The 57,671-nt window shown below is 45.0% G+C and carries 46 protein-coding genes and 1 pseudogene (1 of these 47 cut by a window edge); 21 read left to right on the top strand and 26 right to left on the bottom strand.

Annotated features, from left to right (window positions below):
* Both QUA50_RS01180 and QUA50_RS01175 read left to right on the top strand, forming a co-directional pair.
* Positions 1-2,214, top strand: partial view of a tetratricopeptide repeat protein gene (locus tag QUA50_RS01180; protein WP_333298474.1) — the 3' portion only. The gene continues 477 nt to the left of window position 1, outside the view; the window shows 2,214 of its 2,691 coding nt (coding positions 478-2,691); the start codon falls outside the window, past its left edge; it ends in the stop codon at positions 2,212-2,214.
* Positions 2,215-2,309: 95 nt separating this feature from the next.
* Positions 2,310-3,308 (top strand): DUF1698 domain-containing protein, encoded by a 999-nt coding sequence (locus QUA50_RS01175; protein ID WP_333258609.1) that lies wholly within the window; start codon positions 2,310-2,312, stop codon positions 3,306-3,308.
* Between the two features lie 42 nt (positions 3,309-3,350).
* Here the strand turns inward: QUA50_RS01175 and QUA50_RS01170 are convergent, their stop codons facing one another.
* The 4 genes from QUA50_RS01170 to QUA50_RS01155 form a co-directional block, all read right to left on the bottom strand.
* Positions 3,351-4,571 carry a glycosyltransferase family 4 protein gene (locus QUA50_RS01170; RefSeq protein ID WP_333258607.1) on the bottom strand — a complete coding sequence of 407 codons (1,221 nt, stop codon included), beginning with the start codon at positions 4,569-4,571 and terminating at the stop codon, positions 3,351-3,353.
* Positions 4,572-4,614: 43 nt separating this feature from the next.
* Positions 4,615-5,868: a glycosyltransferase gene (locus QUA50_RS01165; RefSeq protein ID WP_333258605.1), complete on the bottom strand. Its 1,254-nt coding sequence runs from the start codon at positions 5,866-5,868 to the stop codon at positions 4,615-4,617.
* Positions 5,869-5,935: 67 nt separating this feature from the next.
* Positions 5,936-7,066 carry a glycosyltransferase gene (locus QUA50_RS01160; RefSeq protein ID WP_333258603.1) on the bottom strand — a complete coding sequence of 377 codons (1,131 nt, stop codon included), beginning with the start codon at positions 7,064-7,066 and terminating at the stop codon, positions 5,936-5,938.
* A 182-nt stretch (positions 7,067-7,248) separates the two neighbouring features.
* Complete coding sequence (locus QUA50_RS01155) at positions 7,249-8,100, bottom strand: class I SAM-dependent methyltransferase (RefSeq protein WP_333298476.1); 852 nt, start codon at positions 8,098-8,100, stop codon at positions 7,249-7,251.
* Between the two features lie 149 nt (positions 8,101-8,249).
* On the opposite strand from QUA50_RS01155, the gene QUA50_RS01150 reads away from it, so the two are divergent.
* Positions 8,250-14,312 carry an FkbM family methyltransferase gene (locus tag QUA50_RS01150; protein WP_333258599.1) on the top strand — a complete coding sequence of 2,021 codons (6,063 nt, stop codon included), beginning with the start codon at positions 8,250-8,252 and terminating at the stop codon, positions 14,310-14,312.
* A gap of 43 nt (positions 14,313-14,355) precedes the next feature.
* Here the strand turns inward: QUA50_RS01150 and QUA50_RS01145 are convergent, their stop codons facing one another.
* From QUA50_RS01145 to nadD, 10 genes are all read right to left on the bottom strand, one after another.
* Positions 14,356-15,120, bottom strand: a complete 765-nt coding sequence (locus tag QUA50_RS01145; RefSeq protein WP_333258597.1) for a CmcI family methyltransferase — start codon at positions 15,118-15,120, stop codon at positions 14,356-14,358.
* Positions 15,121-15,301: 181 nt separating this feature from the next.
* Complete coding sequence (locus tag QUA50_RS01140; protein ID WP_333258737.1) at positions 15,302-15,880, bottom strand: TylF/MycF/NovP-related O-methyltransferase; 579 nt, start codon at positions 15,878-15,880, stop codon at positions 15,302-15,304.
* A gap of 207 nt (positions 15,881-16,087) precedes the next feature.
* Positions 16,088-17,008, bottom strand: coding sequence for an NAD(P)-dependent oxidoreductase (locus QUA50_RS01135; protein ID WP_333258595.1), 921 nt, complete (start codon positions 17,006-17,008; stop codon positions 16,088-16,090).
* Complete coding sequence (gene rfbC, locus QUA50_RS01130) at positions 17,005-17,538, bottom strand: dTDP-4-dehydrorhamnose 3,5-epimerase (protein WP_333258593.1); 534 nt, start codon at positions 17,536-17,538, stop codon at positions 17,005-17,007. The genes QUA50_RS01135 and rfbC overlap by 4 nt, the downstream gene beginning before the upstream one ends.
* Complete coding sequence (locus QUA50_RS01125) at positions 17,535-18,767, bottom strand: class I SAM-dependent methyltransferase (protein ID WP_333258591.1); 1,233 nt, start codon at positions 18,765-18,767, stop codon at positions 17,535-17,537. The genes rfbC and QUA50_RS01125 overlap by 4 nt, the downstream gene beginning before the upstream one ends.
* A gap of 67 nt (positions 18,768-18,834) precedes the next feature.
* Complete coding sequence (locus QUA50_RS01120; protein ID WP_333258589.1) at positions 18,835-19,833, bottom strand: GDP-mannose 4,6-dehydratase; 999 nt, start codon at positions 19,831-19,833, stop codon at positions 18,835-18,837.
* A complete protein-coding gene (rfbF, locus tag QUA50_RS01115) occupies positions 19,830-20,606 on the bottom strand; it encodes a glucose-1-phosphate cytidylyltransferase (protein ID WP_333258587.1) in 777 nt (258 codons plus the stop codon). The genes QUA50_RS01120 and rfbF overlap by 4 nt, the downstream gene beginning before the upstream one ends.
* Before the next feature lie 89 nt (positions 20,607-20,695).
* A complete protein-coding gene (locus QUA50_RS01110) occupies positions 20,696-21,655 on the bottom strand; it encodes a GDP-mannose 4,6-dehydratase (RefSeq protein WP_333258586.1) in 960 nt (319 codons plus the stop codon).
* A 340-nt stretch (positions 21,656-21,995) separates the two neighbouring features.
* Entirely contained in the window at positions 21,996-23,015 is a 1,020-nt protein-coding gene (locus QUA50_RS01105) for a type I glyceraldehyde-3-phosphate dehydrogenase (RefSeq protein WP_333258584.1), read from the bottom strand.
* Between the two features lie 191 nt (positions 23,016-23,206).
* Positions 23,207-23,923, bottom strand: coding sequence for a nicotinate (nicotinamide) nucleotide adenylyltransferase (gene nadD, locus QUA50_RS01100; RefSeq protein ID WP_333258583.1), 717 nt, complete (start codon positions 23,921-23,923; stop codon positions 23,207-23,209).
* Positions 23,924-24,889: 966 nt separating this feature from the next.
* Here nadD and murC point away from each other — a divergent pair.
* The 4 genes from murC (at position 24,890) to QUA50_RS01080 (ending at position 28,731) form a co-directional block, all read left to right on the top strand.
* The gene (gene murC, locus QUA50_RS01095) at positions 24,890-26,446 is read left to right on the top strand and encodes a UDP-N-acetylmuramate--L-alanine ligase (protein ID WP_333258581.1); all 1,557 of its coding nucleotides are present in this window, start codon (positions 24,890-24,892) and stop codon (positions 26,444-26,446) included.
* A 150-nt stretch (positions 26,447-26,596) separates the two neighbouring features.
* A complete protein-coding gene (gene murB / locus QUA50_RS01090) occupies positions 26,597-27,553 on the top strand; it encodes a UDP-N-acetylmuramate dehydrogenase (RefSeq protein WP_333258579.1) in 957 nt (318 codons plus the stop codon).
* A 62-nt stretch (positions 27,554-27,615) separates the two neighbouring features.
* Positions 27,616-27,966 carry a YbaB/EbfC family nucleoid-associated protein gene (locus QUA50_RS01085; protein WP_015178392.1) on the top strand — a complete coding sequence of 117 codons (351 nt, stop codon included), beginning with the start codon at positions 27,616-27,618 and terminating at the stop codon, positions 27,964-27,966.
* 276 nt (positions 27,967-28,242) lie between these two features.
* Complete coding sequence (locus QUA50_RS01080) at positions 28,243-28,731, top strand: low molecular weight protein-tyrosine-phosphatase (protein ID WP_333258577.1); 489 nt, start codon at positions 28,243-28,245, stop codon at positions 28,729-28,731.
* A 10-nt stretch (positions 28,732-28,741) separates the two neighbouring features.
* On the opposite strand, the gene QUA50_RS01075 is transcribed toward QUA50_RS01080, so the two are convergent.
* Positions 28,742-29,482: a response regulator transcription factor gene (locus tag QUA50_RS01075; protein ID WP_333258575.1), complete on the bottom strand. Its 741-nt coding sequence runs from the start codon at positions 29,480-29,482 to the stop codon at positions 28,742-28,744.
* A gap of 72 nt (positions 29,483-29,554) precedes the next feature.
* Positions 29,555-31,147: a glucose-6-phosphate isomerase gene (locus QUA50_RS01070; protein WP_333258572.1), complete on the bottom strand. Its 1,593-nt coding sequence runs from the start codon at positions 31,145-31,147 to the stop codon at positions 29,555-29,557.
* 463 nt (positions 31,148-31,610) lie between these two features.
* On the opposite strand from QUA50_RS01070, the gene dusB reads away from it, so the two are divergent.
* From dusB to QUA50_RS01055, 3 genes are all read left to right on the top strand, one after another.
* Positions 31,611-32,621, top strand: a complete 1,011-nt coding sequence (gene dusB, locus QUA50_RS01065) for a tRNA dihydrouridine synthase DusB (protein ID WP_333258570.1) — start codon at positions 31,611-31,613, stop codon at positions 32,619-32,621.
* 98 nt (positions 32,622-32,719) lie between these two features.
* Positions 32,720-33,640, top strand: a complete 921-nt coding sequence (gene argF / locus QUA50_RS01060) for an ornithine carbamoyltransferase (protein ID WP_333258568.1) — start codon at positions 32,720-32,722, stop codon at positions 33,638-33,640.
* Positions 33,641-33,800: 160 nt separating this feature from the next.
* On the top strand, positions 33,801-34,451 hold the full coding sequence (locus tag QUA50_RS01055; protein ID WP_333258566.1) for an NAD(P)H-dependent oxidoreductase: 651 nt from the start codon (positions 33,801-33,803) through the stop codon (positions 34,449-34,451).
* Between the two features lie 228 nt (positions 34,452-34,679).
* Here QUA50_RS01055 and QUA50_RS01050 read toward each other — a convergent pair whose 3' ends face one another.
* On the bottom strand, positions 34,680-36,296 hold the full coding sequence (locus QUA50_RS01050; RefSeq protein WP_333258564.1) for a family 10 glycosylhydrolase: 1,617 nt from the start codon (positions 36,294-36,296) through the stop codon (positions 34,680-34,682).
* Positions 36,297-36,450: 154 nt separating this feature from the next.
* On the opposite strand from QUA50_RS01050, the gene QUA50_RS01045 reads away from it, so the two are divergent.
* Together QUA50_RS01045 and QUA50_RS01040 are read left to right on the top strand one after the other, a co-directional pair.
* Positions 36,451-38,460: an Eco57I restriction-modification methylase domain-containing protein gene (locus QUA50_RS01045; RefSeq protein WP_333258562.1), complete on the top strand. Its 2,010-nt coding sequence runs from the start codon at positions 36,451-36,453 to the stop codon at positions 38,458-38,460.
* A 318-nt stretch (positions 38,461-38,778) separates the two neighbouring features.
* On the top strand, positions 38,779-40,143 hold the full coding sequence (locus tag QUA50_RS01040) for an MFS transporter (protein WP_333258560.1): 1,365 nt from the start codon (positions 38,779-38,781) through the stop codon (positions 40,141-40,143).
* 215 nt (positions 40,144-40,358) lie between these two features.
* Here the strand turns inward: QUA50_RS01040 and QUA50_RS01035 are convergent, their stop codons facing one another.
* The gene (locus QUA50_RS01035; RefSeq protein ID WP_333258558.1) at positions 40,359-41,717 is read right to left on the bottom strand and encodes a calcium-binding protein; all 1,359 of its coding nucleotides are present in this window, start codon (positions 41,715-41,717) and stop codon (positions 40,359-40,361) included.
* Between the two features lie 214 nt (positions 41,718-41,931).
* Positions 41,932-43,293: a calcium-binding protein gene (locus tag QUA50_RS01030; RefSeq protein ID WP_333258556.1), complete on the bottom strand. Its 1,362-nt coding sequence runs from the start codon at positions 43,291-43,293 to the stop codon at positions 41,932-41,934.
* 136 nt (positions 43,294-43,429) lie between these two features.
* On the opposite strand from QUA50_RS01030, the gene QUA50_RS01025 reads away from it, so the two are divergent.
* The 4 genes and pseudogenes from QUA50_RS01025 to QUA50_RS29180 all read left to right on the top strand — a co-directional run bounded on the left by QUA50_RS01025 (position 43,430) and on the right by QUA50_RS29180 (position 46,254).
* The gene (locus tag QUA50_RS01025; RefSeq protein ID WP_333258554.1) at positions 43,430-43,639 is read left to right on the top strand and encodes a hypothetical protein; all 210 of its coding nucleotides are present in this window, start codon (positions 43,430-43,432) and stop codon (positions 43,637-43,639) included.
* Positions 43,639-44,175, top strand: a complete 537-nt coding sequence (locus tag QUA50_RS01020) for a GNAT family N-acetyltransferase (protein WP_333258552.1) — start codon at positions 43,639-43,641, stop codon at positions 44,173-44,175. The genes QUA50_RS01025 and QUA50_RS01020 overlap by 1 nt, the downstream gene beginning before the upstream one ends.
* 367 nt (positions 44,176-44,542) lie before the next feature.
* A complete protein-coding gene (locus QUA50_RS01015; protein WP_333258550.1) occupies positions 44,543-45,289 on the top strand; it encodes a HEAT repeat domain-containing protein in 747 nt (248 codons plus the stop codon).
* A gap of 41 nt (positions 45,290-45,330) precedes the next feature.
* A pseudogene (locus tag QUA50_RS29180) lies at positions 45,331-46,254 on the top strand (Rpn family recombination-promoting nuclease/putative transposase).
* Between the two features lie 110 nt (positions 46,255-46,364).
* On the opposite strand, the gene QUA50_RS01000 reads toward QUA50_RS29180, so the two are convergent.
* From QUA50_RS01000 to QUA50_RS00975, 6 genes are all read right to left on the bottom strand, one after another.
* The gene (locus tag QUA50_RS01000) at positions 46,365-47,138 is read right to left on the bottom strand and encodes a class II aldolase/adducin family protein (RefSeq protein WP_333258544.1); all 774 of its coding nucleotides are present in this window, start codon (positions 47,136-47,138) and stop codon (positions 46,365-46,367) included.
* 381 nt (positions 47,139-47,519) lie between these two features.
* Positions 47,520-48,284, bottom strand: a complete 765-nt coding sequence (locus QUA50_RS00995; protein ID WP_333258541.1) for a hypothetical protein — start codon at positions 48,282-48,284, stop codon at positions 47,520-47,522.
* Between the two features lie 114 nt (positions 48,285-48,398).
* Positions 48,399-49,655 carry an NAD(P)/FAD-dependent oxidoreductase gene (locus QUA50_RS00990; protein ID WP_333258539.1) on the bottom strand — a complete coding sequence of 419 codons (1,257 nt, stop codon included), beginning with the start codon at positions 49,653-49,655 and terminating at the stop codon, positions 48,399-48,401.
* Positions 49,656-49,679: 24 nt separating this feature from the next.
* Positions 49,680-49,838: a rubredoxin gene (rd, locus tag QUA50_RS00985; protein ID WP_333258537.1), complete on the bottom strand. Its 159-nt coding sequence runs from the start codon at positions 49,836-49,838 to the stop codon at positions 49,680-49,682.
* A gap of 375 nt (positions 49,839-50,213) precedes the next feature.
* Positions 50,214-50,981 carry a ChaB family protein gene (locus tag QUA50_RS00980; protein ID WP_333258535.1) on the bottom strand — a complete coding sequence of 256 codons (768 nt, stop codon included), beginning with the start codon at positions 50,979-50,981 and terminating at the stop codon, positions 50,214-50,216.
* A 218-nt stretch (positions 50,982-51,199) separates the two neighbouring features.
* Positions 51,200-51,496, bottom strand: a complete 297-nt coding sequence (locus tag QUA50_RS00975; RefSeq protein ID WP_333258533.1) for a DUF433 domain-containing protein — start codon at positions 51,494-51,496, stop codon at positions 51,200-51,202.
* Positions 51,497-51,576: 80 nt separating this feature from the next.
* Between QUA50_RS00975 and QUA50_RS00970 the strand changes: the two genes are divergently transcribed.
* The 4 genes from QUA50_RS00970 to QUA50_RS00955 all read left to right on the top strand — a co-directional run bounded on the left by QUA50_RS00970 (position 51,577) and on the right by QUA50_RS00955 (position 55,779).
* Positions 51,577-52,266: a polysaccharide deacetylase family protein gene (locus tag QUA50_RS00970; protein ID WP_333258531.1), complete on the top strand. Its 690-nt coding sequence runs from the start codon at positions 51,577-51,579 to the stop codon at positions 52,264-52,266.
* Positions 52,267-52,270: 4 nt separating this feature from the next.
* Entirely contained in the window at positions 52,271-53,257 is a 987-nt protein-coding gene (locus tag QUA50_RS00965) for a hypothetical protein (protein WP_333258529.1), read from the top strand.
* Between the two features lie 86 nt (positions 53,258-53,343).
* Entirely contained in the window at positions 53,344-54,825 is a 1,482-nt protein-coding gene (locus tag QUA50_RS00960) for an S-layer homology domain-containing protein (protein WP_333258527.1), read from the top strand.
* A gap of 279 nt (positions 54,826-55,104) precedes the next feature.
* Complete coding sequence (locus QUA50_RS00955) at positions 55,105-55,779, top strand: acetoacetate decarboxylase family protein (protein WP_333258521.1); 675 nt, start codon at positions 55,105-55,107, stop codon at positions 55,777-55,779.
* Positions 55,780-56,145: 366 nt separating this feature from the next.
* Here QUA50_RS00955 and QUA50_RS00950 read toward each other — a convergent pair whose 3' ends face one another.
* Positions 56,146-56,622 (bottom strand): orange carotenoid protein N-terminal domain-containing protein, encoded by a 477-nt coding sequence (locus QUA50_RS00950; protein WP_333258519.1) that lies wholly within the window; start codon positions 56,620-56,622, stop codon positions 56,146-56,148.
* 288 nt (positions 56,623-56,910) lie between these two features.
* Here QUA50_RS00950 and QUA50_RS00945 point away from each other — a divergent pair, with 288 nt between their 5' ends.
* The gene (locus tag QUA50_RS00945; protein WP_333258517.1) at positions 56,911-57,504 is read left to right on the top strand and encodes a Uma2 family endonuclease; all 594 of its coding nucleotides are present in this window, start codon (positions 56,911-56,913) and stop codon (positions 57,502-57,504) included.
* Positions 57,505-57,671 lie beyond the last annotated feature (167 nt).

Below are 57,671 nucleotides of genomic sequence, written 5' to 3'. Positions count from 1 at the left end.
AAATTCGCCGAAGCGATCGCCTGTTACGATCGCGCCATAAAATTAAATCCTAATGTGGCGACGGCTTACCAAAATTTGGGCGAAGCGCTCAAAAAACAAGGCAAGTTAGAGGAAGCGACAGCATATTATCGCAAAGCTATTGAACTGAACGCAGCTAATGCCAGAAACGGCAGCGAGGGAAAGGAAACTTTGGCGGGTGCAAATGGAACAAACGGTGCAGTTAAGCAACAGCCTTCTGTAACCGCAGTTAAGCCCCCAGTCCAGCCCCCAGTTAAGCCGCCAGTGCAGCAGGCAGTTAATTCTACAATTAATATAGAAGATCCAGAAGCATACAAAATACTGGCAGAAGGCTATTTTGCTCAGGGCAAATTGGAACAGGCGATCGCAGCTTGCAAGAAAGCGCTGCAAATTAAGCCGGAAGCGCCGCTTTACAAAATGCTGGGCAACGCCCTGCAAGCTGGCGGAAAAATTGATGAAGCTAAAAGTTGCTATGTCAAAGCAATAGAAATTAACCCAAATTTTGCAGAAGCTTATGCTAATTACGGCAGCATTAGCGCGCAGCAAGAACAGTGGCAGCAAGCGGTTTCTGCTTACGAAAAGGCGATCGCGCTGAAACCGGATTTTGCCGGTGCTTTCCGCAATTTTGCGAAACTGTTGACGCAGTTAGGCAAGCCGGAGGCGGCGGCTGAGGCTTGGTATCGAGCATTTGCGATCGACCCCAAATCCGGCACCGCCGAGGAACACGAAAATTTAGCCAAAACTTTGATCGAGCAAGGTAAGGTAGATAAGGGAATTGAGTGTTACCGGCGCGCGGTTGAGTTGAACCCAAATGCGGGCTCCGCTTATCACGAATTGGGCGAACTTCTCAGAAATCAAGAACAGTGGGAAGCGGCGGTAGAAGCTTACACTAATGCGATTAGAAACAATCCCGCTCTTTCTTGGTCGCACAACAATTTAGCTGAGTCGCTGGTGAAGTTGGAACGCTGGGAAGAAGCTGTAAATGCCTACCGAAAAGCGATCGAATTAAATCCTGATTTTAGCTGGTCTCACAACAATTTAGCAGATGTGTTGCTGAAGCTGGAACGGTGGGAAGAAGCCGTGAATGCTTACCGCAAAGCAACAGAATTAAATCCTGATTTTAGTTGGTCGCACAACTATTTAGCAGACGCGCTGATTAAGCTGGGCAGGTGGGATGAGGCAATTTCGGCTTACCAAAGGTCGATCGAACTCAATCCCGACCATTTTTGGGCGCACAACAATTTAGCAGAAGCGCTGGTGAATTTGGAACGCTGGGATGAGGCGGTTGTTGCGTACCGGCGTGCTAACGAAGTTAATCGGAATTTCTTCTGGTCGCAGAGCAAATTGGGCGATGCGCTGCTAGAAATGGAAAGGTGGGAGGAAGCGATCGATGTTTACCGACGCGCCGCAGAGTTAAATCCTGATTTTCCGTGGACTTATTACAACATGGGAACGGCTTTTGAGAACCTGGAACGGTGGGATGAGTCGATCGCCGCTTACCGCCGCGCTGCGGAAATTCAGGCGGATTTGCCGTGGCTTTCGCAAAAGTTGGCTGATGCTTTGAGGATGCGATCGCAGTGGGATTTGCGGGATGCGATGGGTTTGTATCGAAAGGCGATCGATCATAACCCGGATGATGTGCAACTGTATCACAAGGCTTTGGAGATTGCGCCGAATGATGCTGAGCTTTATGTTGGGTTGGCTGATGCTTTGGTGCGGAAGAATTGGTCGGATGGGGCGATCGTCTTTTATCAGATGGCTTTACAAGTAAATCCCGAATGCGGTGAGGCGCACTTGCAGTTGGGGATGCTCTTGGCGCAAAAGAATGATACGGATCGGGCGATCGCTTGTTACCGCCACGCTATTGAGGTTAAACCAAATGAGTATAAACCTTACCAATTGTTAGGCGATGCTTTGAGTGCAAAAGGTCAGCGGGAGGAAGCGATGAACTGTTACCGTCGCGCGATCGAGTTAAAACCTGACGATCCGTATATCCACAACAATTTAGGGGATATGTTGCGCCATCAAGGAGATGTGGAAGGAGCGATCGCTTGTTACCGCCGCGCCATAGAACTTAAGCCTGATTTCTCTTGGTTCCACTATAATTTGGGTGAAGTTTTGACTAAGAAAGGGCAAATTGATGAAGCGAGTTCTTGTTACCGTCACGCCTTAGAGTTAGAACCCAAGATTTTCTAATTTTCCGTGCAAGTGATCCTGTATTTGGTAATTTAATACAGGCTCATAGAGCCTACTTGCCTTAAAATAATATGAACGAGATTAGAGGAACTACCATGAACCCTGAAGCAACTAAACGCTTGGAAGAATCCATCCAAAAGACTTTATCCACTCATGCGAAAAACGACAAAAGTTATCTATGGATGGCCTATTGGGTAATCTTTGAGCGCGAAGCTGATCCTGATGGATTAGAAGGTTGGTTAAATGAACTAAAGTTAGGTTTGAGCCGAGCCAGTGTTATAAAAAAGATGCTTGAGGCCCAGGAATTTCAGCAGCGTCTTCCAGAGGAAGAGAGGGGCAGCAAATTAATGACAAACTTCACAATGCCCAATAGGGAAATGGTGAAAGAATTTCTTCCCCCTGTAGATGATTTTCCAGTAGTTCCCCTGAGTATAGATGAATTGAAAGAACAAGTAGCAAGTAAACATTGGTTTCATCAGATAGATATGGGGAACGGAATAATAACACCTGGACAAGATGATAGCGCGGAGAAACTACTTAGGATAAAAATGCCTGAAAAGCTAGATGGAATGACTGTGCTTGACATAGGTACTTGGAATGGTTTTTTCTCATTTGAAGCAGAGCGTCGGGGTGCTAGTCGCGTTCTCGCAACCGATTCCTATGCGTGGCATAGCTGGGATGGGAAATCGGGATTCGATCTAGCACGGAGAGCTCTCAATTCAAAAGTACAAGCTCTGGAAATAGATATACTCGATCTTTCTCCAGATAAAATTGGGACTTTTGACTTAGTTCTGTGCCTGGGCGTACTTTACCATATGCGTCACCCCCTACTCTCTTTAGAGAAAGTTTTTAGCGTCACTGGAAATCAACTGATATTGGAAACAACGGTTGAACTCTTTTCCGAAGACAGACCGGCTATGGTGTTTTATCCCGGTACAGAATTTGCTAACGATCCAACTAATTGGTGTGGGGCAAATCCAGCAGCCGTGATAGCCATGCTGAAAGTTGCCGGATTTAGCAAAGTCGAATTAGTGAGCTTAGTAGATTTCCCTATTCCGCAAACGGGGCGAGCAACTTTTCATGCTTGGAGATAATTTCGCTTTAGGAAAGAAACTCTTAAAAACCATGTTTCCTTCCTAAGTGCGAGGGTGTGGCACTGGAAATTTTGCTCGATCTAATTCTTGTTGAGCAAGCAGCGCTGCTTGCTTCCAAGCTTGAGCTTGCGATTCAAACAACTTTTTCTCTTCTATTGTCCTCATAATATATTCCAGGCGATGTCTAATTTTTTGACCAATAACCTCTGGATTGAATAAAGACCTAATCTCCTTAGCTGCTCTCGCTCCTACTTGCTGTGCTTGCGGATAATTTTCAAAAACATACTGCATGAGGGAAGCTGTACGATCGATATCCGGCTCAGCCCAGATACTACCTTTTGGATAAAGTCCATAAGCTTCAGTCGTTGCCACTAAATCGTATTTCACCAAAAAACTATTGCCGACATTCATAAAATCGGTATTGGATGAATAAGCGGTAGCTATGACTGGCTTGCCGTAATACATTGCCTCTGCCATAGTCAAACCAAAACCCTCAGCCCGATGTAGCGATACATAGCAGTTACAATTATCTACTAATCCATGAACCTCTTCCTTGCTCAAATGCCCTTCGATAAGTTGAATAGATGGCCAGTCTTCTGTCATGGCTTTTAGTTGAGCGTACTGATTTTGATAATAAGGATGAGGTCGAAACTTAATAATCAGTAAAACATCTTCATTAGACTTCCCAAAAGCTTTTTTAAACGCCTCAATGGTAGCAAAAGGATTTTTTCGCTCAAAACCGCTACCCATGTCGAACATGAACAGAAAAATAAATTTGTCTTGGGGTAATCCTAAAGCTTCTCTGCCCAATTCGTTGGGCGGTAAATAAATGCTAGGCGGTAATTTGACCACGGGAAGAGGCGAGACATCGGAAATAGTTTCAGCAGTGTAATTACTGTAAGTCCACACCTCATCAAATCGATTAAAAGCTCCCATGAAAAAATCTGGAAATACCGGAAGTTCCCAAATCCAAAAACCAATATTATAGCGATCCTTAAAATATTCAGGCTCGATACAATTCAACAATGACTCGTGCGGGTTGGTATGGACGATATTAATGGGATAAGAATGATCGCTGGAAAAATTGGTGTATGTAGAATCTAAGTTGCGTTGCGAATCTTCTTTCATATCCTTGATTGTAAAAGGAATGTTAGCTGCTTCTATCGCTCTGATAGTCCCTCGCACACCCCCGCCCAAACCAAACTCGCCACTCACATGACCGATAATATTAACTCCAAACTTTAAATTTGTGTTATTGAACATGATTGAACTCCTAATAACAAATATCTACAGTAAATTAAACTTTTTAAGTCTTAGCAAGCCTTTGGTGTTGTGCTAGTTCAGATTGAACTTTCTGTGTTGTCTGCCGCCAAACTTGGGTTTGGGACTGGGCCAAAGCCGTCTCTTGCTGCATCTGATGGATGCGAGTTGACCAGTTTGTAGATTGGTTCATCCTGTTTCTAATGATTTCCAATCGATTTTTGATTTTCATTCCTAGAAGTTGAGGACTCAGTAAAGACTTAATTTCTTGAGCTGCTCTTGCTCCTACTTGTTGTGCTTCCTGGGGATTCTCAAAAACATACTGCATTAATGATGCTGCATGATCGATATGGGGATCTGCCCAGTAATTTCCTTTAAAGTAAGGCCCATAATCTTCGGTCAGTGTCACTATGTCATATTTTACTGGAAAACTATTGCCGACATTCATAAATTCCATATTCGATGAGTAGCCAGTCGCAATTACAGGCTTACCATAATACATCGCTTCTGCCATTGTTAGACCAAATCCTTCTGCTCGGTGCAGGGAAACATAGCAGTCACAATTAGCAACTAAAGCATGAAGTTCTTCTCTCTTTAAGTGTCCATCTATAAAATGAACTGGCCAGCCTGCTGCTTGCGCTTTGAGTTGGTCTCGCTCTTTGGGAAAAAAGTTGCCATTAGAAAACTTGAGTACCAGTAAGACATCTTTATTCGATTGAGCAAAAGCTCGCTTAAATGCCTCCAAAGTAGCAAAAGGATTTTTGCGACCTATGGTACTGTGAAAGTCAAACATGAACAAAAAAATAAATTTGTCTTGGGGTAATCCTAATGCTTCTCTATCAAATGACGGTTCGGGAAATTCAAGGCTGGACATCATCTTAATCACAGGGACGGGGGATACGGGCGCGATAGCTTCAGCGCAGTAATTGCTATAAGTCCATATCTCGTCAAATAAAGAAAAAGCGTACAGCCACCCTGGAGGAAATATCGGCAGTTCCCAAGCCCAGAAGCCAATATTGTATCGACCTTTGAAGCATTCGCGATCGACCATGTTGAAAACAACGGGTTCTGGCAGAGTGTGAATTAGGTTAATGGGATAGGGATTTTGCTCGGAAAAACTTGTGTAGCTGTTATCTAAATTTCGATGCCAATCTACCTTAATATCCTTGAGTGCAAAGGGCACACCAGCAGCTTCGATCGCTCTGAGAGTGGCCCTCGAACCTTCTCCCAGACCATATTCACCGCTCAGGTGTCCGATAAAATTGATGCCAAAATTAGAATCTATTGTTTGATTTAACATTGTTCGTTTTTTACTTAAGAAATATCTAGAATAAATGCTTGAGAATTCAGGGCTATTATCGTTGAAATTAAGAGTATTTTGCTAACTCTTTCTGTACCTGTAATGCAGTCTGCCTCCAAGCTAGGGCTTGACGAGCCAATAGATCTCTTTCTGTCTGAAGTTCATGGAACCGATTTGACAACTGGGTATGATTTAGATGTCCCCTGATAAATTCAAGGCGATTTTTTATTTTTATACCTACAGATTGAGGATTTAATAAAAACCTGATTTCCTTGGCTGCTTTTTTTCCTGTTTTCTGAGCTTCCTGATAATTCTCAAATACAGACTTCATGAGAGACGCAGCATGATCGATATCTGGTTCCGCCCAGACACTGCCTTTGGGGTAAGCTCCATAATCTTCCGTTGTTGTCACTAGCTCGTATTTAACCGGAAAACTATTGCCAACATTCATAAATTCCATATTAGATGAATACGCTGTGGCGATTACTGGTTTGCCGTAGTACATAGCTTCAGACATTGTTAAACCGAAGCCCTCAGCCCTATGCAAAGACACATAACAGTCACAACTATTAACCAAAGCATGAATCTCTTCTTTTTGCAAATGTCCGTCTATAAACTGAAGAGATGACCAACCCTCAGCCAAATCCATTAGTTCCTGTCGCCGTTCCGGAAAAAGATGAGCATTGGCAAACTTGAGAACGAGTAAAACATCTGGATTAGATTTACCAAAAGCTCGTTTAAATGCCTCAACGGTGGCAAAGGGATTTTTCCGTTCAAAGGAACTGCCAAAGTCAAACATGAATAGAAAAATAAATTTATCTTTGGGTAAGTTGAGGTTCTCTCTTGTTAATAATGGTTGCGGGAAGGCAAGGCTAACAGGAATTTTGAGTACAGGAACCTGAGAGACAGTCGCAAATGCTTCTGCACAAAAGTTACTGGTAGTCCATATTTCATCAAATAAATCAAAGGCCCACTGCCATTCAGAGGGAAATACGGGCAGTTCCCATAGCCAGACACCTATATTGTATTTGCCTTGGAAATATTCAGAACCAATGCCGGGAAAGTACCCGGCTAAAATCTGCTCAACCCAATTGGGGTTGGTTTGGACTATATTGATTGGATATGGATTGTCGTCGGAAAATTTTTTGTAGCTGGTATCGGAGTTGGGTAGCCAATCTATTTTCAGATCCTTAACCACAAAGGGAATTCTGGCTGCTTCTAGGGCTCGGAGATTTCCTCTAGCGGCTTCCGCTAGCCCAAAATCTCCGGTTATATGACCCGCTAAATTTACACCCAAAGAATTATTTAGTTGATGATTTAACATTCGTCTTGGTTTTGGCTGAGTAGAAATGTCTGAATATGATTGAAAAACGATTTAATCTATGAAGCCTTTTGAATGAGCAGCCCCAAGGATGTTGTGACATATTGTTCCAACTGAAGCTTTAAGTGTATCCCCGACCAGGGCGGTACGTCTATGTGACGATCGAATGGCCCGCTTCCAGTGTTGTAGTTCAGGACTATTTCGTGTCCTTGGCTTGTCAACTCTGCAGCGAGTCTGTCGATGTCCTGCCGTCGAAACAGTACAGTCTGTTGGTGGTCGATCGTCGCGTCATTAGAAAAAACGTTGAATTCGGTGGTATGTACTGCTATTCCCCCTGGACGCAGGCACTTAAGGCTGTTTTTGACAAATTGCAGCCCCAGTTCGATCGAGCCGAGGTGCTCGAAAGCGCAAGACGAATAGACAAAATCGAAGCTGACCAAATCAGCATCTATCTTGTTCATATCTGCAACGCGGTAACTCACCTTGGATGCGAAGCGTTCGGGGGGGCAGATGCCGCGATCGTTAAGTGCCTCTAGCGTGGCTGCATATTGACCGGTACCTGCCCATCCCTGCTTCGTGGCCTCCTCTGAATCTAAGTCTGTGGCCACTACGAAGCAGCCTCGCGCTGCCATTACAGCGACTAATGGTTCCTGGCCGACACCAAAGCCTAGCCCGCGCCTGCCTGGTGACATCATCCCCGTCTCGGAAAGACACTGAAGGATATAGGCGTACTCCCACAGTTTTCGATGAAATATTGGCTCGTGCGGCAGACGAGTTTCCTCACACCAATAGTAGAACGCATCCGATCGACACTGGGCCTCGGTGGCCAGTTGCGAGACTGGATTTGTGAGGCTTGGCTCATCGTTGATGACTGTTGGCAGGCGCTTGCGACCAGCATTATAGGACTTCAAATTAGATATGGGAATCACAGTTTAGTATTTAGCGCCCTGCGACGTGCTGGTACAGCTACTCATTGTACAATGGAGCGAGTGTTGCCGGGTGGAACGCTGTTGAGTTTAAACTCTCTTCTTGATAAACTAACAAAAAAAGTAATCGATTTATGAGCGCAGAGTCGGCTGTAACTGAATTAGAGAAAGGCGATCAACTTCTAAAGTCAGGGAATCTGGAGGAGGCGATCGCCGCCTACCACCGTGCCATTGAGCAAAATCCTGACCACTCTTGGTCTCACCACAATTTAGGGGAAGCTCTGACAAAACTCGGTCAATATGAGGAGGCGATCGCCTCTTACCGTCGCGCCATAGAACTCAACCCAGATTTCTCTTGGTCTTATCATCACTTAGGGGATGCTTTAGATCGACAGGAACAGTGGGAGGAAGCGGTTGTTGCTTTCCGCAGGGCCATTGAACTCAATGCCGAACATTTCGGGACTTACTGTGGGTTAGGGCATAGTTTAGCAAAACTGGGTCAGCTAGATGAGGCGATCACGGCTTATCGGCGCGCCCGATCGCTTGAACCAAATGTGGATTGGATTCAATACAAACTGGGGGAATTGCTGCAACAGCGAACTGATTTGGATTTGGATGGGGCGATCGCTTCTTATCCCCAGGCCCTAGAGTTAAATCCCGATGACGTGGCAACTTCTCCCAAGCCCCTAGAGCTTCAACCTCATAACAGCGATAACTTAGAACAGAGCAAAACTTTCCGAATTAATCCCGAACAGTTAACATTAATTTCAGCACAGCTTGTTCAAACAGGCGCTAGCTGGCAGTTAGTCAGTAGAGAAGGAAACCAGGGGCAAGTGTCTTATGGTCCTTATATTACTCTACCCGATGGCTTGTATCGAGTTATAATTGACTGTGAATTCCCCGATATAACTTCAGAACAAAAACGAGAAAACTCTGAAATTATTGGATTCAAACTTGATGTAGCGATGGATAAAAGCTTGGTGGTGTATCAGGAAAATATTTATACCAACCAGCAGAAACAAGAGTTTTTTATAGACCTCGTAAATGTTAAAGATTTAGAACTTCGCTTTTGGGCGCTCGGTCAATTATTTGCTGTGAATTTCATAGAATTTACTTTGGTTTATCAGCCTGGTGAAGATGCCAAGGCGGTTAACTATTATTTAAAAGTAGGAAACAATCTTAAAAAAACTAATATTGTCCGAGCTATATATTCTTTCCAGAAGGCATTAACCCTTAAAAAAGAAAGGGTCACAGCCTCACAAAATAGAGACAACCTTCAACTCGCTCCGCAACCTGTGGTAAGGAAACCCCGTATATACGACTGTTTTCCTTTTTTTAACGAAATAGACATTCTTAAAATTAGAATAGAGGAATTAAAGGATGTAGTAGATAAATTTGTTTTGGTTGAAGCGACGAAAACTCATAGCGGACAACCAAAACCTTTATACTATAAAGAGTTTATCCATGAGTTTGCTGAGTATCAAGATAAAATTATCCACTACATTGTGGATGATATGCCAGAAGTCCAAAACAACGATCGATGGCCTCTTGAAAATTACCAGAGGGACTGCATTGGCTTGGCTTTGATAGAACTTGAATGTCAAGACGAAGATATTATTTTAGTGAGTGATGCTGACGAGCTACCCAGAAAAGATAAAATTAATGAGGCAATACAATTGCTCTCATATAACGATTTTGTAATTTTTACCCATGATTTATATGCCCACAACTTAGATAATTTACAAAGCGAGTGGTGGTGTGGAACAGTCGCTTGTAAATATAAAAATTTAAAGCAAAGAACTGCTACCCAAGTGAGGCGTGCAGATACAGGCAATTGGGCTACCGACAGCAAAGCTGGGTACATTAATGAATCTCAGAATTTTGCACACCCATACATAGCTAAAGGTGGTTGGTCATTTACCTGGTTCGGAACTCCCATATCAAACAGGTACAAACTACAAAGTTTTGCTCATGCGGAAGTAGATGATTCTAATGCAAGGGGATTAGAAAAATTGAAGTATGATATTTGTAGACCTACGGGGGAGATGGAATCATCAGGTGAGTTTTATTTCGATGTAAGAGACATAGAAGGGAAAGATGTACCTGAATTTTTAATAAACAACATTCTCAAGTATCGGCATTTTCTTCAGCCCAGACAGACAGCACTGATGGCTAAAATAGGGGAAAATTTAAAGCAAGTCGATCCTCAAGTCAACATCCTGAAGAATGAAACCATAAAAGTAAAAGAGCAACTAGAAAAAGTAATTCAAAATCTGCTAAAACTTTGTGAGAGTTTGGCAGAAAGGGGTAATCTGGAAGAGCCGATCGCACAATGGCGACAGCTAGTAGAGCTTGCTCCAGAAGTCACCAGCAAGAAATGTTTTTTAAGCAACTTAGAGGCGCTGGAAAAATTCATAATTAACCCAGAAGATTATACTTTAATTTCGGGACAGCTTGTTCAAACACATACTGGTCAACAGCTAGTTAGCCCGACATGGAATTACGGGCAAATTTGCTATGGGCCTTATATCACCTTGCCGCCGGGTTTGTATCGAGTTAAGTTATACCTGGAAAACTCAGACGATGGCGAGAACCAAAAAGGTAGCAATTCTGAAAACGTTTGGTTTAAGTTTGATGTGGCAGTGAATAAAGCTATGGTAATCTACGAAGAGAAGATTTACAATCGTCATCAAACCGAACATGAATTTTTTATAGATGTTAAGGTTCAAAATTTAGAAATTCGTTTCTGGGCTACAGGTGTCTTCTTTGCCGTAAATTTTATAGAAATGGATTTAATTTTTCAAACAGATTTACATAAAGATATTGAAGCTTATCAACCAAAACCACCAATCAGAAAAGTCGAAAAAGTCGAAGTTAAAGATGCTGACACTAACTACGGTCAATTTATTTATGGTGAGTGGAATCACCCCTTAGAAATAAGTCAAAATTGGGCAGCATCTGCTTTATATCAACTCAAAACAGAAAGATGGGGTCAATATATCCTACCAGGAACGATTGCCATAGACATTGGCGCTCACTCTGGGGATACTACATTACCAATGGCTCTGCTTACTGGTTCCACTGGGATGGTTCTGGCTTTTGAACCAAATCCTTACGTTTATGAAATCCTTAAATTCAACCAGTACCTTAACAGACATTCCTTAAATATAGAAACTTTCGATCGAGCCATTATGGAACAAGAGGGTACATACGAATTTACCTATAGTGATTCAGAGTGTTGTAATGGTGGCTATTATGACTTAGAGGAGTGGAAGGCCATCAATCCTAATGTTAAGGTGATTCCAGTTAAGGGGGTTAATTTAGCGGAGTTCTTACAGGCTAGGTTTGGTCAAGAGTATGACAGCATACTAAAGAGACTGAGTTTTATTAAAATCGATTGTGAAGGTTATGACAAGGAAGTTATTAAAACTCTCAAGCCGATTACTGATATCGCTAAACCAGCTTTGTTTGTAGAATGGTTTATAAATTTCGATCGAGAACAAAGTGAGGATTTATTCCAGAGTATTCACGCGCTCGGCTATTCTTGTTATCATCCAATAACTTTAGAGTTGCACGATGGAGATGTTAATAAAAAAATTCCCGATCTCTTATGTCTGCCAAATCAGTTATTGGAAACACAAAGCCAAAGCAACTTTAACTTGAATGAATGGCGGCGGTTATCTGAATTTGGAGAGGAGTCTCCCCATAATTTTTTTTTTAGTAGCTTAAAAGGGATTAGTTGTTTTTGCATTACTCCCGATCAGTTAACTATGATTTCCGGTCAACTAATAGATGGGCCTCAAGGTAAGCAGCTAGTCAGTAATGCAGGGAATCAGGGGCAGGTTTCTTATGGTCCATACATTAGTGTGCCGGACGGGTTGTATCGAGTTAAAATTGAATTGGATCGTGAGTATTCCCAATCAAGTTTAAATTCAGTTGAAAACAATCAAGCTCTCTGGTTCAAGTTTGATGTGGCTATAGATCATGCTTATGTTGTGTACGAAGCAGAAGTTAAGGGCGGTCAAAAACACTTCGAGTTTTTCATAGATTTCTTAGAAGTAGAGGATCTAGAAATTCGGTTTTGGGCTAATGGCGTACCCTTTGCAGTAAAATTCATCGAACTTACCTTAATCTATCAACCTAGCGAAGATCGAGCAGCAGCAGACTACTATTTTGAGCTAGGAAAAGCATTTCATAAAAAACGACAACAGTTTAGATTGCTGGCTGCATGGCAGAAAGCGTTAGAATTAAGTCCCGAAGGTTATTTAGAAAAGCTAGCCTGGATTTTGCAAAAAGCATCAGAGATTCCACCAAGTGCGAGCGGGTATTTCAATTTTGGAATGTTTATAGCACAACAAAACCAACTAGAGCAAGCTCTAACCTGTTATCAAAAAGCTTTAGAAATAAATACTGACCAGTCTTCTGCTTACTCAGAATTAGGAATAATCCTGATAGAAAAAGGTTGCTTATCTCAAGTGATTGATTGTTTCAAACAAGTTTTTAGTTGTACTCCAGGCTGCATTAAATACTTTCAAAACATGAGTATTTTATTATTGGAAAAAGGATTGATAAAGGAATCAGTGGCTTTTCTTAAATATATACAGTCGCTCAAAAAACAGGCTAAAATTTACGAAGCTATCTGGAAGGAATTAAATCAATTAGAATCTATTAACGAGAACAATCCTGATTTCCAAGATCGAATAGATCCTGAAGCTGTGGCTGACTACTGGAGAAAAACTTGTCACTACAAAGTAATAGACCTAGATGTCTTGAGCGATGCAGATAGGGAATACCTAGAAAATATAGGACTGTCCTTAGAGTGCATAGAATTCAACAAACAAGATAGTTTTGCCTTGGAGCAAACATTGATCGAGAGTTTTAGCGATGCTCCAACAGATTTGTGCGGTCAAAACCTCATACAACCTTGGTCTTATCAGCAAAGTTTAGTAGAAACAGGTTATGTTTATTTTGTTTGCCCCTTCAGTGGTAAAGTTTTGAGGTCAAACCAATCATTTGTCATTAATCTCACAGAAAATGGCAAACAGAGGGGACACGATCTGCAAGGCTTTATTTATCGCTTTGTGGGAGAGGAATTGTATTACTTAATTGCTGGAGGTCAACATGGTGGAAAGTATTTTATTTATTTACCCAAGTTTGATTTAATTATTAACTTCGATCGCAGCCTCAGTCAATTTTCCCAGCCTGTAGAAAGTATCAATAAACTTAAAAGTTACATGGTAAGTTATTGGCAGGAAGTTCTACAATATATATCAACTGAAGCTAAAAAAGTAGTCGATGTTATCGGTTTAGGCTTCAATATAGGACATTATTTGTGGCAAGACTTAGCAGGTTTTCACGTTCTCATAGAGAATGAAATCCATCATAAACTTGATAAAATATTGACCGGGCCTGGGGACTATTTCAGTTGTCGGGAAGTTTTCCCCGAAATTCCTGCTGACAAGTTCGTTGAAGTTGCAGATGTTCGGGATGTTTTTAAAACGGTATTGGATAATAATTATGTTGCTTTCAGGGCAAATGGTATATCGATCGACGATCGATTAGCAAAGAGAGTATCCGATGCTTCCCTCAAAAGATGTTCTCAAGATTTTTTGACACAAGTGAAACAAGCTAAGACACATTTTCCACTTCTAAGCTTCCAAATTCGTGCCGGTAGTAGGATCTGGCGAGGTCAAGCAGAAGGAATAGCAAATATCATCAAAAGCTTGTATTTTGATTTTCCTACTTTGGGAGTTTTGTGTGATGGCTGGTCTCTTATGGGAACGGAAGATTCGGACAGTCCGAGTTGGTCTATGATTGAAATCGAAAAAGCCATAATGGCAGAAATACTTACTCTTATCCCTTCTACTATCAATACATACAGTGCGATCGGTTCTACAACTTACGAAACCGTTGTTTGGAATCAAGCGATAGATTTAAGTATCATCACAATCGGAGCAGGAATTATGTATACGTCCTGGATAGCTAACAAACCAGGTGTGGTACACGGACACACAGTTGTATTAGATAGACATGGGTCTCAAGTAACGACATCACAAGTAAGAGAAAACATCGTACCGCAAGTATTAATTCCAAAAGAATTTGTTGTAGATTACCCAAACTTCGATTATGATTGCGATTGGAAAGCAATTTACAGTGAAGTTATTAAAATAATAGAAAATTTGAAGAGGGACAGATAATAACAATCACAATAATTTCCATCCCTGTTTACCCGCACTTTCCTCACAGCCTCCGCAACCAAGCCCCCGGCCAGTGAGTCACATTCTCCGTCAAATCACTCTCACTAAACGGCCATTGAGGTTGCTCCAATACAAACTCTGGATGTTTTTCTGCAAACTCAGCCGCCGCGGCAGTAGGATGATCCCACTTCCACTCAGGATTTCCCCGTGGCACATCATCCAAATCCTTCATAATCCCATCGGTGGCAATTATATAGGAGCCTGGTGTCACCAAACTACAATAAGCCTCTAACTCGTCAGCAACGTGCTGTTTTGTGTGACATGAGTCAAGACTCACCAAGACAGTCTCCCCTGGACTTACCAGTTTTTTCACCCGATCTACAATACTGGTATCTGTAGAACTACCTTCCACTAAAGTAATGAACGATGACAGTTCGTGTTCCTCTATAGCCTTGCGATTGTGGGGGCGAATTTCAATATCAACTCCTACAACCCTACCTTTGCCCATTGCTTTAAAAAGGCTAGCATAATAAATCAGCGAGCCACCGTGAGCCACCCCGGTTTCAATAATTACATCGGGTTTAACCTGATAGATAACTTCCTGAATCCGAATCATGTCTTCAGGGAGTTGAATGATTGGCCGTCCCAGCCAGCTAAATGTATAGGTATATTTTTGATTCCAGCCTAATTTCAGCCAGTAGTGAGAAATGAGTTCAAAAGCCTCCTTGGAGTAAAGGGGAATAACTTTTTGTCTTCCCTCCACTTCTTGAAGTAAGTTTTGGTTCTCTGTATCAATTGTTAATTTCATACTCATTCCTCAAGTTTAATTGTTGGTTCCACCAGATTATAATCTGTTTTAATCCAGTATCTGAGTCAAATTCTGGAAGCTGCCCGAATTTTTGAACCCGACTTTAGCCCAATTTTAATACAGGTTGGGTTACCTTCTTCCACCCAACCTCTAAACTAGGTTATTTTCCTTGTGAATAAGTTTATGACACGAAATACTTAACTTTAGTTAATTTGATGGGCTTGATTAACAGCCCTTGACCAGTAGGTAGAGTCAGTATTGATGTTCCTTTTGATTCAGCAAAATCATCATGGGTCAGTTTTGAGTTGATATATCCGGGAAATCCATAATCGTCAAAAATAACGATCGCACCAGGCACAAGCTTATCCCATAAGTATTCCATTGCTGCCCTTTCTGGCTCTGCACAATTCATGTCAATTGACAAGTAACAAATAGCTTCAGAATCCACTTTATTTAACGTATCTGGAACTTTTCCTTGGATAATAATACATCGCTCAAAATTTTTAAATATCTCTTTAACTTCTGGGTAAATGTCTTGAGCGTAGATGCTGTTATGATCGCTGATCCCAAAAGTTTTCTCGTTCTCAGAAATTTGTTCGGCAGGAATACCACAAAATGTGTCTAGTAAATAAAATTTCTTCTGGGGCAATTTTTCAAAACCTATGTAATTCATAGCCGCCCTAGATAAAAAGCCTGTATTAACACCACATTCTACAAAATCACCGAGCAAGTTCTTGGCTTGACTTGCCGCCCAACAAATAACATAAACACGGTATCTATCATATGCAAAAAAATTGGGATTTCGTTTTCCACCAACTCTAGTGAGTGTACTAATACCCAGCTCATAAGAATCATAAAAAAGCGGATCGGAAAGAAAATCACAATTAGTAACTGTTGTTAAACCACCTTCATTATACCCATATTTGTTTGATGATATTAAAGAAAAGCTCCATTTAATTAAATTAAGTCAATACACAGATGGAAATAGTGTGTTTTTCCACCAATCCACAGTTTCCCTCAAACTGGTCTCGAAGTCAAACTGCGAAAAGTAACCCACCTCATTAGATAAACGAGTCACATCAGCCACTAACAAAGGTGTTTCTTTCGGAGGCGACGGAATAGCACCTAACTGAATTAAATCCGATCGCCCGATTATATCTGCTATTTTATAAACAACATCTTTAATGGCGATCGGCCGTCCCGATCCAATATTAACAGCACCCGTCACCTCACTCTCCAAAAGAGCCACAAAAGCATCAGCCACATCCTGTACATACAGAAAATCGCGGATTTGATTACCGTGAGAGCAGCGAGCAGGCTCTCCCTTTAACAGAGAAAGAATGACTGAAGAAACCAGCCGATTTGGGTACTCGTAAGCACCGTAGGGAAAGAAAATACGTCCCCAAGCACTGCTGAGGTTTGTCGTCTCGGAATAGGAATTCACAATCTCCTGCAAAGCTTTTTTACAAATACCGTAGGGAGTATCTGGATTTCTCGGCGTTATAAATTCCGAGCAATAACCATACTTCCAATCATACTCGGCGCAGGTTCCGCCCATCACTACTCTTTGGCCCCCTTGCTCTCGAAATTGCCTCAATAATTCTAAACTAGCCTGCACCCACAAAAAGTTCTCCTCAGATTTCCAGTATTGTCCAGGTACCGTATAACACCAGGCAAAGTGCAACAAATATGTTGGCTTTACTTGACAAACTAACTCCCTAATGGATGTATAGTCTAACAAATTTGCCAGATGCCAAGTACAATCCGAATTGACAGTCGGCAAAGTCTTAGAAGCGACAGCATGAACCTCAAACCCTCGTTCCACCAGCGTCTTTAGCGAGTGCCTGCCAACAAAACCCCCCGCACCGGTAACCAGGACTTTTTTCATAACACAAAATCCGGGAAACTTCGATCTTTTTCCGAAATCACGCGCTGAGATATCTCCGGCCAATCAATACTAAAAGTCTGATCGTCCCACCGCACTCCCCTTGCTAATTCAGAATAATAAAATTCCGACATCTGGTAAAAAACTTCCGTATTATCTGCCAAAGTTTGACAGCCGTGAGCCATACCTTCAGGAATATATATCATCTTGCGATTTTCCGAGTTTAGCTCTACTGCAAACCACTCTTGAAAAGTAGGAGCATCGGGACGCAAATCTATAATTACATCATAAATTCCCCCTTTGATACATCTAACCAACTTCGCTTCCTCGTGAGGTTTAGCCTGGTAGTGCATCCCCCGCAAAGTACCTTTTTTCAGGTTAAAAGAAATATTGCACTGCACGAGGTTAGGATTCAAACCATGTTCTGCAAACTCCTTTTGACACCAACTGCGGGCAAAAAATCCCCTCTCATCTGCTAGGGGCTCTACCTCAATAACATAAGCTCCCTTAAGCTTCGTTTCAGTAAACTTCACCCTATTACCTCCACTTGAGGAACCAGCACCACAAACTTACCTCCCCACTCGCGGATATAATCCATCTGACTTACTATCTCATCTTTAATGTTCCAAGGCAAGATAGCCAAATAATCCGGTTTAGTCTCCCGAATTTTATCTGGATGATATATCGGAATCTGAGTTCCCGGCAAAAACAAACCTTGCTTGTGCGGGCTTAAATCCACCGTATAATCAATTAAATCCGTGCGGATACCGCAATAGTTCAGCAGCGTATTAGCCTTCGCCGGCGCACCGTAGCCCGCAATTGATTTGCCCTGGTTTTTGGCCTCAATTAGGAAACTGAGCATTTGGCGCTTCGTAAACTTAACCTGTTCGCAAAATCCTGCATAAATTTCAATCTGATTTAGCCCTGCTTGCACTTCCTTAGCTTTCAGTTGGGAAATACGATCGCCAACTGCTATACTCTCAAAATCCTCATGCCTCCCGTAGATCCGCAGAGAACCGCCGTGGGTCGGTAATTCCTCCACATCAAACAAAGTTAAACCGTGACTTGCAAAAACTTTCTCAACCGTCAACAGCGAAAAATAAGAGAAATGCTCGTGGTAAATCGTGTCAAATAGATTGTCTTTAATTAATTGAAATACATGAGGAAACTCCATTGTCAAGACGCCGTTTGGTTTCAGGAGAATTTTCATCCCCGCCACAAAATCGTTCAAGTCAGGCACATGAGCCAACACATTATTTCCCAGCAACAAATCTGCCTGTTTGCCTTGTGAAACCAACTCTTTAGCTGTTTCCACGCCAAAAAACTTGACTAAAGTTGGAATCCCTTTTTCCTCAGCCACCTTAGCTACATTTGCAGCAGGTTCAATCCCCAATACGGGAATTCCTTTCTGCTGAAAATACTGGAGTAAGTAGCCATCATTGCTAGCGAGTTCAATTACCTGACTGGTTTCGTCAAATCCAAAGCGCTCCACCATCAAATCCGTGTAATTCTTGGCGTGGCGCAGCCAAGAGTCTGAATAGGAAGAAAAATAAGCATAATCGCTAAAGATACTATCCGGGGATTCAAACTCTTCTAACTGCACTAAAAAACAATTGCTGCAGACATAAGTATGAAGCGGATAAAATTTCTCTGCACAATTCAGATGCTGTTGAGATAGAAAAGCATTCGCCAGCGGCGACATCCCCAGATTTACAAAAGTATGCTCCAATGAGTGACTGCAAAAACGACATTTAGATGGCACCGAATTAGCCCCCTTGACTATCCAATAAGAGAAAGAAAATTAAAACCCCAGTCACAGAAACCCTCCATCACACGCTGATGACACAGGTGTTTTCCTCCCTCAAAAAGTTTTTATACCATTCAATTGTTTCTTTCAACCCTTCTTCTAGAGGATACTTAGACTCCCAACCGAGCATTTTTCGCGCCTTATCTGCCGAGAGATACTGATGTTTGATTTCATTCTTTGCCCGATTCAATACGACAGGCTCTAAATGAGTCTTGTCCATCAATTCCAAAACCTTATCTACCATGCCGCGCACTGAAATTTGCAATTCGTTGCTAAAATTAAACGCCTCTCCCAAAATTTCTTTCCTATCCATTTGCTCTGCCAAATGGAGATAAGCTAAAACCCCATCTTTCGCATAGAAATAGTCCCGGATAAAAGTGCCATCACTGCGGATGACTACCGGCTTGTCTCGTAATGCCGATCGAATTGTAGACGGAACAATCCGATTAAAATTTAAGTCTCCGCCGCCGTAAAAGTTTCCACAGCGAGTAATGCAAACCGGCAAACCATAGGTAACATAATAAGTCCGACTGATTAAATCGGCACAGCTTTTAGAAACATCATAAGGGTGTTCTCCTTGCAGGGGAGTTGTTTCGCTGTAAGGCAACACAAGCTGGTCTCCATACGCTTTATCGCTGGATGCTATGACAATTCGACTCACACCTCCAACCCGGCGACAAGCTTCTAGAATATTCCAAGTGCCTTTAATATTCGTTTCAAAAGTTGCCAGCGGCTCTCTATTTGCAACTCCCACAATTGTCTGAGCTGCTAAGTGAAACACCGTATCTACTTCATACTCATTAATCGCTCGTTCTACCGTTGGTAAATCTTCTACACAACCGCGAACGGTATTAATTTGCCGATACCACTCTCCAGCATAAAGTCGGGATTGGGGTACCAAGTCACGGACTAATCCCGTTACCAAGGCTCCTCTTTCCAGCAACTCAGCCACTAACCAGTTACCCAAAAGGCCAGTGCAACCTGTCACCAATACCGATCGATCGCGCCAAAATTCGCTCATTCCCACACCCTCCAAGGAGCCTCTCCATTATCCCAAAGTTCGTTCAAATATTTATACTCGCGGTAAGTATCCATCGCAAAAAAGAAACCTTCGTGGCGGTACGCCATCAATTGTCCTTCCGCCGCTAACCGCTCAAGTGGCTCTCGCTCAAAAAAACAATCATCCCCGCTCAAATCCTCAAATATGCTGCGGTGAAGTATCAAAAATCCCGCACTAGCCCAGCCATCTATTTGAGGTTTTTCGGTGAATTCCAGAACTTTGCCTTGGCTGTCCACATCTAAAATACCATATCGGGATATCGGACGAACTGTACTAACAGTTGCCAGCTTACCATGAGCCTTATGAAAATCCACCAAAGCTCCAATATCGATATCAGCAACTCCATCACCGTATGTCACCATAAAGGTATCATCAGTAATGTATTTCTCCACACGTTTTACCCGCCCCCCAGTCATAGTGTCCGATCCAGTTTCCGCCAGTGTCACCTTAAAATCTTGTTCTTTATGATCCTCGTGATAAGTAATGCAATTCTGGCGACCCAAACAAATAGTAAAATCATTATTCATCGCTTCATAATTCAGGAAATACTCCTTAATCATGTTGCCGCGATAGCCCAAACATACAATAAAGTCCCGGAAACCGTAATGGGCATAGGTCTTCATAATGTGCCAGAGAATCGGACGCCCGCCCACATCAACTAAGGGCTTAGGACGAAATTCTGTTTCTTCTCGGAGACGTGTCCCCAAACCGCCGGCTAATATAACTACTTGCATTGTTTCACATCTTGAAAAGGGTACACAACCGCTGATAATTCACAACAGGTATTTATTGCAACAAAGAGCTATATTTTCTGAAAAAATCCTCAAACTTTACCCATTTTCGCTTCCACCATCATCCGCACCACATCAGGCATCTTATACTTCGCCTCCCACCCTAACTTTTGCTTCGCCTTACCCGGATTTCCCCTCCCTACAGCAATCTCCGTCGGTCTGTAAAGACTCGCATCCGTTACTAAATGTTCCTGCCAATCCAAACCCGCAGCAACAAACGCTGTTTTCACAAATTCTTCCAAAGGATAGGTTACACCCGTGGCAATTACATAATCGTCCGGTTCTTCCTGCTGCAACATCAAATACATCGCCTCCACATATTCCGGCGCCCAACCCCAGTCCCGCTGGACGGAAATATTACCCAAATGCAGTTTTTCGGAACTACCCGCAGCAATTCGGCACACAACAGATACAATTTTTTGAGTAACGAACCTCTCCGGCCGCAGCGGCGACTCGTGATTGAACAAAATACCCGAACACGCAAACAAATTGTACGCTTCCCGATAATTCGCTACTTCCCAAAATGCCGTTGCTTTCGCCACCGCGTAAGGACTTCTGGGGCGAAAAGGCGTATTTTCATCGGCTGGATTGCCTCGGGTATCCCCAAAACATTCGCTGGAACTGGCGTTGTAAAGTTTGATTTTTCCGCCTGTAAACCGAATTGCTTCTAAGAGATTCAATGTGCCTGTGGCAATGCTTTCGAGGGTTTCTACGGGTTGTTCAAAAGACAGACCGACGGAACTTTGACCTGCTAGATTGTACACCTCATCTGGCTCTATTTTGGCAAGCACTTGCAAGACGCTGCGAAAATCGTTGAGAGACATGGATTCTAGTTTTACTCTGTCTCGGATGCCCAAACGGGCCAGGTTTCCGAAACTAGAAATTTGGGCGTCTCTTGAAGTGCCGCAAACTTCATAACCTCGATCGAGCAACAGTTTAGCTAAATAAGCTCCATCCTGACCTGATATACCACTAATTAACGCTTTTTTCATATCACATTTTGTTTTCAACACTGTACCGTAGCTGTTGCTATTTTTCCAGTTGTTTAACTTTTACAGTCGTAATTTTGATGATTTTTAATATTTGGGATTTTCCGAAGCCTTAGCAGAGCGAGTTTAGGCGCTTAATACCAACAAATTTTAGGAATTGTTCCGGGGACTAAAGAAACCGGGTTTTTTACCGATACTAAGGGTTGGAACCCTATATTTGGGTGAAAAAACCCGGTTTCTGCCCACCTGTGCGATCGCTAGTCAGCTAGAAATCGACTCAAAAGTACAAAATATCAGGATTTTTACCTTCTGCCGAATGACTAATGCCTTCTGCCTTCGGGTACTAGGCTTCCCAACGTTCGGCGACCAATTCAGCCAAGTCAACCACCCGCTGACTGTAGCCCCACTCATTGTCGTACCAAGCCAACAGCTTCACCATGTCGCCGTCCATCACCAGCGTCAAGCTGGAATCCAGAATCGAAGAAGCATCGCTGCCGCGATAGTCGCATGAAACTAAAGGCAAATCGTTGTACTCCAAAATCCCTTTCATGGAGCCAGAGGCAGCTTCTTTGAACACTTGATTTACTTGCTCGGTAAAAGTCTTTTTCTCTACCTGAGCCACAAAATCAACTACGGACACATTGGGAGTCGGCACGCGCATGGCAATACCGTTTAACTTGCCCTTCAATTCAGGAATCACCAAAGCCACAGCTTGGGCCGCTCCGGTAGAAGTCGGCACAATATTCATTGCTGCCGCTCGGGCCCGCCGCAAGTCGCGGTGGCTGGCATCCAGCAAGCGCTGGTCGCCAGTATAGCTGTGAGTAGTGGTCATCATGCCTTTGACGATGCCAAAATTTTCGTGCAGCACTTTCAGTACAGGAGCCAGACAGTTGGTAGTACAGCTAGCATTGCTGATGACCGTGTAGTCACTGTGCTTGTAGGTGTCGTCGTTGACTCCCATCACGTAAGTGCCAACTTCAGAACCCTTGCCGGGAGCGGTAATTAGCACTTTTTTAGCGCCGGCAGTGATATGCTTCGATGCACCAGCTTGGTCAACGAAGACGCCGGTCGATTCAATAATCAGATCAATACCCCAATCTTTCCAAGGCAAGTTTAGCGGGTTGCGATCGCTCACGCATTTAACTGTCTTCCCATTTAGGGTAATGGAATTTTCATCCGCACTGATGTCCACATTCTTCAACGTTCCCATCATGGAATCGTATCTGAGCAAGTGAGCATTACTTCTGGGATCGGAAGTGTCATTAATAGCTACCAACTCTAGCTGGCTGTTTTCTCTGCCCAACCAGCAGCGCGCAAAACTGCGCCCGATACGTCCAAAACCATTGATCGCGACTCGAATCACTTTAGTACCTCCTAACGATGGCAGCCCTTAGCTTAGGCTTAAATTTTGGAAAAATTTAAGAATTGACTTATGAGACAAGATCATATCGCAAAGGTCGATCCTTTCTAACTTTTTGTGTTTATCAAAAAAGCTGGAACTTTTCTAGAAGGCAGAATTTGCAAGGCAGAAGGGATTCGGCTTTCTGCCGCTGCTTACTGGTAAAGCTGATGGGCCGCAATATAAGTTCCTACAACTTCCGGGACTAAGTAGCGGAGGTCGATCCTTTCGGCGCAGCAGCGGCGGATGTGGCTTGACGAAATCTCGATCGCAGGCATGGAAAGCACCTCCCAGCGAATTTCCACGTCCAAAAGAGCCATTTGTTCGGCAACTCGCCGGTCCACAGCATTTGCCTGAACCTGCATCCTGTCTCCCCCGGAATTGAGGGGTTTTCCACCCGGACAATCTCCCCACTCGGACAGTCCCCCAATCTCCCCGCTTTCTGCTGTCTCTGGAGATCCCTGACTCGGACGCGGGGCCACCAACCAGTCGCACAACCGGGCAATTTCGCTGCACCGGTGCCATTTGGGAAGAGTAAGGAGTGCGTCGCTACCAATAATCCAGTACCAGCTACGATCGCCGGGATACAATTTTTGCAAATACAGCAGGGTGTCGATCGCAAAAGAACTGTCGGAGGGATTTGCCGACAGGGGCGAAATTACAAAGTCTGGGCGATGGGCGATCGCCAAAGCAAGCATTTCCCGCCGCCGCTCAAAACTTGCCAAATCCGGGCGCTCTTTGTGAGGAGGAGAGCGATCGGGTACCCAAATGACTCGATCGAGAGCAAATTGACTTGCAGCCGTCTCGGCTACCAACACGTGACCCCAGTGAACCGGGTCAAAAGTCCCCCCCAAAATCGCTATTTTTCCCATATTTCCCCAAAATCAGGATTAATACAGACATCGCGCCAATTTTATGTTTATACACTTTTAACCGTAAGCTCGTTTATTAGAAAACTCTCGCTTTACATCGGGGACAAACCCCAGGACGACCCTAGTTTCGACGACCGTCCTGGACGCTGAGACCGGTTTTTTCAACCCCCTTAATTCGTTCAAACCTTGAATAAGACTTAAAAAACCCGGTTCTGAGGGTCGGAGTGGGTGCGGGACTGGATGATTAACCTTGCCAATATTAATCCCAACTTGTTTCTCGTTTTGCTATCGACCGCCTGAGCATTCGTTTGTGGGCGACCGAAAAAGTTTTGAGGGTAGATATACTTAGCGCAGTGGTAAAAATTTTAAGGACTGCCAAGAGCGTCGGTCGGCTTCTCTATCGAACCAATGATTTGGTTCGATCGATGGCTTTGCGACTATTTCGACTAACTCCACAATAACTTGTATACATACAATAAAGTAAGAATATATACTATAGCTGCGATCGTGTCAATCTCTCACTTTCAAGAAATAATGACCGTAGCAGTAGATAAATGACTACAAAATGAGCGAAATTTTGTTGTTCGTGGTAGTGTTTGTAAATCCTTATGGGTTTTACCCTCAATCTTGGTAGAAAGGTTGTGGGGCTTTTGCTGCCGTATCCCAGCACAGCAGGCGGATAGAAATAGAAAGAATGCAGGAGTATGCAACCACCCAAAATTAGTCTATTGGCCCCGACCCCAGACCCCGTTTTCTGTTACCTGCAATTTTCGAGCTGTGACTGTTCCGGAAAACTACTCGGTACTAAGTCATATAGGATACAAGACAAACATCTCTACAAGTCCCTCCAATCTAGGGACACGCAGAGAATTTTGTACAAAATCTCTAGCGAACTGTATCCTGAAAAAACAATTCTTGATATGATATCGCGTGTTATTGGCGTGGTGTGGTGTGTGAGGAGCAAAGATGCCGAGTTCTGTTGATTTTAGCGGTAGACCATTTCATTTCATCGGCATTGGTGGGATTGGGATGTCAGCCCTTGCCTACATTCTAGCTAAACGCAAGTTGCCTGTGTACGGCTCCGACATAAAATCGAGTCACATAACCGAGCGCTTGCAAGGAATGGGAGCTCATATTTTTTGGAGTCAAGACGCCAGCAATTTTGAATTATTTGAAACGGCCCTTAACGGTAGCAGTCCCGACTGCGGGCAACAGGAAAGAGCAGTATCCTCGATAGTCGCGGGTACGGTAGGGACTTCTGTCGCGACAGCCGAAGCTGTCCAATTGAACGGCAACGGTTCAAGCGCCCAAGCAATTGGGGGATTGCCCCAAGTAGTATGTTCGACGGCTATTCACCCAGCCAATGCCGAATATCGAGCTGCTTTAGATTTGGGCTGTCCGATTTTTCACCGATCGGATGTGTTGGCAGCGTTAATTCAAGATTACCAAAGCATAGCCGTAGCCGGGACTCACGGCAAAACTACTACTAGCAGCTTAATCGGCTTCATGCTGATGGCTGCGGGTCTAGACCCGACGATCGTGGTAGGAGGCGAGGTAAATGCTTGGGAAGGCAATGCCCGTTTGGGGGAAGGCCCCTACTTAGTTGCCGAGGCTGATGAATCCGACGGTTCTCTCGTCAAGCTGGTAGCCAAAATTGGCATCGTAACGAACGTGGAACTGGATCATCCAGACCATTACGATACCCTTGACCAGGTAATAGACACATTTAAGGTGTTTGCCCAAAACTGTCAAAGCTTGGTGGGCTGCATTGACGACCAAATCGTCAAAGATTGCCTTCAGCCTAATGTCAGTTATAGCTTGCAGCCGGACAGCGGTGCTGACTACACGGCTTCGGGCGTGGAGTACGGGGCAGAAAGCACTAAGGCCCGGATTTGGGAACGAGGAGCTTTCCTGGGGGAAATGGAGTTGAAGTTGCTGGGCACACACAATCTCAGCAATGCACTAGCTGCGGTAGCAGTGGGCCGATTGTTGGGGTTAGAGTTTTCGGCGATTGCCAAAGCGATTGCTGGCTTTGAAGGAGCTCGCCGCCGTTTTGAGGTGCGGGGTTTTCACAATGACATCCTGTTTGTGGACGACTACGCTCACCATCCTAGCGAAATTCGCGTCACCTTGGCGGCCGCTCGCTTGCGTATCGAAGGTAGCGAAAAAAATCCCAAATCCCGAAGAGTGGTTGCAATTTTTCAACCCCACCGTTACAGCCGGACTCTGACATTTTTGCCAGAATTTGCTCAATCTTTTGGGGATGCTGATTTGGTTGTGGCTTGCGATATTTATAGTGCTGGGGAACCGAATTTAGGAGAGATTAGCGGGCAGCAGGTTGCTGATTTGATTGCTAAAGAAGGCCGAGATGTTGAGTTTGCGCCTTCTTTAGAGTCAGTCACTAAGTTTTTAACCAAAAATCTGCAACCGGGGGATTTGGCTCTGTTTTTGGGCGCTGGTAATCTGAATCAGATTATTCCAGAGGTTATGGCTTTTTATCAACAAGCCGATCGCCCCGATTAGCTCGCCAACTGAGTAGAGTCGATCGACATTATGGCATGGCACGTCGTGCCGAAACTACCGTCGGACGGCTCGCTCAAAGGGGTGACATAAGTTAGCTAAATGGATTTTCAACCACGTCTTCGAGCGAAGGTATTTTTAAGGATTTTCAAGATGGTGACTATCTCGAATGACTCCTCTGTTAAGGACAATCGGCGAGTGTATTCTCCTATTTCTTTGCGGGGAACTGATTGCAAGATTAACTCCCAAGTTTCGCTCTCTGGCCTGACTTCCTTCCGAGTCGGCGGCCCGGCCGAGTGGTACGTTGCTCCCCGCAGCATAGAGGCTTTGCAAGCGAGTTTTGCCTGGGCACACGATGAAGGGATGCCCGTGACTCTGCTGGGTGCGGGTTCTAATCTGTTGGTGAGCGATCGGGGTTTGTCCGGTTTGGTCGTCGGCACTCGCTACCTGAAACAGGTGAATTTTAATGCAGAAACAGGTCAACTTACAGCCGGGGCGGGGGAGTCAATTCCCCGCCTTGCTTGGTTGGCGGCTAAACGGGGCTGGAAAGGCCTAGAATGGGCAGTCGGCATACCGGGTACCGTGGGAGGGGCTGTGGTGATGAATGCAGGCGCTCACAGGGGCTGTACTGCTGATATTCTAGTCAACGCTCGCGTCTTATCTCCTAGTGGCAAGGTGGAAATTCTGACTCCCCAAGAGTTGGAGTACCGCTACCGGACATCGGTGCTGCAAGGGGGCGATCGGCTGGTAACAGAAGCGACTTTCCAGTTGCAGCCGGGATTCGACCGATCGCAAGTAATGGCAGAAACTAATGACCATTTCAGCCAGCGGCGGACAACTCAACCTTACCACTTACCGAGCTGCGGCTCAGTCTTCCGCAACCCCGGCCCCAAGACGGCAGGTTGGTTCATCGAACAAGCGGGACTGAAGGGATATCAGATCGGCGGCGCACAAGTGGCTCAGCGCCATGCTAATTTTATTCTTAACTGCGGGTCGGCAACGGCCAATGATATTTTTCAAGTGATCCGCCACGTTCAACAGCAAGTCGAGCAGCGGTGGTCGCTGTTGTTGGAGCCAGAAGTTAGAATACTGGGAGAGTTTCCCTTCTAAGGCATCATTGAAGTAATACGGAAACGGCAGACTGCCAGCCCACACACCATCACAAAGTAGTTATGACAAAATCAGGACAAGGATTTGGCTTCGGCCTGGGAAAAATGAAAGAACTGACTGAAGCTTTCAAAAAAGCTCAGCAGGTTCAAGAAGGAGCTAAAAAGCTCCAAGAAGAGTTGGATGTAATGGAAATTGAGGGAACTGCCGGCGGCGGCTTGGTCAAGGTTTTTCTCAGCGGCAACCAAGAACCCCGCCGCGTGGAAATCTCGCCGGATGCCCTCGGTGAAGGTGCTGAGGTGGTTTCTGAACTCGTCACGGTGGCGATGCAGGATGCTTACGCTAAGTCTACGATGACGATGCGGGAGAAAATGGAAGAACTCACCGGCGGACTAAATCTCCCCGGTTTCGGTTAGTCATTAGTCCTCAGTCAATTGTTGACTGATTAAACTTTCTGGAAAACCGCTACAGTAAGGTGCGTCGCGGCTCCATGTTTGATGGAACTTGCAGATTGACTCTGAAAGCGACGCACCCTACAAATTAGCGATGGTAAGGTGCGTCGCGGCTCCATGTTTGATGGAACTTGCAGATTGACTCTGAAAGCGACGCACCCTACAAATTAGCTACAAATTAGCACTGTTGACTGTTGACTGACTAATAACTAATAATTCATAACTAATCACTACTAACTAATGACTAAATTATTATTTGTCTGTCTCGGAAATATCTGCCGATCGCCCTCAGCAGAAAATATTATGAATCACTTAATTGAACAAGCTGGTTTGAGCGATCGCATCACCTGCGATTCGGCTGGAACTGCTAGCTATCACATTGGCAGCCCCCCTGACAGGCGGATGGCATTGGCGGCGCGGAAGCGAGACATTGAATTGCTAGGCGAAGCCCGCCAATTTACCAGGAAAGATTTTGAAAATTTTGATTTGATTCTGGCTATGGATCGGGACAATTATCGCAATATTCTTGCCCTGGATGCGGCTGGAAAGTATAAAGATAAAGTGCGGCTGATGTGCGATTTTTGCCAGAAATACGACCTTAAAGAAGTGCCAGATCCTTACTACGGCGGCCCGGAGGGATTCGATCTGGTAATTGATTTGCTGCACGATGCTCAAGCGGGTTTGTTGGAGTACGTTATCAATCAGGAAAAATTAACAATTACCAATTAACAGTTACCAATTACCAATTACCGACTAAATGGTGTTCCATCGCAAAGCGAACGAGTTCTGCACGGTTGTTGCTGTCAGTTTTTCTGAACAAGCTGCTGACGTGCTTTTCGACAGTTCGAGGGCTGAGGTGGAGTGTGGAGCCTATTTGAATATTAGAAAGACCTTCTGTCAGCAAATCTAGCACTTGTCGCTCTCGCTGAGTCAAACTCGGAGCATTTTGGCTGGGAGATGCACGCGCGGCGGAGCTATCCCGTAGGGAATCGCCTGTGTTTGACTTTTGAGTTAAAAAATCTGCTTCTGGCTTGTCATTGGCTCTGCTGCGTGCCTCTGTTGGCATTGGTTCGGGTTCCGGGGAATGAGACGGTGCCTGAGCGATTAGAGCGTAGCGATCGAGCAAAGAGCGAATTACCGCCCCCAATTCTTGGAGTTCAAAAGGCTTAGCCAGATAATTGTCGCACCCCATCTGATAGCCGCGAATCCGTTCCTGCGTGCTCGTGCGTTCCGTCAAAAAAATCACCGGCAGCAACCGGAAAGCGGGACGTGTCCGAACTCGCCGCACGAATTCGTAGCCATCCATCTCGGGCATTGTAATGTCGGTAACAATCAAGTGGGGCCCAAATTCCTCTACCAAACCTAAAGCTTCTTTGCCATTCTCAGCAGGGATTACAGAGTATCCGGTAATTTCCAGATAATCGGTAATCGACAAGCGAGTAGCGAAATCGTCGTCAGCAACCAGAATCGTCAAGGGCATGAGGGGAATTTTAAAATTAAACCTTAAAAATTAAAAGTGAAATTAGTCACTTTTAATTTTTAATTCTACTGTTTAATTCTGTTTATAACTTGCTGTTAAAGTAGCAGGCTGCCCTAATGTTCCCTCCAAAGCTACGCCGCGCCCGTTTGCTGCCAAATGCCGCAGAGTTTTGTAAATTGTCTCGATTTGCTCTGGCTTTCCTGCTTTTTTGGCTATTTCTGCGACAGACAGAGGTTTTTGGGCGTCTTTGAGCAGTTGCAGTACCCGTTGCTGCAAGTCCAATACAGCAGCGGCTGCTTTTTTGCCTGCTTCAACCCCTGGCTGGTGATAGGCATTGACATTTACCAAGGAACCGTAAAAACCTACGGCTCTTTCGTAGAGGGCGATTAATGCTCCTACTGTCTCCGGGTTGACTTGGGGAATTGTGACAGTAATGGAATCTCGGTGATTTTCGTACAAAGCTTGTCGAGTTCCCTGCAACAAACCAGACAAATAATCTCCCGAAGTGACGCCTGTTTCTACTTCTGGGGAAATGCCTTGCCTGTCTTGCAAAACTTCGATAAATGTTAGGAAGAAATTCGGCACTCCGTCTCGCAGTTGCTGAACGTAGGCGTGTTGGTCGGTGCTGCCTTTGTTGCCGTAAACTGCGATTCCTTGATGAACTGTGTTGCCGTCTAAATCTTGCTGTTTGCCTAGAGATTCCATGACTAATTGCTGCAAATAGCGGCTGAACAATAGCAGGGAGTCTTTGTAAGGCAAAACTACCATGTCTTTTTCGCCGCGTCCGTTGCAGGCAAAATACCAACTCATGGCTAACAGGGCGGCGGGATTGTTTTTAATGTCGGGAATTCTGGTCGCTTCGTCCATCACTTTAGCGCCGTCGAGCATCGCCCGAATGTCGATGCCTTGCAAAGCTGCTGGCAAAAGTCCGACTGCTGACAATTCGGAAGTGCGCCCTCCCACCCAATCTGCCATTGGGAAGCTGCCAATCCAGCCTTCGGATTTGGCTAATTTGTCTAGTTGGCTGTCAACTCCGGTGATGGCAACTGCTTGTTTGGCAAAATCCAATTTTTGGGCGGCGAAGGCTTTTTGAACTTCAATCATCCCGTTGCGGGGTTCGGGGGTGCCGCCGGATTTGGAGATAGTAATTACTAGGGTGCTGGCGAGTTTGTCTTTGATTTTGTTAAGGACTCGATCGATCCCAGCCGGATCTGTGTTGTCGATAAAATGTATTGCTAAGGGCGGAATGTCTGGGGATAAAGCTTCAGCGACAAATTGGGGGCCGAGGGCGGAACCGCCGATGCCGATCGAAATTATGTCGGTAAATTGCGGAGCAAAGGGCGGTTTAATATCGCGGTTTTGCACCTTCTTGACAAATGTTTCGACTTGTGATATTACTTCGACTATTTCTTGTTTTAATTCTGGAGTGGGAGCTAAATCGGGGTTTCGCAGCCAGTAGTGGCCCACCATGCGGTTTTCGTCGGGATTGGCGATCGCACCTGCTTCTAAAGCTGCCATGTCTTTGAAAGCTTTGTCAAATTTGGGCTTCAGTGCTGCTGCGAAAGCGTCGTCGAATCCCATGCGGCTGATATCGAGGTAAAGTCCCAATCCATCGTGATAGTAAAGCCAGTCTTGATAGCGTTGCCAGAGTGCTGCGGCGTCCATAGGAATTCTCTACAATTTTTTTAATGTTCGATCGGGGTCGTCAGGAATCCACCAATTGTAGTTTAAAACGATCTGATGTACGGCTTTTGCAGAATCTCAATAAATTTAACCATTAATCGTCTGAAGGCAGCCGGAACAGAAGGCAGTCAGAGCATTCGGCAGAATTAAACAATAAAAATATGACTTGGGCAACAGTCTTAGTAGGTAGATCCCTCATTAATGGTCACACCCCATAGATAGATCGAAATGGCACAGAGATTTAACTGTGGTCGGGGTTGGCGTTTGGGCCATGATTTGACAATATTCAAATTCGGGCGATCGGGTTCTGTAAAATAGGTATTGCGGTGAGGTTAAATATACTTTTAGCTGTCACTCAATAATCGGCTAAAAATATAGTTAACCACGGTCAACTATCGGAAGTGTAGTATAATATACAGATATTAGAATTAAAGTGCGATCGACTATGCTTGCTCTATCTCCCGAATTAAAAGAAAAATTATCAACTCCGCTCAAAATCGGCGATTTTGAAGTTAAAAGCCGCGTCCTGCAATCGCCCTTATCCGGCGTTACCGATTTGGTATTTCGCCGCCTGGTGCGCCGCTACGCGCCGGATTCGATGATGTACACGGAAATGGTAAACGCTACGGGTTTGCACTACGTGAAGCAACTGCCGAGAATTATGGAAGTTGACCCGAACGAGCGCCCGATTAGCATTCAATTGTTTGACTGCCGGCCGGATTTCTTGGCAGAAGCGGCCCAGAAAGCAGTGGCAGAAGGAGCGGATACTGTTGATATTAATATGGGGTGTCCGGTTAACAAAATTACTAAAAACGGCGGCGGTTCTTCCCTGCTGCGAGATCCGGAAACGGCCGAGGCAATTGTGCGGGCTGTTGTGGAAGCGGTAGATGTTCCTGTGACGGTCAAAACTCGGATTGGTTGGACTGACAAAGAAATTAATATTTTGGAATTTGCCAAGCGGATGGAAGATGCGGGAGCAAAAATGATTACCGTGCACGGCCGCACTCGATCGCAAGGTTACACCGGCCCGGCAAAATGGGAGTGGATTCGTCGCGTGAAAGAAGTTTTATCGATTCCAGTTATTGCTAACGGGGATATTTTTTCAGTGGAAGCAGCGATGCGATGTCTGGAAGAAACCGGCGCCGATGGAGTGATGTGTTCGCGGGGAACATTGGGCTATCCTTTTTTGGTTGGAGAAGTTGATTATTTCTTGAAAACTGGTGTGGAAAAGATAGCTCCGACACCAATTGAACGGCTCGAATGTGCTAAGGAACATTTGCGGGCTTTGTGGGAATATAAAGGTGAAAGCGGTGTCTGCCAAGCGCGCAAGCACTTAACCTGGTATGCTAAGGGTTTCCCCGGCGCTGGGGAATTGCGGGGCGTGTTGGCTGTGGTAGAAACGGTTGAACAAGGTTGCGATTCGATCGATCGGGCGATCGAGCAATTGCCCGCATAAATCTTACCCGCAGATGTCAACTAGGGGTTACAGAAACAAAATTACCTCTGCGGGCTAAGATTTAAGACACAGTTAAAAATTTGTGTGTGGGGGAAAGCATGGATTCCTTAAAAGGGCGAGATTTATTAAGTCTGGCAGATTTAAGCATTGACGAATTAAATTATTTGCTGGATCTAGCAGCCAGTTTGAAATCGGGAATGGTCAAGCTGAAACGCAATAAAGTTCTCGGCTTGTTGTTTTCCAAAGCTTCAACGCGAACGCGGGTGAGTTTTACAGTTGCAATGTACAAATTGGGAGGGCAAGTGATTGACCTCAATCCCAACGTTACACAAGTCAGTCGCGGGGAACCTTTGGTAGATACAGCCAGGGTTTTAGACAGGTATTTAGACATTTTGGCGATTCGGACTTTCGATCAAAAGGATTTAGCAACTTTTGCTAACTATGCCAAAATTCCTGTGATTAATGCGCTGACTGATGACGAACACCCCTGTCAAGTGCTGGCGGATTTGCTGACAGTTAAAGAGTGTTTTGGCAAGCTGGAAGGATTGACGCTGACTTATTTGGGCGACGGTAACAACATGGCAAATTCCCTGATGTTGGGCTGTGCAATGACAGGGATGAACGTAAGAATTGCTTGCCCTCAAGATTTTATGCCCAATCCTGAGATTGTGGAAAAAGCGCAGGCAATTGCTAACGGAAACACCGAAGTTACGGTGACTGCTGATGCGACAGCCGCTGTGAAAAACGCTCAAGTGATTTATACCGATGTTTGGGCGAGTATGGGACAGGAAGAGGAAGCGAAAAGCAGGATTCCTTTGTTTGAGCCTTTTCAAGTCAACGAACAACTGGTAGAATTGGCAGATAAGAATGCAATTGTACTGCACTGTTTGCCGGCGCACCGCGATGAAGAGATTACCGATGCAGTGATTGAAGGCAGTCAATCGCGCGTTTGGGATCAGGCAGAAAATCGGATGCACGCTCAGCAAGCTTTGCTGGCGAGCATTCTCGAAAGCGATTAAGAATTACGTAAAAATTACTCTGTCGGGGGCTCGAATCTACCTGCTCGCTACTTTTTGCAGACCGCTTCCGTTATCATTTCATTTGAACCAGGATTATTTGCAACTAGCCTGCAATTATCCGTTTCAACCATGATTAATTGCAATCTCTTAAGTAAAAGAAATGAATCACATCACTACGACAGACTTACTCGAAAATCTCAAATGGCGATATGCCACCAAACAGTTCGATCCAGCCAAAACAATTGCTCCAGAAATCTGGACGGCTTTAGAAGATGCGTTAGTGTTAACACCATCTTCTTATGGGCTTCAACCTTGGAAATTTCTGATTATCACCAGCTCGGAACTTAAAGAACAGCTCAAGCCTCTCTCCTGGAATCAGTCACAGGTTACTGATTGCTCTCATTATGTCGTGTTCGCGATTAAAAAGAATCTCACTGCCGAGGATGTCGATCGCTTTGTTGCCCGCACTGCCGAGGTGCGAGGCGGGACTGTAGAGGCAATGGCCGGATATCGGAATCTAATCGTCAGTGACTTGGTTGATGGTGCCCGCAGTTTTAATATCAATCAATGGTCAACGCACCAAACTTATATTGCACTGGGCAACTTTATGACCAGTGCTGCATTGCTTGGTGTTGACACCTGTCCAATGGAAGGAATTGAACCTGTCAATTACGATCGCCTGTTGGGTCTTTCTGCAAAAGGCTTTACTACCGTCGTCGCTTGTGCGGCTGGCTATCGCTCTGAAGCAGATAAGTATGCTTCACTCGCAAAAGTAAGATTCCCTAAGTCAGAAATCTTAGAAACTTTATAGAACCCATTTGGTATCTTCTTGAGCGAACTATATGGTTTTGAGGGGAGGGTTTTACCAGAGGATTTAATACCAGTGTCAGGACTTCAAGCTAACAGGCATCAAACCAGATACAACCTAGATACCTCAAAGGCTTGTGAGACAACAAAAAGATCCTAAATGGGTTCTATAAACCCGGCCTACGCTGTAAGTCGATCGCAATAGCGCACCTCCGCGCACCCTAAAAAGTGATTAAGAGGCTCCGAAATTCATTTTTGCAACTTCGCCCGCAGCAACATTAACTGTTTGTTGAATTTGACTTCCGTCAACTTTCAACTGATAAGTTCCCGGAGAAAGCTCGATCGCCCCAAACCATCCTTTACCATCCGCGCGCAGTTGGCGCACCTTGCCCGCAGCATCGATCGACTGCAATGTCAAGCTCGCACCGTCGCAAGTTTGAGCGCACCGCTGCAAATTTCCGGCGATCGCACCTGTAGTCGGCCGCGACTTCCAAGGCATATCGGGAACCGCTGCTGCTGTCGCCCACACAGGCTGAGTTTCATAGGTTTTGCCCGTGGCAGCATCAACGTATTGACTCGGCTGCGAAAGCGCGGTGTAAAACAAATCGTTGCTTTGGGGAACGTATTTCCAAGGCTGGCGGGGCAAATCACCGCTACCGCCCGATCGCAGTTCCACATTCGTGTAGACGTTGCTGCTAGCGTAGGAATAGAGCACCGTACCTGCGACGTGATTTCCTTTCGCAGAGGGCTGTTCAGCGCGACGAATCTGGCCTAGAGTGTCTTCGATGTAGTTGAGGTAATTGCCGGGGCCGATCGCAATTTGGCGGTTGTACTGGTGGTCTTTGGCGTACTCGATCCAGTTGTCGTAAGCGAGTTTTTGCTGCCGTTTGTACTCGCGCTGGTAAGTCATCGGCATCGCCATGTCTACAATCCCTTCTTCCAGCCAAGCGCGCCAATCCTGCAATACTTCTTTGTAAGGCTGCGTTTGATACCACCCTGCATCGTTTTTCGGGCCGTCTCCCCAGGCGATCGTGGCGGCGGTAATTTTAACGCGGGGTTTAATCGCGAGGCTTTCTACATAAAGCTTCCGCACTAAATTTGTCACCTGGTCGCGCCGCCACTGCATCCACGCGGGATCTGTGGGTGCGGGTTTGCCCGATCGACCTGTTTGCTGATTGAAACGGGCGATCGCAGTCGGATTGTAGCCCCAAGTCGGCCCCCCGTAGCGCACGTAATCCAACTGTACGCCGTCCACATCGTAGCGCTTCAGCAAGTCCAAATAGACGGAAACAGTATAATCTACGGCGTCTGGATGACCGGGATCGAGATAGCCTTGGGCTTCCCCACCGTAAGTCAGCATCGCCCAATTCTCGCTGCCGGGGGCATTGGGCCCGTGTTGTTGCCAAACGTGACCGGCGGGAAGTTTGCTGCCCGAAACCACGGGCAGCGTCACCATCCAAGCGTGTACTTCAATGCCTGCGGCGTGGGCTTTGTCAATCAAATCTTGCAGGGGATCGAAACCGGGGGGAACGTTGGGATCGAGGGTGCGGGGTTCGATCGCACTCGTGTAAAAAGCATCGCCACGGCGGCGGACTTGGGCGACGATCGCGTTGGCATTTGCCCGCTGCGCGTCTGCGATCAGTTTTGTGACTTCTTGAGGTGTTTTGAAGCCTGGATTAAATGCGTCCACCCAGAAGGCGCGAAATTCGGCGGTTTGGGTTGGCGGGGGCATAAGTGCGTTAGCGCGGTTTGGGAACCAGTTTGATAACCAACCAGGAGTCAGCAGAAAACTAATTGTTAAGCCAATCAGGAACAAGCTTGACAAAAAGAATGTTTTGGGTTTAGGCATCAGAAATGTGTGAGAGAGCGTTTAACAGTCCTTTACGGACTTTTGGTTTGAGCGTCCGCTTGACATTTTCGCACAAGGGTGAAAGTTTGGGCGAAAATAAACTGCACTGGCGATTCCCTACGGGATAGCTGCACTTCACGCACTTTTTGAACAAATGATAGCACCGCAATTTCAAACCCTAGCCCTTCCGGGTAACAGCCACTCAACTGCCAGCAATTTGCTCGATCGAGTAGATGGCTGGCGCCAAGAAGCAACCCGAAAGTTGCAGCAAAGCCAGAGAGGAGAAAAGGGACAATTTTTAACACCTTCCTCAGTCGCAAGTTTGATGGCGGGAATGTTTGAATTTAACTGTCCCGATATATCGCTTTTAGATGCCGGGGCTGGTATTGGTTCCCTATTAGCAGCAGTTGTTTGCGAGCTTTGCCAGCGCCCAAAAAAACCGCACAGCCTGCACGTTACAGCTTATGAAATTGACATTATTTTGATTGAATACCTCAAGCAAACATTAGAATTGTGCAGTATTGAATGTCAGCGTTTTGGGATATCTTTCACCTGTGAGGTTCGCGAAATAGATTTTATTCAAGACAGCGCCGATATGTTGCAGCCAAATCTATTTACACAACCAGTAAAACGGGAATTTACCCATGCAATTATCAATCCTCCCTATGCCAAGATAGACGCTAAATCCCAAGCCAGAACCTTGCTGCGTTCTATAGGGCTAGAAACCAGCAATCTCTACGCTGGCTTCACAGTTGCTGCCGCTCACCTGCTCAAACCAAACGGTGAATTAGTATCGATTACTCCCCGCAGCTTTTGCAACGGTTTATACTTTCGAGATTTCCGCAAAGTATTCCTTCAAATGATGGCTTTACGCCAAGTACACATCTTTGAATCTCGACAGTTGCCATTTCGCGATGATGCGGTGTTGCAAGAAACTATTATTGTGCGCGCCACCAAACAAATAGAACAGCCAGATACTGTACTAATTACCTCAAGCAGCAGCGCGGGCGACGACCTGGTTTTGTCTCACCAACTGCCCTATACCGCCCTAATTAATCCCAATGATTCCGAGCAATTTATTCGGATTTTACCGGATTCTGTCAGCCAGAAAGTAGCCGAGCAAATGGCTCAATTTACTTGCACCCTAGAGGAATTAGGCTTAACAGTTTCTACCGGAAAAGTTGTTGATTTTCGGGTTCTGTCTGACTTGCGGCTAGAACCTGAAAACGGTACAGTTCCGCTGATTTATCCCGCACACTTCTCGGCTGGCGGTGTTGAATATCCCACAGCCACGAGAAAGCATCAAGCTTTAGCTGTCACGGAAAAAATTGCTGCACTCCTCGTACCTAACGAACATTATGTTTTGAGCAAGCGCTTCTCGTCAAAGGAAGAAAAAAAGCGAATTGTTGCAGTTGTCTGGGATGCCAATAAAATTAATAGTTCTCGCGTTGGTTTTGAGAACCATTTGAATTACTTTCACCAACAGGGACGCGGATTAAACCTCACCCTGGCGCGGGGATTGGCCGTTTATCTAAATTCGAGCTTGGTAGATGCGTTTTTCCGACTGTTCAACGGACACACTCAAGTTAATGCTACGGATTTACGCAATTTGAAGTATCCTAATCTAGAGCAATTAGTTTTACTTGGCGCACAAATAGGAGAAATATTTCCTACACAGCGGGAGATTGATCGACTTGTCGAGACACAACTGCTGAAGGATCCCAATCCGTTAGAAAATAGCCCGATGACAATCAAAAACCGTATTGATGAATCTCTAGAAATACTTGCAGCGCTGGGTTTTCCAAAATGTCAGCTTAACGAACGTTCCGGCTTAACCCTTCTGGCTTTGCTTGACCTCAAGCCAAAGGATGCTTGGAAATCGGCAAAATCTCCACTTTTGGGAATCACACCAATTATAGAATTTATGGCTCAGCAATACGGTAAAAAGTATGTGCCAAATACGCGGGAAACTGTGCGCTGCCAAACGGTGCATCAGTTTCTAGATGCAGGTTTAATTGTTGTTAATCCTGACAGTCCCGAACGTCCGGTGAATAGTCCAAAAACTGCATATCAGATAGAAGAAAGTGCTTTGGAATTGCTGCGAACTTATGATAGTTCAGATTGGGACAAGAATGTTCGCGCTTACCTCGTTCATTTTAACTGAGATATTGCACCATTGTCAATTACTTGTTTAGGAACAGGCTTTTCGGCCTGTTCCACAAGAAATACACTCTTTGTGGAACAGGCCGAAAAGCCTGTTCTTGACAATGGTGCAAGATTTAAGTTTTAACGGAGAACATCTTTTGCAGGCTTATTCCAAAAATGAAAATATTTGTGAGTCTGAATGATGCTAAAATGCACTATTTATATGGCAGCCGCTGGCATCGGAATGGCATATACTGTGAGGCCAGGGGTTGAATTGACCGGAATTGTCGATCGCACTCAGTAAATCAAATAAGTAACTAGGTAAAATATCTCTGCAATGGAAAAAAAGCATAACGCTGGATTGTGGGTATCAGTATTGTATTTCGCTCAAGGTCTCCCTTACACCGTCGTTAATTTAATGTCGGTGATTTTTTTGAAAGGTATGGGAACCAGCAACGAACTCATCGGATTGACAAGTCTTTTGTCTTTTCCTTGGGTTTTAAAAGGTTTGTGGGGGCCAGTTGTTGATTTGTATTCAACTAAACGCAAATGGATTTTAACAACCGAAATCATTTGTGCTTTTCTGTTTGCTTTCCTAGCTTTTGGCGTATTAACGCCGGCACCGATTATTATATCGCTTGTTATCTTTACCGCGATCGCTTTTGTGTCAGCTACTCACGACATCGCCATTGACGGATTTTATTTAAACACTCTAAATAAAGACCAACAAGCACTATTTGTCGGGGTTCGCAACACGGCTTATAGAGGTGCTGTCATTGTCGGTAGCGGTTTATTGGTGTTCTTAGCGGGGAAACTGGCAGAACAGCATTTAGTCACCGGAAATACAGGCGACACCAAAATATATCAAAACATTCCGCTGTCACTTTTCGGTTCGGATTTTAGCGTGTCGGCGCTTAACTACGGGTGGGCGACAGCCTTTGGCATTTGTGCGATTATGTTTGTGCTGATATATCTTTTTCAGCGCTGGTATCTTCCCTATCCTCGAAATTACGATCTGGAATCCGGTGTCCCCCAACAAACAACCAGCTTTATCGAAGCGTTCAAAACCTATTTTCAGCAAGATAAAATAGGTTGGATTGTGGCTTACGTCTTGATTTTTCGCTTGGGCGATGCCTTGACGTTTAAAATGGCTCCGCCATTTTTAATGGATAAAGTTGAGAAAGGAGGATTAGCAGTTTCTACGTCGGATATGGGCTTATTATCCGGTACTTTAGGGGTAATGTTTCTGTTAATTGGAGGGTTGCTGGGCGGCTATTTAATTGCGAAACAAGGATTGAAAAAATGGATGTGGCCGACGGCTATTCTGCAAAATTCGACTAACGTGCTGTATTGGCTGTTGGCAATCAATCAACCGGGGATTGAATGGGCTTATGCCGTAAATTCGATCGAGCAATTTACATACGGACTTGGCGTAGCTGCCTATACAGTGTTCTTGATGCGGACTGTCCGCCCTGAATACGAAGCATCTCACTATGCAATTACAACGGCTTTTATGGCCGCAGGAGTGCTGATTCCGGGGGTTTTTAGCGGCTACTTGCAGGCGAGTCTCGGCTATCAAAATTATTTTTTGATGAGCGCGCTGGCTGTGATTCCCGGTATGCTGACGATTTTCTTTCTGCCCCTAGACGATGAGAAAAAATTAGCATCGATGCCCCGGCCTGGACTGGACGATTTCGATTAAGATCAAGTCCGGTCGCTATAATTATTAGGTTCGGGCGGGGCTGGTTTACCAATGTCTGCACTTTTTTTTCAAGATTTCGGTGAACCCGCCCTTGGAGGAATATTGATGTTTTTAATCATGGAAGAGTATAAATTGTCGGTATTTGTTTTCCTAATATAAAATAAGGACACAACATTGTTGTGTCCCTACCCAATATCTGTATTGTCAGAAGCCAACTAAATCGCAATAAAATCGCTAGCTGTTAGCGGACTACTTGGAATGCCAGGAATACTGGCAAGAACTTCGCCGTTACTGGCAATTTCGATCGTCGTTATAAAATCGCCTGGAGTAACTCTCAATTGGTTGAAGGTCAAACCTCCGCTCAAACCGATTAAATCTTCACCTTTTTGAAAGTCTAAAAATGTATCTGTACCGGCACCCGATCCTAACACCAATACGTCGCGTCCAGTGCCACCAATTAAGAGATCCGCACCCATTGCGCCAATGAGTGTATCGTCTCCTTCTCCACCGCTCAAATTGTCATCTCCTTTGCCACCTAATAGTAGGTCGTTGCCGCTGCCACCGCTGATAATATCGTTGCCTTTGTTGCCGCTGAGAGTGTCGTTTCCCCCATTGCCAGTGATAATATCGTCCCCTGCAAAACCTGATGCTGTATTGTTGGCATCGTCGCCTACTAAATTGTTAATTTTGGAGACATCGAGAGCAGTTTGCATTGCCACAACGTTTGTTAAAAAGGAGCTTCCCGGAGCGGTTCTTAATTGTTCTAAACTGCTGCGCGATTCCAGGGATGTTGCCAAGGCGGGCAGTGCAAAGTCTAAGCCAGCTAACAGCTCTAAATAATCTGAATCTGTGAAAGTGAAATCAGGGCGGTTCAACTGGTCTACAGAGATTTCTGTCTGAGTCAAGCCGGGAGGAGGAGAAGTTAACAAACCGTTTTGGGTGTGCTTTTCCAAGACAAGTAGCGGGTTGATAATCGGGTTAGTAAATGTTTGAAGAACTACTTTTCCCGGTAGGAAAGCTTCTCCTCCCAAACTCACAAAATCGCCGCTAACTATGTAGTGAGTTACATTTTTTCCGGCGCCGACTTTCTGCTTGAATGTATTGACTGTACTCTGAGCAACTCCGGGAGAATTGAAGGTGACAACATCTCCGATAGTAGATGTAAATTCGGTGGCGGCTAGTTGGGTTATGGCGCCGCCTAAGCTGTGTCCGAGAACATCTGGTGGCAAGCGGCTGGGGTTTTTGGCTGTATCTTGACTGATTTGTGTCAGCCAATTTCCTAATGCTTGTTTGTTGGCTTCAAATTGGTTGAAACCGCTGCCGCGCGGGTCTGCGTTGGCAATATCGTCTATGAGCGAGTCGGTGCCGCGAAATACTAAAACGGGCGGTTTGTCTGGGGTGGTGGAAATTAAGCCGATCGCGTGAAATCCTGTTCCGGGATCGTCAAAGGTGCGATCGATTTGGTAGCCAGCAGCACTCAAACCTGTTTGAACTAAAGTTTGAAACTGGGGCTGGTCATCTATGTAAACAAGTTGCTTGGCTATAGTTTCGTAAGCGGCGGGGGAGGAGGGCATATTTTTTTATTTCCTGTCGTTTGATGGGGAATTAGTTTTTAAGCTACTTAACTCAGTTTACTATAAACTTCGTTTATTAACCATATTAATTGCTCATTCTTCGTGGCTTTTTAGGGGCAAGTTAATTGATATTTTTTAACACAAAAAACTATCTCGATACAAAACCCATGCGGGTTTCTCGCCACCACAAATACAAATTTTGCTCGCCCTAAAACTATACAAAATCTACCCGACTAATATCGCTGGCAACTACGCCTCTGAGAGTAGCAAGAATTTCCCCAGTAACCGGGATAGTAATTAAAGCTCCGTCAACACCTTGGGTTACTGTAACTTGAGGAAAAGTTAGACCCCGCGACAGTGTAATTAAATCTTCACTATCTTGAAAATCTACAATCACATCTGCTCCGCCACCGGGTTCCAATACAAAGCGATCGCGCCCCGCACCACCAATTAAAAAATCGTTGCCAAACTCGCCGGAAATCAAATCATTTCCGTCGCCACCCTCCAAATAATCGTTATCTCTGCCGCCGTACAAGAAATCGTCGCCATCACCACCGATGATGCTGTCATTACCTCGATTGCCTCTGAGAGTATCGTTACCGCGATTGCCGATAACTGTATCCTCTCCAGGGCCGCCGGTAGCAGTATTGTTGCGATCGTCGCCTGATAAATAATTCGGTTGTAAGGGAGCTAAACCGTATTGCATTTGTCCGATCGACTGCACAAAAGAAAATTCTGGTGCTGTTCTCAAACTCTCTGCACCTCCTCTGGTTCTGATGGCGACTGACACATTGGGCAGGGCAAAATTCATCGCAGCGATAAACTCGTTAAAATCTGAATCGTTGTTATAAGCAAATTCGGCACTGTTTAATTGTTCTACGGAAATTTGCCTCTGCAAAAAACCCACAGGCGGAGTCGCTAACAAATTTTCAGTTCGATGTTTTGCCAAAACAGTTAAGGGATTAATACTCGGATCGGTAAAACTTTGGATAAATACTTTACCCGGAATAAATGCTTCGCCAAACAAGCTGACGAAATCTCCGCTGACAATGTAGTGAGTGACATTTTTGTTGCCGACTCTGCCGAGATTTCTCCGAAAACTGGTGAATGTACTCGCTGATACTCCCGGAGAGTTGAAAGTAAAGATATCGCCGGTCAGAGTTGTGTATTCGGTTGCTACAATTTGAGCGACTGCTCCGCCCCAACTGTGTCCGATGACATCGGGCAATAATTTGTTGGGGTTTTTACCAGTATTTTGACCGATTTCTGTGAGCCAATTTTGGATATTATCTTTGTTCTTTTCAAATTCGGGTAAGCCTATGTCCCGCGAGTCTGAAAAGATAGCGTCGCCGTCGATGAAGTCTGTACCTTTAAATACGAGGGCGGGCGGATTTTCGGGATTGGATGAACCGAACCCGATCGCATAAAAGTTTGTTTCTGGGTCGTCGAATACGCGATCGATATAGTAGCCATTAGTATCGAGGAAACGCGAAACTTCATTTGCCGCACTAGGCTTTTGATTCAAAAAAACAATTGATTTAGCTAGAGCTTCATAAACAGCAGGCGAGGCACTCATAATATTAGATTTTCTGTTTGTTGGTATTTGCGATCGCTCTATTCTCGAGCTAATTGTCCAATGGCAGCCATTATAGCTGACAAGATTTGTATGGTAGACTTGATAATATCAACTCAAGAATCAAGTTTTTGCGGTTATGACTATCATTCGTCAATACATTGCTCCATTAATAGCGATATTAGTATTTTTCCTGGCTCTGGTAGCAGTCAGCGCTCGCATCTTTTTGCCGGCTGACATGGCTGCCCCGGCACCGATTGAGGAAGCGCTCCCCCAAAAGCAAGCGGCAGTAGTGAATCCAATTTTCTTGGGGCTAAATTATTCCGCTTTCCGTGTCCGCGCTCGCTGATGTCTGCTCAACTGATACCGGGTTACTGGCTGCGATCGGGATCGGGACTCGATCGGGCAAAACTGGTAAAGTTTATGCACCGGACTTACCGAGAGCTTTACCCGGATGGGGAATTGGGACATTTGGCTCAAACTGTCGAGCAGTATTTTTCTAACCAGACGCCGGTTTGGTGGGTAGAGTGCCAGAAAAACACTCAGGAAGAGGCAGAAATTTTGCCGGCGCTTCCCTCGCAGTATCTCAATCCTCAATCTCAAGTCCAAAATCTGACATCGGTTGTCGGATGTTTGTGGTTGGGAAATGCGATCGACCAAACCACCGGAGAACGCTACGCTCACATTTTTTTGCTGTACGTAGCACCGGAACATCGCCGTTTAGGACTCGGTGCAGCTTTAGTTATTCATGCTGAAAATTGGGCGCGGGAAAGGGGCGATCGGCAAATTGGTTTGCAAGTATTTCTGAGCAATCAGCCTGCGGTGAATCTCTATCAAAAATTAGGCTATCAAAGTCATTCCGTCTCGATGCTCAAATCTCTTTGAAATATAAATTCTACTGGTTTGGAATCAGGGCTAAAGTCCTGATTCATCCCAATTATGAGGACTGAAGTCGTCACTACCAACTTAGGTGACAGCAATTATGAGGACGGAAGTCGTCGCTACCAACTTAGGTGACAGCAGAGGAATTTGTTTTTAGTAAGTCCTATGTTGCACCATTCTCAATTAGCCTTTTAGGAACAGGCTTTCCGGCCTGTTCCACAAGAAAATTTATCTGTTGTGGAACAGGCCGGAAAGCCTGTTGCTGACAATGGTGCAATATCTTAGTAGTAAGGTACTGCCCGCGCACCCTACAATTATTGACTGCTGACTGAGTTGCTTAGGAGCATCCTCTGTGCGGTAAAGTTTTTTTATGAACAATAACGACTACCCCAACGCCCTTGATACTGACACGGAACTGGAAAGCCCTTTGGATCAATTTGACGAATCCGAACCCCCGCTGCCAGATCCCGATGAAATGCTGCCAATGCTTGCATCCCCGGAACCTCAGCACCGGATGATTGCGGCGCGGGCTTTTTGCGAACTGCAGGACGATCGAGCAATTTCGCATTTAATTAATTTGTTGAGAGACGGTTGCCCCTTGGTGCGGGTAAGCGCGGCTTATGCGTTGGGGCGAAATCCGAGTCCCGATGCTGTGGAACCGCTGATTCTTCAGCTTAACCGCGACTGGAACGGTTACGTTCGCAAAGGGGTAGTTTGGGCCTTGGGAAATTGCAGGGACCACCGCGCTTTGCCATCTTTAATTGATGCTCTGAAAACTGATATTTCGGCGGTGCGTTTGTGGGCGGCGAGTTCTCTGGGTCAAATGGCAAAAGTTGGTTACTATGTGGTGATTGCGGCGATTCCGCCGTTGATTGAAGCGCTGCGGGGAGATGCTGTGTCTGCTGTGCGAAGTAATTCCGCTTGGGCGATCGGGCAACTGGCGCGCGAATTGCCGAATAATATAGTGTACGCTGGGGCGATCGACGGTCTGATTGAAGCTTTAGAAGAAGATGAAGATATGGGCGTCAGGGAAGATGCTAAATCTTCACTTTTGCGAGTGGGCGACCCGCGCGGATTGCAGATAATTGAAGACTTAGAAATGGAAGGACTTTTGTGATATAATCACCACAATTAAACAAAAGTTACTAATTAGAAAATATGTATTTCATCAACCCTAAGACAGATTTTGGTTTCAAAAAAATCTTTGCTTCGCCCCAGAGCAAAGAAGTTTTGATTAGCTTCCTCAATGCTATGCTCTACAACGCAGAGCCGACAATTAAAGACTTAGAAATCATCGATCCCTACGCCGCACCTAGCGTTACTGGATTAAAAGACACTTACCTGGATGTCAAAGCAAAAATTACGGGAAACAAAACTGTAATTATCGAAATGCAGGTCATCAATGTAGAAGCTTTTACTAAGCGCGTCATATATAATGCAGCCAAAACCTACGCCACTCAACTCAAACGGAGAGAAGGCTACTCAAAATTAAATCCTCTGATCGCTCTCACAATTACGGATTTTATCTTGTTTGAAAATACAGAAAAGTTCCTTTCACATTTTGTCTTTAAAGAAGTCGAAGAAAACTTCGAGTATTATAGAGAAATAGAGTTAGTTTTCGTTGAACTGCCAAAGTTTAACAAAAAATTATAACAAGTTGAAAATCTGATTCAAAGCTGGATTTATTTTATAAAAAATGCTCCAGAACTGGAGGAAATACCGGATAAATTGGCGTCAGTACCCGAAATTCAAACAGCTTTTAACATCGCTAACAGGTCTACCTTAAACCTTGACGAGTTAGCATCATTAGAAAAGCGGGAAATGTTCTTTGAAGACCAACGCGGTGCTGTTATTAAAGGAATACAAGAAGGTCGCCAAGAAGGTCGCCAAGAAGGTCTAATTGAGGGGCAAACAGCTTTAATCTTGCGTCAAATCGCGCGGCGCACTGGCGAAATTCCGCCTGAAATTCAAACTCGCATTCAGCAGTTATCTCTCGAACAATTAGATGATTTAGGAGAAATATTGCTAGATTTTACCAGTCAAGAGGATTTGATAGCTTGGTTGGAATCGGTGTCAGGATGAAAGTCTGACGCACCGTAAAAATTAGTAAGGTGCGTCGCCATCTACAATCTCCAAATTCCATTGAACATCTCATAGCGACGCACCCTACAAATTAGCAGCACACAATATAGCTAATCTAATAGGTCGGGTTCCCGGCGCACTATCATGTCATAAAGCGGTTGAAAACTAAACCATCCCATGCGGTGAGACCCTACTTGCTGCTGTGTCAAACGCGCACATTCTGGCTTGATGAGAATGGGTTTTCCGGCTGCTTCGGCCATTAACTGCGCTTGACAAGAACGTTCCATTGCAATAAACCACCAAGCCGCTTCATCTACTGTTTGACCTACTGTTAACAGTCCGTGATTTTGTAAAATAATAGCTTTTTTCTCACCTAAAGTTTTGGCGATGCGTTTAGCTTCTTCAATTTCCAAAACAACTCCGGTGTAATCGTCAAATAAAGCTTGGTCTTCATAAAACGAACAAGCATCTTGCGTCAGCGGGTCAAGCAGGCGGCCCAAACTCGACCAACTTTTGCCGTAGGGAGAATGAGCGTGGGCTGCTGCGATTGCGTCGGGGCGGGCGCTGTGCACTTGGGAATGAATGGCAAATGCTGCTTCGTTTACGGGTTTATTTCCTTCAACAACTTCGCCTTTGTGGTTGACTAAAATTAGGTCGCTGACTCGAATTAAACTAAAGTGCATTCCAAAAGAATTGACCCAGAAATGGTCTAGGTGTTCGGGGTCGCGGACGGTGATGTGTCCGGCAATTCCTTCGCTGAATCCGAAGCGGCCAAATAATCGCAATGCGGCGGCTAAACGCTGTTTGCGGTGGCGGCGTTCTTCTTCAATTGAGTTGAATGTTGGGGGTTGAATTGTAACTTTGGGGATTTTTAATGCAATCATATATTTGGGAATTGGGAATTGGGGACGGGGAATTGTGAATTGGGTCGAAAAGTATTTCAGTCCTGGACGCAGAAACCGGGTTTTTTCACGACAATACTGGTTAAAAGCCTTTAATATGGGTAAAAAACCCGGTTTCTTGAGTAGGAATGCGTAAGTCCTAATTTGTTACTAAGGAATGAGAATTAAATAACTTCCACAAGTTTGTGGGATAGGCGTCTCGCCCGTCCACTCATGACGGGCGAGACGCCCATCCCACAATAACAATTAAAATTGTAAGTTATTTAATTCGCTATCCTAATGACTAATAGACCTAGGAGTGAAAAGCCAGTCTTGAACAGGCAGGATGCCTGTTCCACAAGAATTATGCCAGAGGTCTAATGACTAATGACTACTGACTGCTGACTGCTGACTGCTGACTTTATCTTCACTGAGGCGCAAACCTGCGATGTTTTTGCAGTCGAAAGTTGCGTTATTGCCGGGGTGGCGTTTGATTAATTCGATAATTTGTCCGGCGGGGTTTTGCAGAAACCACTGGGTTAATGAGCCGTAGTCTAGAGGACGCTCTGATAGCGGTTTAAATTTTTTATTTTGCCATATTTTAGCAGCATTCTGCACGTTTTCGACTCGAATCGCGACGTGGTGAACTGCTTCTAATCCTCTTTCTTGCTGAAAGCGGTTTTTTTGGTCGCCGGCTGCGTGGGGCGCATCTAATACTACTAACCCACCGGCTGGCATTAATAAGGTCATTAAATGCAGCCACAAGTCGGAGGGAACATTAATGTTTTCCGCACAAAAGTTGAGCGGGAATAAGTCTGGGCCTTCGACTGTTTTGGCACCGAAGGGGCGGAAAGATGCGGCGTAGTTTTGGAGTTCGGTGCGGCTGGGAAATGTGATGACAAAGTGGTCGATCGCAACTTGTTCGCCGTACAGGTGTGTTTCAAACGTCCAGGCTGTTAAAAATTCGGGAGTGATAAATTTGGGGTTGAGTTCCAGCAAGCCATTTTTTTCGATGAAAGGTGAGTCAAAATGGCTGTCAGTGTGGTTCGGGAATTTTAGGGTTTTCAGCTTAAAGTTTTTCATGTGTTTGACCCCGATGTTGAAGGAGGCAAAACTGCGAATTTCTTCTACAGGCTCAACTGCATTCACATTTTGTGCCTCTTAATTCAAAAATAACACAAAATTTAATACTGGCAAGCCATCGCGCCATCGCAAGTCCCAAACCTTTACACAGCAAATATTCCCCAATCTAAAATCTAAAATCTAAAATCCAAAATCGGATGGTTTGCCGATCGCGATCCCGGCCAACCACGCCGTAGTCCACGCACTTTGGAAGTTGAAACCGCCCGTCACGCCGTCGATATCCAAGATTTCGCCCGCAAAGAAAAGTCCGGGACAGCGGCGGCTTTCCATTGTCTTGAAATCGACTTCTTTGAGGTTGACACCGCCGCAGGTGACGAACTCTTCTTTAAATGCGCCTTTTCCGGCAATCTGATATTCGCCTTGAACAAGTTCTTGCAGGAGGCGATCGAGGATTTTATTCGATAAGTCGGCCCAGCGTTTTTGCTCATCAATGCCGATCGAACTTGTCAAACGTTCCCAGAGGCGGCGCGGCACCGGAAACGGACAGCTAGAAACAATCAAGCGGTGCGACAACTGCGACTTAACCCCTAGCAGTTGCTGCCGCAAAACTTCCGCATTGTACTGGGGAAGCCAATTAATCAGCACGGATGTTTTATAATGGCGATCGTGCAAAAATCTCGCACCCCAAGCCGAAAGTTTGAGTACAGCAGGCCCGCTTAAACCCCAGTGAGTAATTAGCAAAGGCCCGCTTTGTTCTAATTTAGCTCCCGGCAATTTCACCTTAGCATTAGGAACAGAAATTCCGGCTAAATCTTTGATTCTGCTGTCGGAAATATTAAAAGTAAATAGAGAAGGAACGGGCAGTTCTACAGTATTACCTAACTCTTTTGCCCACTTATAACCGGAAGGATTGCTGCCTGTAGCGAGAAGAATGCGATCGCACTTCAATTTCTCCCCAGATTTCAACTCAATTTCAAATGTAGGGGCGGTGCCCCCGTGTCCGCCCTCCAATGTTAATTTCTTTACAGAAACTACTGCATCGCCGGTGCGAATTTTCACGCCTGCATCCTCAGCCGCCCGGATCAAACAGTTAACAATTGTCCCCGAATCGTCGGTAATCGGAAACATTCGCCCGTCTTCTTCTGTTTTCAACTTCACACCGTGACTGGCAAACCATTCTACAGTATCGCGGGGTTGAAATCGAGTAAAAGCACCGCGCAGAGCTTTTCCTCCTCTGGGGTAATTCTGCACTAAAACACCGGGGTCAAAACAAGCGTGAGTCACGTTGCAGCGCCCGCCGCCAGAGATGCGAACTTTTGCCAGGAGTTGCCGGCCAGCTTCTAGTAAAGTGACGCGGGCCTGCGGGTAGGTTTTGGCACAGGTAATTGCACTAAAAAAACCTGCTGCACCGCCGCCGATAACTGTAATTTTGAGCATTCGATCGGACAAATTTTTTCTCGCTTATTCTGGTTCAAAATCGGATTTTGCCGCCCCGCAAGTGGGACAAACCCAATCGTCGGGGATATCTTCAAAGGGTGTACCGGGAGCTATGCCTCCGTCGGGGTCGCCTTCTGCTGGATCGTAGATGTAATTGCAAACTGTACAAACGTATTTTTGCATTTGCTTAACTCAATTTTTAATTGTAAGCTTTTAGATTGTACTTGACAAGGCAACCTAATGCAATACTAATTTCAAAAACTCATGAGACTTTTGGCCATTCCTAAATTATTAAAAATTAAGTTTTTCCCAATTATAAAATCTAAAATCTACAGTCCTGGAGGCACTCAGACAAAGAAACCGGGTTTTTTACCGAATCTACGGGCTGCAACGCATCTTTTCGTAAAAAAACCCGGTTTCTCGGCCCCCATGCGTAAGTCCTAATCTAATTAAGTCTTGCACCAATCTAAAATCTAAAATCTAAAATCGTCAAAGCCTCCAGAACCGCAGTTCTAGAGGCTTGATTGTATTTTTTATTAGTTTGCCGCGATTGGAAGACTAGACTTTTGCTAAAGGCTTAGTCCAAACGCCGTTTTCATCTTCTTCGTACTGCTGGTGAATGGTGTTCCAAGCGGTGTGTTCGGCTTGTATCGAGTCGTTGGTTTCGTCAAATGCGGTGTTGTAGGATTCGATAAAGGTTTTTTGAGCTGCTTCCGACAGGTGCGATCGCACTTCTGGAGATAAGTCTGCCGGACTGTTGCAGCGACCTTTGACAGCGCGCGGCAGCGTCATTTCGCTAACTGAAACTTCTTCGCCACCTGCACTTTCTAGCAATAGTTGAAATTCGCCCGATTTATCTGCGGGAACTTCTGCCATCACGAGAAATTCGCCTGCTTCAACGCGGGTTTGATAAATGGTTGCTTTGTCTTCGGGCATTCCCAAGGTGACTAAAGCAGAAACTAGACCCGCACCTGCCGAACCTGCGATCGCGCCGCTAGCCGCACCCAACAGTACCGCACCCAGCGGGCCCGCCGATACTACTGCACCGACAAAGGGAATAAACAGCACGCCGACGCCGGTTAGCAAACCCAAAAAAGAACCGAATAAGGAACCAAAAATCGCTCCGCTTCGCAGACCGCCTAAAATTACATCTTTTTTAGTAAGAAAGCCGGCAATTTTAGTTTTAGACTGAAAGTTTTTGCCCATTACTGAGATGTGGTCGCGGGAAACTCCGCGATCGAGCAACCGCCGAATTACACCGTCTAATTGTTCTTCTTCCTTAAATACGGCTGAAACTGTGCGTTCGGCTAAATATTCCTCGGTCATTGTTCCTCCTCGATCGTTTCTCGATTAGTTATGCTGGTTTTCAGTATAGGAGGACGCTGTAGGGCGATCGCATCGATCTTCAGATAGAGGTCAATTTATCGCAGATAGTTTGATAATCTATCAAAAGACTTAAGCACTTTTTAAGTGGGGATAGCTCATCTATTCATAACAGTTATTCAGCTTTAATATAAGCTCCTAACTCTTTCTATCAAATTCTATTATTGTAACGACTTAAGTTTGATCGTATATTCAGATTCCCCGCGCTCCCACTCAGCGTTTTCTGCAGCTATATCCCCGTCTATTTTGTCTTGATTCGCATAATAGTAGGCTTCTGAACCATGAATTTGTGCTAAAGTCAAGTGCGGTTTTTCATCAATGATTTGTTCTGGAGTCAGCCCAGCATTAAAATCAATAGCAATATTTTCTACGGTAATTCGGGCTTTGGCGATGAGGGGGGCACGGCAAGTTCCCGGCGTGCTGACAATTAGCGTTGCAATATGAACGGTAGTTGTCATATTTACCTAGATTGAGTTAACTTTACTCTATTGTAACGCTGCTTCATTTCTACCCGATCGCACTTTCGCAACATTAACCAATGCCATTAGCACCCCTGTTTCCTGTGGTTCACCCCATTCTCAAATCGGCTTTCCCGAAATGTCTGTGGACGGGAGATATCAACAGCCGAGAGATTGCCCTGACATTTGACGACGGGCCGCACCGTCTGCACACACCTCAACTGTTAAAAGTTTTAGATAAATACGGCATCAAAGCGAGTTTTTTCTGGCTCGGTTTTTGCGTGGACAGGCATCCAGAAACGGCTAAAGAAGTGTGCGATCGCGGACACTGGATCGGTCTCCACGGCTATCAGCATATATCGTTTCCCAAACTAAAAACCCACGAACTCAAACAAAGTTTAGAAGACACGCAGAAAGCAATTGCCAAAGCTTGCGATTTAGACCCAAAATTAATCTTGGACGTGCGGCCGCCTAACGGCATTTTTACGCCGCGAACATTAGAGTTATTGCAACAGTGGGAATATCGCCCTGTAATGTGGAGTGTTGTCCCGGAAGATTGGGTGCGGCCGGGGGTGAGGAAAGTTATTAGTCGCATCGTGCAGCAAACGGAAAACGGATCAATTATTGTACTGCACGATGGCTATTGCGGCGGTGAAGATGTGGCAGCTTCTGCGGATCAAATAATTCCATTGCTTTTGTATAAAGGTTACAAATTCGTGACAGTCGATCGCCTGTGGGAACAGGCAAACATTCAAATAACAGGAAATTAAGTTAATGAAAAAAAGACAGTTTATTGCATCTCTTTGTTTCGTAAGTGCCGGATGGGCGATCGAGCTTTCTCCTGCTTCCGTCAGCGCCGAAACTCCACTTGTAGTGCAGCAGCAGCCTGCTGGGGACATATCCGTACCTTTTGTCAGATCGCAACCCACTCAAATAGAACTGCTCAATCCGGGTTCTGAACCGAGACAGCAAATGCGTTTGAAACCGACTCTGAATGTCAAAGAAATAACGCTAATGACCATGAAAATGGGCATGGAAATGTCCACAAGAGGTGAGCCTTTGCGTGGAGTTAAAATTCCGACATCGGTAATCACAATCGAAACAGAAGCCACCAAGATTGATGATAACGGCGATATTCACTATCAGTTTTCTTACACTAACGCAGATATCATGAGTGATACGGTTGACAATCCAACTGCGCTCGAAAGTATGCGTTCCACAATCAAAAAAATGGTGGGATTGAAAGGCTCTTTAATCATGGACAGTCGCGGTTTTAATAAAGGAGGTAACTTTATTTTGCCACCCGGATCTGATAATAGCTTTAAGCAAATGGTTCAACAAATGTCTCAATCTATAGACCAACTTTCTGCGCCACTGCCGACCGAAGCAGTTGGCCGAGGAGCAAAGTGGCGTCTTTCTTCTTCGCTGAACTCTAACGGAATTAATCTCAATAATATTGCCACCTATGAATTGATGAGTTTTCAAGATAACGTTGCGATTGTGAATGCAAGTTTAGAACAGCAAGCAAAACCCCAAACTTTGAACTCCCCCCTATTTCCTGCTGGCTCTAGTGTAAATCTCAACTCCTTGGCTTCTCAGGGTCGGGGAGAATCCACAATCCGGTTGGATAAATTAATGCCTGTTCGCTCTGCTGTTTCTGTGAATTCAAATAGCGAAATGAGTTTAAAAGTTCCAGGGCTTCCTGATGAATTAACAATGATCAGTAAATTTACAATGGAGATGACTTTAGATTCTAAGTAAGTCTTAAATCTGGCAAACATACCTGATACGATCTAAAACTTACGAAAATTTCGGTCGCAAAGAAAGCAAGTAGAGGAGTCTGTTCTATGATTCGATCGCACAGATGGCAAGCTATCATCGGTTTACTGGTAGCCCTGGGGATAATCATCGGGAATTTAGTGTTTCCCGCCATGAATGTAGCACCGGCATTTGCTCAAGCCAAATTTACGGATGTTAACAACCATTGGGCGCAAGCTTGCATTGAGGAGTTAGCAGAGAAAAAAATTATCAGTGGCTACTACGAAGACGGCACTTTTCGCCCGAATCGCCCCGTCAGCCGCGCTGAGTTTGCGGCGATGGTTCGCATGGCTTTTCCAGATGCCAAAACCGTCCGATCTCCGATCAACTTTGCAGATATTCCCACAAATTACTGGGGTTTTCAAGCAATTCGAGAAGCTTATCAGACGGGTTTTATGTCCGGTTACAGCGGCAGTATTTTTAACCCGACATTGAATGTTACCCGCTGGCAGGTTTTGGTAGCTTTAACCAGCGGCTTGAAATATACACCCGCAGGGCCGGCGGCTGAGATTTTGGATGCGACTTTTGAAGATGCGCGGGACATTCCCGAACTGGCCAGAAGTGCGATCGCCGCCGCCACTGAAAAACAACTTGTAGTCAATTATCCGGCTGTTAAACAGCTAGAACCTACTCGGAATGCTACTCGCGCCGAAGTAGCAAGTTTTTTCTGTCAGGCGATCGCCAAACCCGGCCAAACTGCCTTAATTCCTTCGGAATATATCGCCCAAGTTCCGGCGAATATCGGCCCGCCTCGAACAACAGAAACCTCGGAAGCGGGGAAAGTTCGGGCGGAAGTTTCTTTCGTAAAAGAAGCAGAAAATGCTAAAAATCTCCGCATCAAAATTATCCGCAACGGTAAAACTTTATTAGAAGAACCAGTGCTGATTCCGACTCGCTCTATAGTAGATAATCCCGACAAAATAGCCAGCGAAGAAATATCAGAAGGACGTTTTTTATCGCTGCGAATCCGTGATTTGGACGGCGACAAGGAACCGGAAGTGCTGGCAGATTTAGTGTCAATCAAAAGCGGTGTCCGCTGCTGCAATTATTCGTTTATTTACCGCTACGATTCCGGCGCTAACAAATACAGTCATATCAAGCATTTCTGGGGCAATGTGAGTTACGAAATTGTCGATTTGGGCAAAAATGATGTCCCAGAGTTTAAGAGTCAAGACGGCAGATTTTCCGAGGCTTTTACAAATTACGCTGATTCTCGCTTTCCGCTGCAAATTTGGCAGTACCGCCAAGGTAAAATGCAAGATGTTAGCAAACAGTATCCGGTGGAAATATACACGAATTCTGCTGAGCTTTGGCTGGAATCTAACAAGCGTCTGAGTGAAGGTGGGGAGGTAAGAGGGGTGTTGGCTGCCTTCATGGCGAACAAGTATGTCATGGGCCAGGAGGCGGAAGGTTGGCAATTGTTGGAGAGGGTTTATCAAGGGCGCGATCGCACTCAATACTTTGGGAAGTTGCGGGAGTTTTTGGTGAGTACGGGTTATGCTAGTAAGTAGACTTGGAGGTTTTTAACCGCAGATGAACGCGGATAAACGCTGATAATATCTGTAGGGGCGGGTTTTACGAAAAATATCTAATTCCTACTAACAATATTACTAAACCCGCCCCCATACAACAGATAACCCAAGTCAACTATTCATCTAATTTACCGTCACATATTAATTTGTTTAAATAAAGTAAACTCATAACAACTTGTGAAGAAATACCAAAAATTGTGGCTTTTTGAAGCCCCAAGCTAAAATAAATATAAAATATCATAAATTTAATCACTGAAAATGGTATATCCATCTGCACCTTGGAATCTGCAAGGTTATGCTGTTGGGACTTTACAATTGGTAGATGTGGCACGAGTGCGCCCCTTGGTTCCCTCTGACTTAGAAATTGTCTCTGTATTGCCCGGAAAAACCCTAGCTGGCATTTATATATCGTCCTACGGGTTGGGTTCGGTGATGGAGTACAATGAGTTAATTGTAGTTAGTGCGATCGCCAATTATGCAGGAAAATGGGGCGCTTGGATTTCCCACATCTACGTAGACAATCCTAACTCGGTAGCTGGCGGGCGCGAAATTTGGGGACTTCCTAAAGAATTAGCTCAATTTAGTTGGGAAGGTAGCGATTCGGTAAAGGCAGCACCCCTAGGCTACCGCGTCACAGTTAGCCAAGGAAACCGTCAACTGTGCAGCCTCAATTACAGCCAGCAAACTTTAGCCTTCCCGGTGCCTTTTAGCGGAAATGTTTTCAGCGCTGACAGCAGCAATTTGCTGTTATTTAAAGGAGAATTTGGTTCTAAAATCGGCTTGATTAGAGGCGAGTTAGATGTGCCAGAAGAAAGCCCTTTTGCCAGTTTTAACTTGGGTCAGCCCTTGCTAACAGTTGCCTGCGAAAATATGCGTTTAACAGTCGCTGCGCCGGAAGTTGTAGGAAATAAATCCGTTGAATTCAGTTATTAGCTGTAAAGTGCGGATAGTCGCCGTAAAGCTAAAAAAACAGAACAGCCAGAAACGCGGTTTCTTGAACCGGGTTTCTGGCGCGGCGTATTAGTTTGAGCTACTTAGGATGGCGAATTAAATAATTTACACTCTTGAAAGTGGGAAGTAGGAGTTGGGCACTCTTAGCCCGCCCTTTCTGGACGGGCTAAGAGTGCCCATCCCACAAGAACCATCACGCATTGTAAGTTATTTAATTCTCATTCCTTACTAATCTTTTTGAGGACTTACGTATCAAACGGCTAAAAGCCGGCTTTCTTCCTAAAAAATGCGTCCTTAGCACACCCAATATTCTCCGAGAAACCGGGTTGTTTTTCGTAAGTCCTATTTTTAAATGCCAGCCCCCGGAGCGGCTTCAGCACCCATTTCTAAAATTGTACCGCGAAGGAAATCAATTTGCTGCTGGAAATCCATCCCCTCAATCTTTCCTAATAAAGCTTTTCCTGCGTCGGGAAGTTGATAGTCTGGAGGCACGGGAATAATAGTTCCTTCGTCCATTCCTACCGCTAGGAAATACCAAAAAGCCAGCTTGGTTTCAGGACTCATCGAGCCGTACATCCGGCTGATTTCAGTATTTGCTTTTGAGGCAATGTCCCGCATTACTTGTAGTTGTTCTTGGTGGGGCAGAGGCTTGACTTGCTCGAACAAACCCTGAGCGATTTCCGAACCGGAAGCACCGGGAGCCGCTGGCGTTATTGACTTGCCCATTTCGGTGTAAACAAACCACAGCAAACCTAATTGGTCGTCTACACTCAACGTCTTAATATCTGCTTTTCCTTGGTCGTAAGCACTGGTAGTAAAAGTCATTCAAGCCTCCAAAATAATATGTATTGCTCAGTTTTCTTATCTGTGAGAAAACTTTTGTTTGCTACTTAAGTTAAAGTATCTAATAAATAGTGATGCTAGAATCTTGCTTAAGACAGAGATGATCCCGGACATAAGTTCGGCAAGTAAATTCACCAAAATTGGGAAAAAATGCAACCAAAGGATGAGGAAAATTTGACAATATTGTTGTTAGCGGAACTCATGATTGACATTGTTTAGCCGATCGCCGATCGCGTATAATCGCAACATACCTGTATTGAGGTGGCTGTTATGTCGATCGCAACTGCAAAACGCTTCACCATAGCGGAATATCACCGCCTCACAGAACTGGGGTTCTTTGGTGAGGACGATCGAGTTGAGTTGATCGAGGGACAACTTGTAAACATAGCTGCTAAAAGTACGGCTGATTCTGTTTGCGAGACACGCTTGGAACGCGAGTTATTTAAGCTGCTGGGAGAACGGGCGACACTGCGAGGACAACAACCGATTATTCTGCCTGATGACAGCGAACCAGAACCCGATCGCGCGATCGTCCAAAATCGCCCTGATGACTATTTATCCTCTCACCCCACAACAGCGGATATATTGTTACTGATTGAGATTGCGGATTCTTCTTTGAATTACGACAAACAAGTCAAGTTGCCCCTTTATGCTGAAGCGGGTATCTCTGATTATTGGATATTTAATTTATTAGAAACTTGTTTGGAATGTTACAGCGAACCTTATCAGAATTCGCAAGGCAAATTTGGTTATCGCGTCAAGAGAATTTTTCTGCCTAACGAGACAGTTGCCATCCCTAATTTTGAGGATTTGTCCCTCGATTTATCTAAAGTATTTCCTCCTAGTTTTCTCGGCGATCGGTAATCCCACCTCAAAAAAACGGTGTTGCATAATTGTGGGATGATTTTGATTGTTTTGTGGGATGGGCGTCCCGCCCGTCCGGTGTATTTTATGTTGTGGGATGGGCGTCCCGCCCGTCCGGTGTATTTTATGTTGTGGGATGGGCGTCCCGCCCGTCCGGTGTATTTTAT

It is taken from the genome of Microcoleus sp. M2_D5 (genome assembly GCF_036701935.1).
Taxonomy (GTDB): Bacteria; Cyanobacteriota; Cyanobacteriia; order Cyanobacteriales; family Microcoleaceae; genus Microcoleus.
The sequence above is the reverse complement of the archived record's forward strand: the minus strand, read 5'-3'. Positions and strand labels throughout refer to the sequence as shown.

Bases quoted from the DNA above. Each gene is read 5' to 3' on its own strand.
- QUA50_RS01070 (WP_333258572.1), bottom strand. From the start codon at position 31,147: ATGGACGCCGCAGCACTCTGGCAACGCTATCAAGACTGGCTTTACTAT.
- QUA50_RS01075 (WP_333258575.1), bottom strand. From the start codon at position 29,482: ATGCCCTTGACGATTCTGGTTGCTGACGACGATTTCGCTACTCGCTTG.
- dusB (WP_333258570.1), top strand. From the start codon at position 31,611: ATGCTTGCTCTATCTCCCGAATTAAAAGAAAAATTATCAACTCCGCTC.
- QUA50_RS00970 (WP_333258531.1), top strand. From the start codon at position 51,577: ATGCCATTAGCACCCCTGTTTCCTGTGGTTCACCCCATTCTCAAATCG.
- QUA50_RS01110 (WP_333258586.1), bottom strand. From the start codon at position 21,655: ATGAAAAAAGCGTTAATTAGTGGTATATCAGGTCAGGATGGAGCTTAT.
- QUA50_RS00965 (WP_333258529.1), top strand. From the start codon at position 52,271: ATGAAAAAAAGACAGTTTATTGCATCTCTTTGTTTCGTAAGTGCCGGA.
- QUA50_RS01040 (WP_333258560.1), top strand. From the start codon at position 38,779: ATGGAAAAAAAGCATAACGCTGGATTGTGGGTATCAGTATTGTATTTC.
- murC (WP_333258581.1), top strand. From the start codon at position 24,890: ATGCCGAGTTCTGTTGATTTTAGCGGTAGACCATTTCATTTCATCGGC.
- QUA50_RS01120 (WP_333258589.1), bottom strand. From the start codon at position 19,833: ATGAGCGAATTTTGGCGCGATCGATCGGTATTGGTGACAGGTTGCACT.
- QUA50_RS01030 (WP_333258556.1), bottom strand. From the start codon at position 43,293: ATGAGTGCCTCGCCTGCTGTTTATGAAGCTCTAGCTAAATCAATTGTT.
- QUA50_RS00975 (WP_333258533.1), bottom strand. From the start codon at position 51,496: ATGACAACTACCGTTCATATTGCAACGCTAATTGTCAGCACGCCGGGA.
- QUA50_RS00990 (WP_333258539.1), bottom strand. From the start codon at position 49,655: ATGCTCAAAATTACAGTTATCGGCGGCGGTGCAGCAGGTTTTTTTAGT.
- QUA50_RS01165 (WP_333258605.1), bottom strand. From the start codon at position 5,868: ATGTTAAATCAAACAATAGATTCTAATTTTGGCATCAATTTTATCGGA.
- QUA50_RS01175 (WP_333258609.1), top strand. From the start codon at position 2,310: ATGAACCCTGAAGCAACTAAACGCTTGGAAGAATCCATCCAAAAGACT.
- QUA50_RS00945 (WP_333258517.1), top strand. From the start codon at position 56,911: ATGTCGATCGCAACTGCAAAACGCTTCACCATAGCGGAATATCACCGC.
- QUA50_RS01000 (WP_333258544.1), bottom strand. From the start codon at position 47,138: ATGATTGCATTAAAAATCCCCAAAGTTACAATTCAACCCCCAACATTC.
- argF (WP_333258568.1), top strand. From the start codon at position 32,720: ATGGATTCCTTAAAAGGGCGAGATTTATTAAGTCTGGCAGATTTAAGC.
- QUA50_RS01020 (WP_333258552.1), top strand. From the start codon at position 43,639: ATGTCTGCTCAACTGATACCGGGTTACTGGCTGCGATCGGGATCGGGA.
- QUA50_RS01035 (WP_333258558.1), bottom strand. From the start codon at position 41,717: ATGCCCTCCTCCCCCGCCGCTTACGAAACTATAGCCAAGCAACTTGTT.
- rd (WP_333258537.1), bottom strand. From the start codon at position 49,838: ATGCAAAAATACGTTTGTACAGTTTGCAATTACATCTACGATCCAGCA.
- QUA50_RS00950 (WP_333258519.1), bottom strand. From the start codon at position 56,622: ATGACTTTTACTACCAGTGCTTACGACCAAGGAAAAGCAGATATTAAG.
- QUA50_RS01025 (WP_333258554.1), top strand. From the start codon at position 43,430: ATGACTATCATTCGTCAATACATTGCTCCATTAATAGCGATATTAGTA.
- QUA50_RS01145 (WP_333258597.1), bottom strand. From the start codon at position 15,120: ATGAAATTAACAATTGATACAGAGAACCAAAACTTACTTCAAGAAGTG.
- QUA50_RS01055 (WP_333258566.1), top strand. From the start codon at position 33,801: ATGAATCACATCACTACGACAGACTTACTCGAAAATCTCAAATGGCGA.
- QUA50_RS01045 (WP_333258562.1), top strand. From the start codon at position 36,451: ATGATAGCACCGCAATTTCAAACCCTAGCCCTTCCGGGTAACAGCCAC.
- nadD (WP_333258583.1), bottom strand. From the start codon at position 23,923: ATGGGAAAAATAGCGATTTTGGGGGGGACTTTTGACCCGGTTCACTGG.
- QUA50_RS01085 (WP_015178392.1), top strand. From the start codon at position 27,616: ATGACAAAATCAGGACAAGGATTTGGCTTCGGCCTGGGAAAAATGAAA.
- QUA50_RS01015 (WP_333258550.1), top strand. From the start codon at position 44,543: ATGAACAATAACGACTACCCCAACGCCCTTGATACTGACACGGAACTG.
- QUA50_RS00960 (WP_333258527.1), top strand. From the start codon at position 53,344: ATGATTCGATCGCACAGATGGCAAGCTATCATCGGTTTACTGGTAGCC.
- QUA50_RS01150 (WP_333258599.1), top strand. From the start codon at position 8,250: ATGAGCGCAGAGTCGGCTGTAACTGAATTAGAGAAAGGCGATCAACTT.
- QUA50_RS01050 (WP_333258564.1), bottom strand. From the start codon at position 36,296: ATGCCTAAACCCAAAACATTCTTTTTGTCAAGCTTGTTCCTGATTGGC.
- QUA50_RS00980 (WP_333258535.1), bottom strand. From the start codon at position 50,981: ATGACCGAGGAATATTTAGCCGAACGCACAGTTTCAGCCGTATTTAAG.
- QUA50_RS00955 (WP_333258521.1), top strand. From the start codon at position 55,105: ATGGTATATCCATCTGCACCTTGGAATCTGCAAGGTTATGCTGTTGGG.
- QUA50_RS01080 (WP_333258577.1), top strand. From the start codon at position 28,243: ATGACTAAATTATTATTTGTCTGTCTCGGAAATATCTGCCGATCGCCC.
- QUA50_RS01135 (WP_333258595.1), bottom strand. From the start codon at position 17,008: ATGAAAAAAGTCCTGGTTACCGGTGCGGGGGGTTTTGTTGGCAGGCAC.
- QUA50_RS01170 (WP_333258607.1), bottom strand. From the start codon at position 4,571: ATGTTCAATAACACAAATTTAAAGTTTGGAGTTAATATTATCGGTCAT.
- murB (WP_333258579.1), top strand. From the start codon at position 26,597: ATGGTGACTATCTCGAATGACTCCTCTGTTAAGGACAATCGGCGAGTG.
- rfbF (WP_333258587.1), bottom strand. From the start codon at position 20,606: ATGCAAGTAGTTATATTAGCCGGCGGTTTGGGGACACGTCTCCGAGAA.